The sequence below is a fragment of the Paraburkholderia caffeinilytica genome (assembly GCF_046030355.1).
Lineage (GTDB): Bacteria > Pseudomonadota > Gammaproteobacteria > Burkholderiales > Burkholderiaceae > Paraburkholderia > Paraburkholderia caffeinilytica_B.
Map to the genome: position 1 here is coordinate 1 of NZ_JAQQCQ010000006.1, position 57671 is coordinate 57671.

Here is a 57671-nt window from a genome sequence, read left to right on the forward strand (position 1 = left end):
CGATCGCAAACGCCCGCAAAAAAGCAGCCCTCTGGAAACAGCGCCGCCGTGAGCATCCTGCCCGGTGCGGTTCACGTTCTGCCGGCGTCACGCCCATCAACATTGCCGGAAAACCCCCGGCGGCAGTTCCCCCGCCGCCCCATATCATCCGATATCAAAACGCCCGGCATTTACGAAACTGCGACGCAGAAATCACCGCTTCGCTTACACCCAACACCTCTTATTTTTCCTGTGCCAGAAATCGTTGCGCCAGCCGAACCCAATACGTCGAGCCGATTGGCAATAGCTCGTCGTTGAAGTCATAGCTCGCGTTATGCAACATGCACGGCCCTGCACCATGTCCTGAGTCTCGGTGCCCACCGTCGCCATTGCCGAGAAATGCGTAACAGCCCGGTTTCGCCAGCAGCATGAACGAAAAATCCTCGGCGCCCATTGTCGGTTCGACCGCATCGTCGACATTTTCCGCGCCGACCACTTCCTTCATGACTTCCGCCGCAAAGCGAGCCTCTTTGCTACTGTTGATGGTCGGTGGATAGTTGCGATGAAAGTGGATATCGACTGAGCAATCGTAGGCATCGGCGGTACTTTCTGCGATCTTACGCATGCGTGCTTCAATCAGATCAAGCGTTTCGGTGGTAAAAGTCCGCACAGTGCCAGCGATCCACGCATCGTCCGGGACAACATTGAGGGCGTCGCCGGCGTGAATCTGGGTGATCGACAGTACTGCGGTGTCGAGCGGCTTCTTGTTCCGCGTGATGATGCCCTGCAGGCCGTTCGCGATCTGAACCGCCGTGAATACGGGGTCGCGGCCGTTGTGCGGCAGTGCCGCGTGCGAACCCACGCCTTTGATTTCAATGCGGAATTCGTTGCTGGACGCCATGATTGGGCCTTCGGTCACGCCGAAATGGCCTGACGGCATGCCCGGCCAATTGTGGATTCCGAAAACCGCATCGACCGGAAATTTCGTGAACAGGCCGTCATCGATCATTGCCTGTGCGCCGGCGCCGCCTTCTTCTGCTGGTTGAAAGATGAATACGATCGTGCCGTCAAATTCGCCATACTTGACCAAATGTCGCGCCGCGCCGAGCAGCATCGCGGTATGTCCGTCATGGCCGCATGCGTGCATTTTTCCGTCGTTCTGCGAGCGATGCTCGAAGCTGTTTAGCTCCTGAATCGGTAGCGCATCCATATCGGCGCGCAGTCCGATCGAACGCGATCCGTTACCGCGCTTCAGTACGCCGACTACGCCTGTTTTGCCCAATCCGCGATGAGTTTCGATACCCCAGGACTCAAGTGTCGTCGCAACCAGATCCGCTGTTGCTGTTTCTTCGTAACGCAGTTCAGGGTGGGCATGAATCGTTCGTCGGAGGCTTTGAATTTCGCCGTGGGCGGCCTGGATTTCTGGGATCAGTTTCATGATGGTGCGCTTGTGCTTTGCTTTGCGTGGAATCGCTCGGGGCCGTATCGCCCGGGCACGTGGATAACCGATTCTACGCCGAAGGTGTTTTCGGCGGCACCATGCAGGTCAACGGGCTACGGACGTAATAAAATTCGGGATTGCCCCACCGCTTACCGCTCTCCTGGACAAACCGCCGATGAATGCTCCAACTGAATTCGCCCGCGCGGTGTGCCCGCACGATTGCCCGGATACTTGCGCGATGCGCGTGACCGTCGAAGGCGGACGGGCGATCAAGGTCGTCGGCGATCCCGATCATCCGCCGACTCAAGGCGCGCTATGTACCAAAGTTAGCCGCTATGCCGAGCGGGTGCACCACCCACATCGGTTGACGACACCGATGAAACGCGTCGGTCGCAAAGGCGAAGGGCGTTTTGAGCCGATCAGCTGGAATGAGGCGTTCGAGTTAGCTGCAGCGCGCCTGTCGGAGATCGCGAACCGAGCGCCAGAAGCCATCATGCCGTACAGCTACGCCGGCACGATGGGCCTGGTTCAGGGCGACAGCATTGCGCAACGGTTCTTTCACAAACTCGGCGCATCGCAGTTAGACCGCACGATCTGTGCAGCCGCCGGCGCCGCAGGCCTGAAATACACTTACGGCGCCAGCCTCGGCATGCTCACCGAATTTTTCGCCGAGAGCGAGGTCATCCTGATCTGGGGCTCGAATCCCATCGCGTCGAACCTGCATTTCTGGACACGCGCCCAGGAAGCCAAGCGGCGCGGCGCGAAGCTAATCGCGATCGATCCGTACCGGTCGCTGACGGCGGAAAAATGCCACCAGCACATCGCACTGAAGCCCGGAACCGACGCTGCGTTAGCACTCGGCATGATCAACGTGTTGATCACGGAAAATTTGCTCGATCACGCCTACATAGCGGCCCATACGCTGGGCTTCGACGAACTCAGGACGCGCGCGCTCAGCTATCCGCCGTCACGCGCTGCTCAAATTTGCGGTGTCGATGAGCGGGTCATTGTCGATCTTGCGCGTCTTTACGGCAGCACGAAGAAGGCCGCGATCCGGATGAACTATGGCCTGCAGCGGGTGCGTGGCGGCGGTAACGCTGTGCGCGCCATCGCCTGCTTACCTTCGCTGACTGGGGCATGGCGCGAGCGGGCGGGTGGGGTGTTGCTGTCTTCGGGCGGATGGGCGCCGGTGGATTCACACGCGTTGCAGCGCCCGGACCTGATGCCGGGTTGGCCCGCCAGGACTTCGCGCGTCATCAATATGAACGCCATCGGCGATGCGCTGCTGCACCCGGGCGATGCCGCGTTTGGCCCGAAAGTCGAAGCGATCATCGTCTATAACTCGAATCCAGTGGCGGTCGCGCCGGACTCGGAACGGGTTGCCGCAGGTTTTGCACGCGAAGACCTGTTCACGATCGTCCTCGAGCACTTTCGGACCGATACCGCGGACTATGCCGACTTGCTGTTGCCTGCCACGACGCAGTTGGAACACCTGGACGTGCACAAGTCATACGGACACACGCACGTGATGGTCAACTTGCCGGCAATTGCGCCGGTCGGCGATGCACGCCCGAATACGGAAATCTTTCGCGGCCTGGCGCGTCACATGGGTCTGCAGGAGCCGGCGCTTTACGAGAGCGACGAGGCGATCGCGCAGTCGGCTTTTCGCTGGAACGACAAAGCCCTTGAGGGCGTCAGTTGGGACTCGCTAAAGAAAACCGGCTGGGCAGCGCTGAACCTGCCGGACGCGCCATTCGCTGAGGGGGGCTTTCGCACGCCGTCCGGCAAATGCGAGTTTTTCAGCGAGCGCCTCGCGCAGCAAGGGCTCGATCCGTTGCCGGACTATCTACCGCCCTACGAGTCCGCGGATGGCGCGCCGGAACTGGCCGCCCGTTACCCGCTTGCAATGATCTCACCGCCTGCCCGCAACTTCCTGAACAGCACCTTCGTGAACATCGAAAGCCTGCGTTCGACGGAAGGTGAGCCGCATCTGGATATCCATCCGGCCGACGCGCAGCAGCGAAGCATTGCCGACGGTGACCAGGTGCGCATATTCAATGATCGCGGCTCGATGCAGGCGCGCGCCCGTGTTACCGACAAGGCCCGTCAAGGGCTCGTGGTCGGCCTGTCGATCTGGTGGAAGAAGCTCGCGCCCGACGGCCGCAACGCCAATCAGGTCACCAGCCAGGCGCTCACCGATCTGGGCGGATCGGCTACATTCTACGACTGCCTCGTCGAGGTCGCGCGCGCCTGAAAACACGCTCAAAAATCATGCAGCTACGGCCCTGAATGGGTTCGAGGCTGCAGTCTAACCCAGCCGCTTTTCGCAAATAGCAAAGGGTTGCCCATGCTACGATGCGTTTTTAGCACGACCATTCGAAAATAAAGGAGGAGACGCTGCATGGACAAAATCTGGCTGAAATCTTATCCACCCGGCGTTCCCGCAGAGATTGACCCGACTCGCTATTCGTCCCTTGCCGAACTGCTCGAAGAAGCCTTCCGCGACCACCGCGCTAAACCCGCGTTTGTCTGCATGGGCAAGGAGATCAGCTACGGCGAGCTCGACGAGCTCTCGCGCAAACTGGCCGCATGGTTTCAGTCGAAGGGGCTTGCCCGCGGCGCGCGCATCGCGATCATGATGCCGAATGTGCTGCAATATCCCGTCGCGATTGCTGCGATCTTGCGCGCGGGCTACGTGGTGGTGAATGTGAATCCGCTCTATACCCCGCGGGAGCTCGAGCATCAGCTCAAGGACAGCGGCGCGGAAGCGATCATCCTGCTTGAAAACTTCGCTGTCACGTTGCAGGCCATCGTGCGTAATACGTCGGTCAAGCACGTCGTCGTCGCCGCCATGGGCGATTTGATGGGCGTGAAGGGCACGCTGGTGAATTTCGTCGTACGGCGCGTGAAGAAGATGGTGCCGGCGTGGAGCTTGCCGGGCCATGTCAAGTTCAACACGGCGATCGCCGAGGGCGGCAGACAGAATTTCAAGCCGGTCCAGCAAGGTCCGGACGACGTCGCTTTTCTACAGTACACGGGCGGCACGACAGGCGTGGCCAAGGGCGCGACGCTCCTGCATCGGAACCTCATCGCCAACGTGCTGCAGTCCGAAATCTGGCTCGATCCGGTTCGCGCCAACCGCACGGACATCGATCAGTTCATCACCGTTGTCGCATTGCCGCTGTACCACGTCTTTGCGCTGACGGTCTGCGGACTGCTGACGATCCGTACCGGCGGCCTCGGCGTGCTGATTCCGAATCCGCGCGATATCCCCGGCATGATCAAGGCGCTGGAAGGCTATCCGATCACAACGATTCCCGCCGTCAACACGCTGTACAACGCGATGCTGAACAGCCCGGACTTCCATAAACTCGATTTTTCGAAGCTGATCGCAGCAAATGGCGGCGGTATGGCAGTGCAGGAGGCTGTTGCCAAGCGCTGGTTCGAGCATACGCATACGCCGATCATCGAGGGTTACGGTTTGTCGGAGACGTCGCCGTGCGTCACTTGCAATCCTGCAACGGTCACGGAATATAGCGGCACGATCGGTTTGCCGCTGCCATCGACGGAAATCTCGATTCGCGACGACGAAGGCAACGAGGTACCGCTGGGTCAAGCAGGAGAAATCTGCATTCGCGGCCCGCAGGTGATGGCGGGTTACTGGAACCGTCCGGACGAAACGGCCAAGGTCATGACGCCGGATGGCTTCTTCAAATCTGGCGATGTCGGCTTGATGAACGAAAACGGCTTCGTCAAGATCGTCGACCGGAAGAAGGACATGATTCTGGTCTCCGGCTTCAACGTCTATCCGAACGAGATTGAGGACGTGGTTGCCAAGCTGCCGGGCGTGTTCGAAGTCGCAGCGGTCGGCGTGCCGGATCAGCATTCGGGCGAAGCGGTGAAGCTGTTTGTCGTGAAGAAGGACCCGGCGCTTACCGATGCGGACATCTTCGCGTACTGCAAACAGCAACTGACGGGCTACAAGCGGCCGAAGATCGTCGAATTCCGGACTGAACTGCCGAAGAGCAATGTCGGCAAGATTCTGCGTCGCGAGTTGCGCGACGGCCGGGCGTAAGCGCGTCGTCATGCGTATCAACAAGTCTATCAGCCTGAATAGCGCCGACATGAAGTAACGCATTGCGAGAAGAAAGAGAAAGGCCTGGCAGATGAAAGTCTGCCGGGCCTTTTTCTTTGAGCCGTCGTTTCCACACAAACCAGTCTGGATGCGCCGTGCGTGTGGCCATAAAAAAAGGCGCCCGAAGGCGCCTTTGAGGCAAACTGCTTTATTACGACTTATTAGAACTTGTGGCGGATGCCGACGCGAGCCGTGAACTGGTTCTGGTTCGACGAACCCGTCAGGCCGTTGATGCCTGCCGTTGCGTCGATCACGCCAGTGCCCGCTGCATTCAGCGTTTCGCCCAGAGCGTGTTGGTACACACCCGTCACGTACACGTCGGTACGCTTGGACAGGAAGTAGTCCACGCCAACCGCGCCTTGGTGGTACTGAGCGCGCGATGCGCCTTCGATTTCCGCGCCGCGCGTGTAGTCGTACGCTGCGCCGATCAGCAATGCCGGGGTCAACTGATACTTGAAGTTGACTTCAGCGTTGTTGAACGTAACCGACTGACCCTTGAACGGCGATGCGTACGACGCACCCAGGTTGCCGAAGCGGATGTTCGAGTACGTTGCACCGATGGTTGCTGCGCCGAACGTGTATGCACCGCCTGCGCCGATAACCTGGTACGTGTTAGCCGACGCGAAGCCAGCGTAGACCGGTACCGATGCCACAGCTGCGGCCGGTGCTGCAGCCGTGCCGCCGTTGTTGAACAGGCCGCCAGCAGCTGCCGGCGTACGTGCGTTCAAGTAACCGACGCCGAGAGCGAGGGGGCCGTTATTGTAGCCAGCGCCCAACGACCAGATCTGGTTCGACGTGACGTTGCCAGCAACGCCGCCGAAGCTGTACGTGCCGCCGAACGTCAGGCCGCCGTAGTTTGCGCTCGTGTACTTGACCGTGTTGTTGGTGCGGTACGCGTTGTTGAAGTTGTCGATGTCGCCCGGGTGAGCAGCGATGTAGCCGCCCCATTGGTCACCGGCTTCCAGCGGACCGACGTAGTCGACCACGGAGTCGTACTGACGACCCAGCGTGACCGTACCGAACTGGCTCGACAGACCAACGTAAGCTTGACGACCGAACATCAGGCCGCCTTGACCCAGCTTGCCGGAGTTCACGTCAAAGCCGTTTTCCAACACGAAGACTGCCTTCAGACCGCCGCCCAGATCTTCCGTGCCGCGCAGGCCGAAACGCGAACCTTGCAGAACGCCGCTGGACAGGTTGTACAGGTGCTTGCCACCCGAGTTGGTGTTGATGTTGAAGCCTTCGTCAATGATACCGTACAGGGTCACGCTGCTCTGAGCATGTGCGACGCCTGCGAATGCGCCCAGTGCTGCGAGAGCGAGAAGCGACTTTTTCATCGAATGATCTCCAAGGATTACGAATCTTTTGTACAAGGCGAATATTTGTCTAGCGTTGAGGCCTTGCTTGTCCAACTTCGCGAGAAGTTGCACGTAATGTAACAAAAGGCATACATGGCACAAAGAAAAAGGAGACGGCCGGGACGGGTCCTGTTTCGTTTACGCAACATGGTCTAAAATCTGAAATTGGCCGTCGGAATCGTTTGAATTCAAGGTCTTCGCGAAGCCGGGTTTACCCCGCAAAGCCTTGTCGCGTGGACCTGTCAGCGCGACGGGGCGAGTGTCGAATGAGGGAGTGCCGAATGTTTCTGGACGAGTTGATTAGCGAGTTTGATCGGGGTTTACGCTCAATGACCGGGGTGTCGCGGATGAGCCGTCCATTACCCATTCCGCAAGAATCGGCTGCGGAACCGGCCGAGCTCTCCCCGGCGGAACGCGCGCATGCGGCCGGCTTGATGCGTGTGAATCACGTCGGTGAGGTGTGTGCCCAGGCGCTTTACCAGGCTCAGAAACTCGCAACCCGATCACCGTCTCTGCGGACTGTGTTTAATCGCGCTGCCGTCGAAGAAGAAGATCATCTGGCGTGGACGGCCAAACGCCTCGAGGCGCTCGATTCGCGTCCAAGCCTGTTGAACCCGCTCTGGTATACAGGAGCCTTGGCAATCGGCCTCGCGGCAGGCCGCCTGGGTGATCGGGTGAGTCTTGGCTTCATGGCCGAAACTGAGCGGCAGGTCGAACAGCATCTGGATAGCCATCTGGATCAGTTGCCGGCGGCCGACCGCGAGTCGCGCGCGATCGTCGAGCAGATGCGCATAGATGAAGCGGAGCACGGCAAATCGGCCATGGACGCGGGCGGCGTCGAGTTGCCGTTCCCTGCGCGCGCGCTGATGCGCGCAGTATCGAAAGTCATGACCCGCACCGCCTATTACATATAAGTTCGAGACCTCTGCTTAGCATCGTCTGAGAGTGGGATGGCGCCTCGCGCGCCGTTCGCCCGCCATACCCGGAACGCCAGCAAACACCTCCCGATCCCGCTTCACGATCTCTTACATTCCGCGCCTTTCCCTCGCACTTTTCACGTATCACCTTCACAAGTTTCACTAGCTCATTCATTTATAACGGTTTTCCGTTTTATGTCTGACGTGAAGGAGTCGCGCTAAGTCCTTGTTCTAACAAACAAAATTCGCTCGAAAAGCGCGCATCTCCCTTGACCCCTGTTTAGCGTTACTCTAAAGTGGGAGACAGTGTGAGAAAGTGTATTTTTGTGTGATCTCACAGGCAGTTTCGGGTAGATTTTCACGAATCGGGCAGCTGGCGCAAAAACGCCGCGAGTAACCAGGTTGCATGGGGTCACCGTCAGCGCTAAAGCGCTAACGGCGATCGACCGCAGAGAACTGCATGGGACCAGCGTAAGCGCTAAAGCGCTAACGCTGGTCGACAGGGGAGAGCGAAGTGTTCCAAGGGGCGTCGGCGCTGACGCTCGATGCGAAAGGGCGGATGTCGATTCCCTCTCGCTATCGGGATGCGCTGCAAACACAGGCAGAGGGCCGGGTGACGATCACCAAGCACCCGGACGGCTGCCTGTTGCTCTTTCCTCGCCCGGAGTGGGAGATCTTCCGCGACAAGGTCGACAAGCTGCCGATGAACGCGGCCTGGTGGAAGCGCATTTTTCTTGGCAATGCCATGGACGTCGATATGGACGGCGCGGGGCGAGTGCTCGTGTCGCCGGAATTGCGCGCGGCCGGCTCGCTGGAAAAGGAAGTGAACCTGCTCGGCATGGGTCGTCACTTCGAGTTGTGGGACGCACAAATTTACGCAGCAAAGGAACAGGCAGCGATCGCCGAGGGCATGCCCGAAGCGTTAAAGAATTTCACGTTCTGATCGCGGACTACATATATGGCACCTGCGATGGGAAACGAATTGCAGCATCGCACGGTGCTGCTGGAAGAGGCGGTCGAGGCGCTGGTGACGCGCGCGGACGGCGTGTATGTGGACGGTACGTTTGGGCGCGGCGGTCATAGCCGGCTGGTGCTGGAGAAGCTGGGTGAGTCAGGGCGTCTGATCGCGTTCGACAAAGACCCGCTCGCCATTGCCACGGCTCAGCAGATTGCGGATCCGCGCTTTGGCATCGTGCACGAGAGTTTTGCTTCGCTGCGTGACGCGATTGCGGAGCGCGGGGTAGGACGGGTGTCGGGTGTTTTGCTGGATCTGGGTGTGTCGTCGCCGCAAGTCGACGATCCGGAGCGGGGTTTCAGTTTCCGCGCCGACGGCCCGCTCGACATGCGGATGGACCCGACGCGCGGCGAGTCCGCGGCTGACTGGCTGGCGCGGGCCACGGTGCAGGAACTGACGGAGGTGATACGAGATTATGGGGAAGAACGGTTTGCTTTTCAGATTGCAAAGGCGCTTGTTGCTCGCCGGGCAGAGTCCGGCCGTCTTGGGCCTCTCGTCAGCACGGGCGAGCTTGCCCAAATCGTGGCTAACGTCGTCAAGACCCGTGAGAAGGGCAAGGATCCGGCAACCCGCACCTTTCAAGCTATACGGATTCACATCAATCAAGAGCTTGCGGAGCTGCAAGTCGTTTTAGAAGCAGCGTTGTCGCTGTTGGAGCAAGGGGGGCGGCTGGTGGTCATCAGCTTTCATTCGCTTGAGGACCGGATCGTCAAACGATTCATGCAGGCGCACGCCAGTACGCCTACGGTGGACCGCCGTCTGCCGATTCGTGCGGTCGATCTGCCGAGCCCTCCGCTCAAAATCATCGGCCGTGTGTTCGCCAGCGACGCTGAAGTCGCCGCGAACCCGCGCGCCCGTTCTGCCGTGATGCGTGTGGCGGAGCGGATTGCGCCATGAATCGCCTCAATATCTTCCTGCTGATCATCGTGATGGGCTGTGCTTTGTCTGTCGTCAACGCAACCAATCAGCAGCGTCAGATCTTTATCCAGTTGCAGCGCGCGCAATCGCAGGAGCGCCAATTGCAGCAGGATTATTCACAGCTTCAATATCAGCAGAGCGCGTTGTCGAAGACGTCGCGTATCGAGCAGATCGCCACTGATTCTCTCAAGATGCAATCGGTCACGACCGGGCGCACCCAGTACTTGACGCTCGACCCCGGCGCAGCCAAGGCTGAGGACGCGCCGATCCCGACTTCCGGCCCGGCTTCGGCGCCGGATGCGACCCGTCGCGGAGGCGTGCGATGAAAAAATCGTCGGCTCGCAAAAGTGTCGCCTTTTCGGCGAACCCGATCCTGTCGGTGCGTCTGCCTATGTGGCGCTCGAAACTCGTCGTGTTCATGCTGTTCATGGCATTTGTCGCGCTGACCGCGCGCGCCTTCTGGATTCAGGGGCCGGGCAACGCCTTTTATCAGAAGCAGGGTGAAATCCGTTATCAGCGCCGCCTCGAACTGCCGGCCACGCGTGGCAAGATTCTCGACCGCAACGGCCTCGTGCTTGCCACGAGTCTGCCGGTGCGCGCCATCTGGGCGATTCCCGATTCGGTGCCGGACGACCTCGGCGCCGACAAGCTGAACCAGCTCGGCAAGCTGCTCGATATGACGAACAAGGAGTTGCGCGCCAAGCTGTCGGAAGATAAGAACTTCGTCTACGTGAAGCGCCAGGTGCCGGTCGACGTCGCCGAGAAAGTCACCGCGCTGGACATCCCCGGCATTTATGCGCGCGACGAGTACAAGCGCTTCTATCCGGAAGGCGAGATCACGGCTCACCTGATCGGCTTCACCAATGTGGAAGACGAAGGCCAGGAAGGTGTCGAGCTGGGCGACCAGAAGTTGCTGGCCGGCATGTCGGGCAGCCGCCGCGTCATTAAAGACCGCATGGGCCATATCATCGAAGACGTGGACGAGCAGGTCGTACCGCACAACGGCCAGGACGTTGACCTCTCGATCGACAGCAAGATCCAGTACATCGCGTATACGAACCTGAAAGCGGCCGTCGAGAAATTCAAGGCGAAGGCCGGCGCGGCGATGGTGATCGACGTGCGGACCGGCGAAGTGCTCGCGCTCGTTAACTACCCGACGTACAACCCGAACGACCGTTCGCACCTCACGGGCGATCAGCTGCGCAACCGCATTCTCACGGACACCTTCGAGCCGGGCTCGATCATGAAGCCGTTCACGGTGTCGCTCGCACTCGACCTGCACCGCGTGACGCCGACTACACTGGTAGATACGGGGCCGGGCCGCTTTGTGCTCGACGGTGCGCCGATTACCGACGACAGCGCGTTCGGCGTGCTGACGGTGGGCGGCGTGATCCAGAAGTCGAGCAACATCGGCGCGACGAAGATCGCCATGCAGCTCAAGCCCGAAGAGATGTGGAACATGTACACCAGCATCGGTCTCGGCCAGGCGCCGAAGGTCGGCTTTCCGGGCGCGGCGGCGGGTCGCCTGCGTCCGTGGAAGAGCTGGCGCCGCATTGAACAGGCGACCATGTCCTACGGCTACGGCTTGTCGGTGTCGCTGTTCCAGTTGGGGCGTGCATATACCGCGATTGCGCATGACGGCGAGATCATGCCGGTGTCGATTTTCCGCACGCCTGGCGATCAGCCGGCAACGGGGCCGCAAATTTTCGCGCCCACCACCGCTCGCGAAGTGCGCGCGATGCTCGAAACCGTCACGGCACCGGGCGGCACCTCGCCGGATGCGGCCGTGCCGGGCTATCGCGTCGGCGGCAAGAGCGGCACCGCGTACAAGCATGGCGCTCATGGCTACGACCACTCCAAATACCGTGCTTCGTTCGTCGGCATGGCGCCGATGCCGAATCCGCGCATCGTCGTCGCCGTATCGGTCGACGAACCGACTGCCGGCAGCCACTTCGGCGGTCAGGTGTCGGGTCCGGTGTTCTCGGCGATCGTCGGCGATACGCTGCGTTCGCTGAACGTGCCGCCGGATATGCCGGTCAAGCAGATGGTTGTGTCGGACGATTCGGCGCCGGCCGCGCCGAGTGCGCCGCCTTCGCCCACGACGGTCAAAAAACTCTCCACCAGCAGCGGCGCGAAGAAGATGACGATTTCCGCCAACGCGAAAAGCCATCCCGGAGTTGTGCGATGAGTGCGCTGCGTAAGAAGCATCCGGCGCACCGGCAAATCGCCGACGCACTCAACTGGCTGCACGCACATGTGCAGCCAGGCGCGCATCTGCACGCCGACACGCGTACGGTCGCCGCGGGCGACGCGTTTTTCGCCTATGCGGTCGACGGCGCGGACAACCGCCCGTTCATCGACGGCGCGCTCGAGCGTGGCGCGGCAGCCGTGCTGGTTCAGCCCGAAGGCTTTAGCGGCGCGATCGATCCGTCCACGACGCTGGCCGTGCCGGCGTTGAACGAACTCGCCGGTTCGATTGCGAGCGCCTGGTATAACGATCCGAGCGACGGCATGTTGGCGATCGGCATCACCGGCACGAATGGCAAGACGTCCTGCAGCCAATGGATCTCGGCGGCCTTGACCGCACTCGGCAAGCGTTGCGCGATCATCGGCACGCTCGGCACCGGTTTGCCGGGTCAACTGGTGCACACGGGTTTTACGACGCCCGACGCGCCGCAACTGCAACGCAGTCTCGCGCAATTGCGCGACGCCGGCGCTCAGGCGGTGGCGATGGAAGTGTCGTCGCATGCGCTGCATCAAGGCCGCGTGAACGGCACGGCGTTCGATATCGCCGTGTTCACGAATCTCACGCAAGACCACCTCGACTACCACGGCACGTTCGAAGCGTATGAAGGCGCCAAGGCGCGTCTATTCGCGTGGCCGGAGCTGCGCGCCGCGGTGATCAACCGCGACGATGCCGCCGGTCGCCGCCTGCTCGCGAGCACGAAAGGGCATGCGCGCACGATCGCCTACGGCCTTGGCGAAGCGCTCAACGACGCGCCGGACGCCGACGCGTTGCTGTTCGCCTCGAATGTGCGCGCCACCGCGACCGGCACCGCGTTTCATCTGACCACGTCAGACTGGGGCAACGCCGAAGTCGACGTGCAAACGCTCGGCGCATTCAACGTCAGCAATCTGCTCGGCGTACTCGGCGCCCTGCTCGCCGCCGACGTGCCCTTTGACGCCGCGCTTGCCGAACTGGCGAAGCTCGAGCCGGTGAACGGCCGCATGCAACGTCTTGGCGGCCGCTTGCAGAACGACGAGCCGCTCGTTGTGATCGATTACGCGCACACGCCGGATGCGCTGGAAAAAACTCTGGAAGCACTGCGCCCGATGGCGGCCGCACGCGGTGGCGAACTGATCTGCATGTTCGGCTGCGGCGGCGACCGCGACGCGACCAAGCGTCCGCTGATGGGCGCGATCGCCGAGAAGCTCGCCGACAGCGTGGTCGTGACCAGCGACAATCCGCGCAGCGAAGATCCGCAGTCGATCATCGAGCAGATTGCCGCGGGCATGAAAGACGCGTCGAAGGCACGCCGCATCGAAGACCGCGCGAGCGCGATCCTGCAGGCGATCCGCAGTGCCGCACGCGAAGACGTCATCGTGCTAGCCGGCAAGGGACACGAAGCAACACAGGAAATCATGGGTAAGAAGCGCGCTTTCTCCGATCAGGACCACGCTCGCCTTGCGCTCGCCGCACGGGCGACGCACGCACGCGGAGGGGGCGAATGATGATGTTCTCGCTGCGTGAAGCCGCCGCGCTGATCCCGGGCGCAACGGTGCTGGGTGACGACGGCGTCACGTTCGAACGCGTGTCGACCGATAGCCGCAGCGCGGGGCCGGGCGATCTGTTCGTCGCGATCAAGGGTGACCGTTTCGACGCGCACGACTTCCTGCCGGAAGTGGCGTCGCGCAATGTCACGGCCGCGCTGGTGACGCGCACGCCGCAAGACTGGCACGTGCCCGCGTTGCGCGTGGCCGATACGCGTGTCGCGCTCGGCGCACTGGCACGTGGCTGGCGGCGCAAATTCAGCATGCCGCTCGTCGCCGTGACGGGCAGTAATGGCAAGACGACGGTCAAGGAAATGATCGCGTCGATTTTCGCCGCTGCGGTCGGCGCGGAAGCACGCCTCGCAACCGCGGGCAACTTCAACAACGATATCGGCTTGCCGCTCACGCTGTTCCGTCTGCACGCCGCGCATCAACTGGCCGTGGTCGAACTCGGCATGAATCACCCGGGCGAGACCTTGCTGCTCGCGAAAATCGCCGAGCCGACGGTCGCGGTGGTCAACAACGCACAGCGCGAGCATCAGGAATTCATGGCGACGGTCGAAGCCGTTGCGCTCGAACACGCCAGCGTGATTCACGCACTCACGCCGGCAGGCGTCGCCGTGTTTCCGGCCGACGATGCCTACGCGAGCATCTGGCGCGTCGCGGCAACCGGCAACCGCATCATCGACTTCGCTTTGAACACCGCCGAGCGCGTGACCGAAGCTGCCGTAACCGGAACGTTCACCGGCAATGTGCTGAGCATCGTCACACCGGAAGGCCACGTCGACGTCACGCTGCAGGTACTCGGCGACCATAACGCGCACAACGCGTTGGCCGCGACTTCTGCCGCGCTTGCCGCAGGCGTGTCGCTCGAAGCGATCAAGCGCGGCCTCGAATCGTTCGGCGCCGTGAAAGGCCGCTTGCAGGTGAAGCGTGCCGCGCTCGGCACACTCGCCGGCGCAACCGTGATCGACGACACCTACAACGCGAACCCCGATTCGATGCGCGCGGCGATCGATGTGCTCGCGTCGCGCGCATCGCCGCGCGTGCTGGTGATGGGCGACATGGGCGAAGTCGGCGACAACGGCCCGGCGTTTCACCGCGAAATCGGTGCCTACGCCAAAGAACGCGGTATCGACGTGCTGTACGCCATGGGCGACGCCTCGCGCGACGCCTGCACCGCGTATGGCCCGGGCGCGCATCACGTTGCCGATGTCGGCACGCTGGTCGCGCAATTGCAGCAGGGCGGTTTCGGCTCTGCCGCAACGTTTCTCGTGAAAGGCTCGCGCTTCATGCAAATGGAGCGCGTGGTGGACGCCGTAACGAGTCCACAACCCAACGCAGCGGGCAATACGTCCGCCGCACATTGAAATAGAAGGACCGAAGCATGCTACTGGCGCTGGCGCAATGGCTGCAGAATGACGCAAGCTTCTTGCGCGTGTTCAGTTATCTGACTTTTCGTGCGGTGATGGCCACCATCACCGCGCTGCTGATCGGGCTCGTCTGTGGCCCGGCAGTGATCCGCAAGCTGACCGCGATGAAGGTCGGCCAGGCTGTTCGTAAAGACGGTCCGCAATCGCATCTCGTCAAATCCGGTACGCCGACCATGGGCGGCGTGTTGATTCTGCTCGGCATCGCCGTGGCAACGTTGCTGTGGGCCGATCTGACCAACCGTTTCATCTGGATCGTGATTCTCGTCACGTTCGGGTTCGGCGTGATCGGCTGGGTCGACGATTACCGCAAGGTGGTCTACAAGGACCCGCGCGGGATGTCGTCGCGCGAAAAATATTTCTGGCAGTCGGTGATCGGCCTGTTCGCGGCGGTGTATCTCGCGTTCAGCGTGTCCGAAGCGAGCAACGTGCGCGTGTTCGACCTGTTCATGGCGTGGGTGCGCAGCGGCTTGTCGATGGGCTTGCCGGCGCGCGCCGACCTGATGCTGCCGTTCGTCAAATCGATCAGCTATCCGCTCGGCGTGTGGGGCTTCATCGTGCTGACGTATCTGGTGATCGTCGGCGCGAGTAACGCGGTCAATCTCACCGATGGTCTCGACGGCCTCGTGATCATGCCGGTCGTGCTGGTCGGCGCATCGCTCGGTGTGTTCGCTTACGTGATGGGCAGCTCCGTCTATTCGAAGTACCTGCTGTTTCCGCATATCGCCGGCGCCGGCGAACTGCTGATCTTCTGTTCGGCGATGGGTGGGGCAGGGCTCGCGTTTCTCTGGTTCAACACACACCCGGCGCAGATGTTCATGGGCGACGTCGGCGCGCTCGCACTGGGCGGCGCACTCGGCACGATCGCCGTGATCGTGCGCCAGGAAATCGTGCTCTTCATCATGGGCGGCATTTTCGTCGCGGAGACGCTTTCCGTGATGTTGCAGGTCACGTGGTTCAAGTTCACCAAGCGCCGCTTCGGCGAAGGGCGGCGTCTCTTCAAGATGGCGCCGTTGCATCACCATTTTGAATTGTCGGGTTGGAAGGAAACGCAGGTGGTTGTGCGCTTCTGGATCATCACCCTGATGTTGTGTCTGTTCGGTTTGTCCACGCTCAAGTTGCGTTAAGTCGTATTTAGGGGAAGCAGGCGATGTTTGGCGAGAAGTTTCGGGATCGGCAAAAGCCGATGGTGCTCGTGCTGGGACTCGGTGAATCCGGTCTCGCGATGGCGCGCTGGTGCGCGCGGCACGGCTGTCGGCTGCGTGTGGCCGATACGCGCGAGGTACCGCCGAACCTGTCCGCGCTGGAAGCGCACAGCGTCGATGCCGAGTTCGTCGGCGGGCCGTTCTCGCTCTCGTTGCTCGAAGGCGTCGAACTCGTGGCGATCAGCCCGGGGTTGTCGCCGCTCGCCGCTGATTTGCTGCCGTTGATCACGGCGGCGCGTGAGCGGGACATCCCTGTCTGGGGCGAACTCGAATTTTTCGCGCAAGCATTGAAGACGCTCGGCGAAAGCGGCTATGCGCCGAAAGTGATCGCGATCACCGGCACCAACGGCAAGACCACGACGACGAGCCTGACCGGTCTCCTGTGCGAACGCGCCGGGAAGAAGGTCGCGGTGGCGGGCAACATCAGCCCGGCCGCGCTGGACAAGCTCAGCGAAGCGATCGACAACACCGCGTTGCCCGACGTGTGGGTGCTGGAACTGTCGAGCTTCCAGCTGGAAACCGCGCATACGTTTACTCCGGATGCCGCGGTCGTGCTGAACATCACGCAGGATCACCTGGATTGGCATGGCGGCCTCGATGCGTATGCCGCCGCGAAGGGCCGCATTTTCGGTACACAAACCGTGCGTGTGTTGAATCGCGACGACGCGCGAGTGATGGCGCTGGCGCCTTCGGCCGATAGCGATGCCGCGATGATCACGTTCGGCGTCACCGAGCCGAAGAACGATGGCGACTATGGCCTGCTGCGTGACAACGGCATGATCTGGCTGGTCGAAGCGCACGATCGCGACGCCAGCGACGAGCCCGCGCCGACGCGCCGTCGCAAGAACGAAGTAGCGGCGCCGAAGAACATCGCGCTCAAGCGCCTGATGCCGGCGGACGCACTGCGTATTCGCGGCCTGCACAACGCCGCCAACGCATTGGCCGCGTATGCCTTGGCGCGCGCGATCGGTCTGCCTGGCGCGCCGCTTCTCCACGGCCTGCGCGAATACCGTGGCGAGCCGCATCGCGTGGAATTGATCGCGTCGATCGAGGGTATCGATTACGTGGACGACAGCAAGGGCACCAACGTCGGCGCGACCGTTGCCGCGCTGGATGGTCTTGCGCAGCGCGCGGTGCTGATTGCCGGCGGTGACGGCAAGGGCCAGGATTTCGAACCGCTCGCCGCACCGGTGATGCGCTGGTGCCGCGCCGTGATGCTGATCGGCCGCGATGCACCGCAGATTCGCACCGCGCTGGAAGACACCGGTATCGCAATGACCGACCACGCGACGCTCGAAGAAGCGACGCGGGCCGCCACCGCGTTGGCGCAACCGGGAGACGCGGTGCTGCTGTCGCCGGCTTGCGCGAGCTTCGATATGTTCAAGGGTTACGCCCATCGTGCAGCAGTGTTCCGCAGCACGGTGGAAGACATTGCGGCTGAACGGGGGACGATGATATGAGCTGGTCGGAACGCTTCGGTTCACGCCTGGCCGGCTCCCGTGCCGGCGCTGACGATACGGGTCGCGGGGCTGGCGCGGGGCGCACCTCGGGTCGCTCCGGCGGCAGTGGTCTCGCGAGCGCCGTCAACGGCGTGCGTCCGCTGCGCTCGCGGATGCTCGACTACGATCACTCGTTGCTGTGGGTGGTCGTCGCGTTGCTCGGTCTCGGTGTCGTGATGGTGTATTCGGCGTCGATCGCAATGCCCGATTCGCCGAAATACGCGTCGTACCACGACTACGCATTCCTCGTGCGCCAGATCATTTTCGTGGTGATGGGCTCGGTGGTCGGCGTCGTGTCGTTCCGCATCCCGATTTCGACGTGGGACAAATACGCGCCGAAGCTCTTCCTGATTTCGCTGGCCGCGCTCGTAATCGTGCTGATTCCGCACGTCGGTAAGGGCGTGAACGGCGCGCGCCGCTGGATTCCGCTCGGCATCACCAACATGCAGCCGTCGGAAATCATGAAGCTGGCCGTGACGATTTACGCGGCGAACTATACGGTGCGCAAGCAGGAGTACATGCAGAGCTTCGCCAAGGGCTTTCTGCCGATGGCGGTAGCAGTGGGGCTCGTCGGCGCATTGCTGCTGCTCGAGCCGGACATGGGCGCATTCATGGTGATCGCCGCGATCGCGATGGGCGTGCTGTTCCTCGGTGGCGTGAATGGCAAGCTGTTTGGCGGGCTGGTGGCGACCGCGGTCGGTACCTTCAGCTTGCTGGTGTGGGCGTCGCCGTGGCGGCGCGAGCGGATTTTTGCGTATCTCGATCCGTGGGACGACCGCTACGCGCAGGGCAAGGCTTATCAATTGACGCACTCGCTGATCGCTTTCGGGCGCGGCGAATGGTTTGGCGTGGGCCTGGGCGGCAGTGTCGAGAAGCTCAATTATCTGCCGGAAGCGCATACCGACTTCATCCTTGCGGTGATTGGCGAGGAGCTTGGTTTTGTCGGCGTGCTGGTCGTGATCCTGATGTTCTACTGGATCGTGCGCCGCTCGTTCGAGATCGGCCGTCAGGCGCTCGCACTTGACCGCACCTTTGCCGGGCTGGTCGCGAAGGGCGTCGGCATCTGGTTCGGCGCGCAGACCTTTATCAATATGGGCGTGAATCTCGGCTTGCTGCCGACTAAGGGGCTGACGTTGCCGCTCGTCAGCTACGGCGGTTCGGGCATCTTGCTGAATTGTGTGGCGGTGGCGGTATTGATGCGTGTGGATTATGAGAACCGGGTGTTGATGCGTGGGGGGAAGGTATGACGGTTCTCCCGCAACGCACGCTGATGGTGATGGCCGGTGGCACCGGGGGACACGTGTTCCCTGGGCTCGCGGTCGCGCATCTGATGCAGGCGTGGGGCTGGAAGGTCGTATGGCTCGGCAATCCCGCGGGCATGGAAGCGACGCTGGTGCCGAAGCACGGCATCCCGATGGAATACGTGCGCTTCGGCGGATTGCGCGGCAAGGGCCTGAAAACCAAGCTGATGTTGCCGCTGAATCTGCTGCGCGCCTGCTCGCAAAGTCTGAGCGTGCTGCGTCGCGTGAAACCGGATGTCGTGCTCGGAATGGGCGGCTACATCACGTTTCCGGCGGGTTTGATGACTGCATTGAGCGGTCGTCCGCTGGTGCTGCATGAACAGAATTCGATTGCGGGTCTCGCCAACAAGGTGCTCGCGAAAGTCGCCAAACGGGTGCTGGTTGCATTTCCGAATGCGCTGCCGCACGGCGAATGGACCGGAAACCCGATTCGTGCGGAACTTGCGCGCGCAATTGCACCCAAAGCACGCTACGCGCAGCGCACGGGTCCGTTGAATGTGCTGGTGGTGGGCGGCAGTCTGGGCGCTGCGGCGTTGAACGAAGTGGTGCCGCGCGCGGTTGCGCTGCTGGCGCCGAATGAACGGCCGCGCATCGTGCACCAGGCGGGCGCGAAGCATATTGAAGCACTGCGTGAGAACTACGCGGCAGCGGGTTTGCAAGCCGGCGCCGATGTCGAACTCGTGCCTTTCATCGACGACATGACGAGCGCGTACGCGAACGCGGATCTGGTGATCTGCCGTTCGGGCGCGATGACGGTGTCGGAGATTTCAGCAGTGGGCGTGGCGGCGTTCTTCGTGCCGTTCCCGTTTGCAGTAGATGATCACCAAACCACTAATGCAGCGTTCCTCGCCGATAACGGCGCGGCGCTGGTCGTGCAGCAACGCGATCTGTCGGCGGAAATGCTCGCCGACTGGTTGCGCAGCCAGACGCGAGAGACTCTCGCAGAGATGGCAGAGCGTTCGCGCTCGCTCGCGAAACCCGACGCCACGGAACAGGTCGCGCAGATTTGCGCGACTGTGGCGGGTTCGATTTCGGGCGCGAGCCCAGAAGGAAAGCAATGAAACATATCGTCAAACATATTCACTTTGTCGGCATCGGTGGTGTCGGCATGAGCGGCATCGCGGAGGTGCTGGTCAATCTCGGCTATCAGGTGAGCGGCTCGGATCTGTCGAGCAACGCGATTACTGATCGCCTCGCCGCACTCGGCGCGCGTATCGCGATCGGTCACGCGGCGGAGAACATCGAAGGCGCGAACGCCGTGGTCGTTTCCACGGCGGTGCGCAGCGACAACCCGGAAGTATTGGCCGCGCGTCATCGCCGTATTCCGATCGTGCCGCGTGCGGTGATGCTGGCGGAACTGATGCGCCTGAAGCAGGGCATCGCGATTGCCGGCACGCATGGCAAGACGACGACCACCTCGCTGGTGGCGAGTGTGCTGGCGGCGGGCGGACTCGATCCGACGTTCGTGATCGGCGGCCGCCTCATCAGCGCGGGCGCGAATGCGCGCCTGGGTACGGGCGATTTCATCGTCGCCGAAGCGGACGAGTCGGATGCGTCGTTCCTGAATCTGTTCCCGGTGATCGAAGTCATCACGAACATCGACGCCGACCACATGGACACCTACGGGCACGACTTCGCGCGCCTGAAGCAGGCGTTCATCGAATTCACGCACCGTCTGCCGTTCTATGGCATCGCAGTGCTGTGTGTCGACGATCCGAACGTGAAGGAGATCCTGCCGTTCGTGTCGAAACCGATCATCCGTTACGGCTTTGCGCCGGATGCGCAAGTGCGCGCGGTCAATGTGGAAGCACGCGGCGGCAAGATGCATTTCACGGCCATGCGCGAAGACGCGGCGCCGATCGACATCGTTTTGAACCTGCCGGGCGAGCACAACGTGCAGAACGCTTTGGCCGCAATTGCCATTGCGACTGAACTTGAAGTGAAAGATGCCGATATCCAGCGAGCGCTGGCGGATTTCAACGGCGTGGGCCGACGCTTCCAGCGCTACGGCGAAGTACCGGTCGTATCGGAAGGCAAACCGGCCGGCGCGTACACGCTGGTCGACGATTACGGCCATCACCCGGTTGAAATGGCGGCAACGGTGGCGGCAGCGCGCGGCGCATTTCCGGGGCGCCGTCTGGTGCTGGCCTTCCAGCCGCACCGCTTCACGCGCACGCGCGATTGCTTCGAAGATTTTGTGAAGGTGCTGTCGACCGTCGATGCGCTCGTGCTGACCGAAGTCTATTCGGCTGGCGAAGCGCCGATCGTCGCGGCGGACGGCCGCGCTCTGGCGCGCGCACTGCGCGTCGCGGGCAAGGTGGAGCCGGTGTTTGTCGATACGGTGGATGAAGTGCCGGACGCGCTTTCAGCAGTGGTGCGCGACGGCGATGTGGTGATCACGATGGGCGCGGGTTCGATCGGCGGTGTGCCGGGTCGCCTCGCGCAAGAGACGAAGGTGTGAGTGAAATGAGCGGTATCGATCCCAAACAATTCGGCAAAGTGGCAGTGCTGCTCGGTGGAGATTCCGCTGAGCGCGAGGTGTCGCTCAATTCGGGCCGCCTCGTGCTGCAAGGTCTGCGCGACGCCGGTATCGACGCGCATCCGTTCGATCCGGCCGAGCGTCCGCTCGCCGCGTTGAAGGACGAAGGCTTCGTGCGCGCGTTCAACGCGCTGCATGGCGGTTATGGTGAGAACGGCCAGATTCAGGGCGCGCTGGATTTTTACGGCATCCGTTACACCGGTAGCGGTGTGCTCGGCTCGGCGCTCGGTCTGGACAAGTTCCGCACCAAGCTCGTGTGGCAGCAACTCGGTATTCCGACACCGCCGTTCGAAGCCGTGCTGCGTGGCGACGACTACGAAGCGCGCGCGAAAGACATCATCGCGAAGCTCGGCTTGCCGCTGTTCGTGAAGCCGGCCAGCGAAGGCTCGAGCGTCGCCGTGATCAAGGTGAAAAGCGCTGACGCGTTGCCGGCAGCCCTGCTCGAAGCGGTCAAGTACGACAAGATCGTCGTGGTGGAGAAGAGCATCGAAGGTGGCGGCGAGTACACGGCGTGCATTGCCGGCGATCTGGATCTGCCGGTGATCCGCATCGTGCCGGCCGGCGAGTTCTATGACTACCACGCGAAGTACATCGCGAACGACACGCAGTATCTGATTCCGTGCGGTTTGTCGGCTGACGAAGAGTCACGCCTGAAAGTGCTGGCGCGTCGCGCGTTCGACGTACTGGGCTGCACCGATTGGGGCCGCGCCGATTTCATGCTGGACGCGGATGGCAACCCGTACTTCCTGGAAGTGAATACGGCGCCTGGGATGACCGATCACTCGTTGCCGCCGAAAGCGGCGCGTGCGGTAGGCATCAGCTATCAGGAACTGGTTGTCGGCGTCTTGGCGCTGACGCTCAAGGACTAACGAAGGACTAACCGGGACAACCCGAAAGCAACACCATGTGGAACAACGTTCGCCAGCTCAATCTCGCCGCCAACGCATTGCATGCGTTGCTGGTGCTCGTGCTGCTGGCGGCAGGCGGTTACTGGTTGATCCAGCGTCCGAATTTCGCGTTGCGCGAAATCCAGATCGACGGCGACACCGAGCACATCAATTCGCCGACGGTGCGCGCCGGTGTAGTAGGGCGCTTGAAAGGCAACTTTTTCACGGTGGATCTCGACGTCGCGCGGCAGGCGTTCGAACAGATGCCGTGGGTGCGTCACGCGAGCGTGCGGCGGGTTTGGCCGAATGCGCTGGCTGTCACGCTTGAAGAGTACAAACCGCTTGGGACGTGGGGCAGCGATCAGCTGGTGAGCGTGGACGGCGAACTGTTCACCGCGAACCAGGGCGAGCTCGAAGAAGAGCTGCCCGCGTTCGACGGCCCGGACGGAACGGCCAAAGAAGTCGTGGCGCGTTATAGCGATTTCAAGAAGTGGTTTGCGCCGTTGGGCGCAACGCCCGAAGAAGTCACGCTGTCGCCGCGTTACGCGTGGACGGTGAAGCTGTCGAACGGCATGCAGGTGGAACTTGGGCGCGAACGCAATCAGGACACCTTGCTCGATCGGAGCAGGCGCCTGACCGCGGCGTGGAACGCGGTGACGCAACGTTGGGGAAAGGATATCGAGTATGCAGACTTGCGCTATCCGAACGGTTTCGCGATTCGTGCCGCTGGCATGCGCTTTATCAGCGAATCCGACAAGGGCAAGAAGTAAACGGACATCACACGCAATGAGCACGCTATGAGTAAAGACTATAAAGATCTGCTGGTCGCCCTCGACATTGGGACGTCGAAGGTAGTGGCTATCGTCGCCGAGTTGAAGGGCGAGGGCCACTACGAGGTGATCGGCCTCGGCCAGAGCGAATCGAAGGGGCTCAAGAAGGGCGTGGTGGTGAACATCGAAGCCACCGTGCAATCCATTCAGCGCGCGCTCGAGGAAGCCGAGCTGATGGCCGACTGCAAGATCACGAACGTATTTACCGGGATCGCCGGCAGCCATATCCGCAGCTTCAATTCGAGCGGCATGGTGGCGATCAAGGAAAAGGAAGTCACACAGACGGACGTGGCGCGCGTGATCGAGACGGCCAAGGCGATCAACATTCCGACCGATCAGCAGGTGCTGCATATCCTGACGCAGGAATTCATCATCGACGGCCAGGAAGATGTGCGCGAGCCGATCGGCATGAGCGGCATCCGCCTGGAAGTGAAGGTGCATATCGTCACCGGCGCGGTGAGCGCGGCGCAGAACATCGTGAAATGCGTGCGCCGTTGCGGGCTCGAAGTGAACGATCTGATTCTGCAGCCGCTGGCCTCGTCGCTGGCGGTGCTCACGGAAGACGAAAAGGAACTCGGCGTGGTGCTGGTCGACATCGGCGGCGGCACGACGGATATCGCGATTTTCAGCGAAGGCGCGATTCGTCACACGGCGGTGATTCCCATCGCCGGTGACCAGATCACCAGCGACATCGCGATGGCGCTGCGTACGCCGACGCCGGACGCGGAAGACATCAAGGTCGACTACGGCATTGCAAAGCAAGCCTTGGCCGATCCGGACGAAATGATCGAAGTGCCGGGTCTCGGCGAGCGCGGTCCGCGCACGCTGTCGCGTCAGGCTTTGGCGGCGGTGGTCGAGCCGCGTGTCGAAGAACTGTTTTCGCTCGTGCAGCAGGTGGTGCGCGAGTCGGGTTACGAGGAACTGCTGAGCTCCGGCGTGGTGCTGACCGGCGGCGCGTCGATGATGCTCGGCATGGTCGAACTCGGTGAGGACATTTTCCTGAAGCCGGTGCGCATCGGTGTGCCGGAATACGCGGGTGGTCTTGCGGACGTCGTGCGTAACCCGCGTTATTCGACGGCGATGGGCCTGCTCGTCGAAGGACGCTCGCAACGGATGCGCGGCCGCAAGGTCGCGGTGCAGTCGGGGTCGATGGGTCAGGTCTTCACGCGAATGAAAGACTGGTTCCTCGGCAACTTCTAACGAATTCGAGTTTTGAACGGTTTTACGTAAATACGCGCTGGTGCCGGCGGCCGGCGCGCGACAGGAGGTTGCCCGATCTCCTGCCGAATAACGGCCGAAGTGGCTGCAATTTTTTATCTTGACGGAGGCAACATGGAATTCCAGATGCTGGAAACCGAAACGAACGGCACCATCATCAAGGTGATCGGAGTAGGTGGCGCTGGCGGCAATGCCGTTCAGCACATGATCAACAAAGGCGTGCAAGGCGTCGACTTCATCGTGATGAACACGGACGCGCAGGCTCTGTCGCGTTCGCGCGCTTCCGCGGTGATCCAGCTCGGCAACACGGGTCTGGGCGCCGGCGCCAAGCCGGAAATGGGCCGCGCGGCAGCAGAAGAAGCCCGTGAGCGCATCGCCGACGCACTGCGCGGCGCGCACATGGTGTTCATCACCGCAGGCATGGGTGGCGGCACGGGTACGGGCGCAGCACCGGTGGTCGCGCAGATCGCCAAGGAAATGGGTATCTTGACCGTTGGCGTGGTCAGCAAGCCGTTCGAATTCGAAGGCGGCAAGCGCATGCGTGTGGCAGAAGCCGGTTCGCAGCAACTGGAGGATCACGTCGACTCGCTGATCGTCGTTCTGAACGACAAGCTGTTCGAGGTGATGGGCGATGACGCCGAGATGGACAAGTGCTTCCAGTGCGCAGACGACGTTCTGAACAACGCAGTTGCCGGTATCGCGGAAATCATCAACGTCGACGGTCTGGTGAACGTCGACTTCGAAGACGTGAAGACGGTGATGGGCGAGCAGGGCAAGGCGATGATGGGCACGGCGACGGTTGCCGGCGTCGATCGCGCGCGTCTGGCTGCCGAGCAGGCTGTGGCCAGCCCGCTGCTGGAAGGGGTGGATCTGTCGGGCGCGCGTGGCGTGCTGGTCAACATCACGTCGAGCCGTTCGCTGCGTCTGTCGGAAACGCGCGAAGTGATGAACACCATCAAGAGCTATGCTGCTGAAGACGCAACCGTGATTTTCGGCGCGGTGTACGACGATGCAATGGGCGACGCGTTGCGCGTGACGGTCGTGGCAACGGGTCTGGGCCGTGCGGCGAAGAAGCAGCAATCGGCACCGATGACGCTGCTGCGCACCGGCACGGACAATCAGCCGATCAGCGCACACGCGGCTTACGCACCGTCGCAATCGCACGCAAGCACGGCGGATTACGGCGCGCTGGATACGCCGGCTGTGTGGCGCACGTCGCGCGATACGGCGGCTTCGCACGTGCAGGCGCTGCAGGAAAAGGGCGTCGACACGTACGACATTCCGGCATTCCTGCGCAAGCAGGCGGACTGAGCGCGCGAGCAGGCTTTCGTTGCCGTGCTGCGGGTTGTATAGCAGCGCAGCGCTGGCGGACGAATGCATGAGCGTGGCGGGTGAACGGCGAACAAGCCGCGTATCGTCTGATTCGCGGCAAGGACAAGTGCCCTCTTCGGATTCGCGAAGCGGATGGGGCAACTGTCGCCGGATGGCGGAGCCTGCAGTTAGGCAGACGCTAACATTCACTGCGACACGATGGCGTGCGAGTGTGCTTCGCATCGATGCAAAGGACTGAGCATGATTCAAGCAGGTGAAAAGCTGCCCGACGCGACGCTCTTCGAGTTCGTCGAAGACGCGCGGGCGGGCTGCACGCTGGGGCCGAACAGCTTCGACGTGCGCGAGCAGACGGCGGGTAAGCGCGTGGTGATCTTCGGATTGCCCGGCGCGTTCACACCGACCTGTTCAGCCAAACATGTACCGGGTTACGTCGAGCACGCCGAGCAGTTGCGCGCGCTTGGCATTGACGAGATCTGGTGCGTGTCCGTCAACGACGCGTTCGTAATGGGCGCGTGGGGACGCGATCAGCACGCCTCGGGCAAGGTGCGCATGATGGCGGATGGCAGTGCGGCTTTCACGCGGGCGCTCGGTCTTGAGCAGGATTTGTCGGCGCGCGGCATGGGAATCCGTTCCCAGCGCTACGCAATGGTTGTCGACGACGGCGTGGTCAAGACGTTGAACGTCGAGGCTGCCGGCAAATTCGAAGTCAGCGATGCAGAGAGTATCCTCGCTACGTTGAGCTAGTCACGGTGGCGTTGGATGCCCAGGTCCCAGGTCTGCGCGGTTCACGCGTTGTATCAGGGCAACGGCGCATAAGACGCTTTTGTGACAGGCCGTTACGCGGGTCGATGACCGGAAACGCCTCCGTTCCGGACATCGGCCCGTCACGCTTTCCTGACGGGCGCCCTTTGGGTAACGCAGCGAAACAGATTGATACGTTCCGTGCAACGACGCTCCTTAGGGTATTGGAGTATACTTCGCGCTATGGAATAAAAAGTCCCGATTGGGATTTTCAATCGAATAGAAGATCACCATGTTGAAGCAGCGCTCTATCAAATCAATCGTCAAGACAGTCGGCATTGGCCTGCATTCCGGGCGCAAAGTCGAACTGACACTCCGCCCGGCGGCGCCGAACACCGGCATTGTGTTCTCGCGCGTGGATTTACCCACGCCGGTGGATATTCCCGCGTCGGCGATGGCGATTGGCGATACGCGTCTGGCGTCCGTGCTGCAGAAAGACGGCGCGCGCGTGTCGACCGTCGAGCATTTGATGTCCGCATGCGCGGGCCTCGGCATCGATAACCTGTATGTCGACGTCACCGCCGAAGAAATTCCGATCATGGACGGCAGTGCAGGCTCGTTCGTGTTTCTGATTCAGTCGGCTGGTATTGAAGAACAGAACGCACCGAAGAAATTCATCAAGGTCACCAAGCCGGTCGAAATTCGCGACGGCGATAAATTCGCGCGCCTCGATCCGTATTTCGGCTTCAAGCTCAAATTCACCATCGATTTCCGTCACCCGGCCGTGGATAAAACCGGCCAGGCGCTGGAAGTGGATTTTGCCAATACGTCGTACGTGCGGGAAATCGCCCGTGCGCGTACGTTCGGCTTTGCGCATGAAGTGGAAATGATGCGCGAACTCGGTTTGGCGCGCGGCGGCAGCATGGATAACGCCATCGTGCTGGACGAATACCGCATTCTGAACAACGACGGTCTGCGTTACGACGACGAATTCGTGAAGCACAAGATGCTCGACGCGATCGGCGATCTGTATGTGATCGGTCATCCGTTGCTGGCTTCGTACACGGCGTACAAATCGGGCCACGGCCTGAACAACGCACTGCTGCGCGAGTTGCTGGCACATGAAGACGCGTACGAAATCGTCACGTTCGACGACACGCAGAAGGCGCCGCGCGGCTTCGCGTACGAAACGCAAACGGCGTTTGCCTGATCGGCTTAACGCCTTCGGATGAAATCTCCGAAGCGAATGGATGAAAAATAAGCGGCCCATCTGGGCCGCTTATTTTTTTGGTCAGCGATTTCTCCGATGCCGCGCTGCCATTTTCGCCAACGCTTCCTGCAGCGGCGAGGGCGCGAGCGATTGGGAGAGCGCGTGCAAGGCGTCCGCGCCGACTGGCGTCATGCGTGCCTGTTTGACGGGCGGCGGTTCCTTCAAAGGCTGCGGCCGCACGCGAATTCTCAGCGCATTCACTGGCCAGCCACGCTGCTGCAGATCCGACAGCAATCGCGGTTCGATCTGGCGCAGCCGCGCGGCCAGCGCATTGTGCGCGGCAAATAGGGCCAGCACGCCGTCCTTGATGAAGCTGGGCTCCACGCTCGTGGCCAGATAGTCCGGCAGCAGCTCGCGCAAATCCTTTTCCAGCGCCGCAATCTGCTCGACGCCCGCGCGCAGGGCCACGAATGCGTCGGTGCGATTCAGCACTTCGGCGACGGGCTGCGGACGGCGCGCCTTGAACTGCTTGGGCGGCGGCCTTGAAAAGGACGGAATACGGCTCATGTTCGATAGTGATGGCGCGTTCGCACCCCATGTGCGTTCACGCCGCGATTGTACCGCGCGGGATGCATGCGGACCCGCCTTGATGCGTACCGTCGGACGTCGCTGCGGCGGGCTTTTTGCGCCTTGTCAGCGTCGCACGGCTGACACAGGCGCGGGCGGGGGCGCGTGCTAAAATGCCCGATTCGAATTCACTCTTGGACTAAGCCGCCGAGGCCCTTCCGACCCCGGAGCGCACGTGCCTAACCGCACGCCGCGAACCAGCCGAAGCCGCGACGCAGACACCGATCCGATGACCACCGGTTTTCTACAGAAGATTTTTGGCAGCCGCAACCAGCGGCTAGTCAAGCAATATCAAAAGACCGTCACGGCGATCAATGCGCTCGAGCCGCAGATCGAGCAATTGACGGACGACCAACTGCGCGCCAAAACGGGTGAATTCCGCCAGCGCGTCGCGAGTGGCGAGTCGCTCGACAAGCTCCTGCCGGAAGCCTTCGCGGTGTGCCGCGAGGCCAGCGAGCGGGTGCTGAAAATGCGCCACTTCGACGTGCAGCTGATCGGCGGCATGGTCCTGCATTACGGCAAGATCGGCGAAATGCGCACTGGCGAAGGCAAGACGCTCGTCGCCACGCTGCCGGTGTACCTGAATGCGCTGTCCGGCCGCGGCGTGCACGTCGTCACGGTCAACGACTACCTGGCCCAGCGCGACGCCGAATGGATGGCGCGTCTGTACAACTTCCTCGGTCTGTCGGTCGGCATCAACCTGTCGCAGATGGATCATGGCGCGAAGCAGGAAGCGTACGCCGCTGACATCACTTACGGCACCAACAACGAATTCGGCTTCGACTACCTGCGCGACAACATGGTCTACGAGACCGACGCGCGCGTGCAGCGAGCGCTGAATTTCGCGGTGGTCGACGAGGTCGACTCGATCCTGATCGACGAAGCCCGTACGCCGCTGATCATCTCCGGCCAGGCCGAAGATCACACCGAACTCTACGTGCGCATGAACGCGCTGCCGCCGCTGCTCGAACGTCAGATCGGCGAAGAGAAGGCGGACGGCACCGGCGTCGAAAAGCCGGGCGACTACACGCTGGACGAGAAAGGCCGCCAGGTTTTCCTGACGGAATCGGGCCATGAAAAGGCCGAGCGCCTGCTCTCCGAATGGGGCCTGATCGGCGAGGGCGAAAGCCTGTACGCGCCGCAGAACATCACGCTGATGCACCACGTGTACGCCGCCCTGCGTGCGCACACGCTGTTCTTCAAGGATCAGCACTACGTCGTGCAGAACGCCGAAGTCGTGATCGTCGACGAATTCACCGGCCGTCTGATGTCGGGGCGCCGCTGGTCGGATGGCTTGCACCAGGCTGTCGAGGCGAAGGAACACGTCAAGATCCAGAGCGAGAACCAGACGCTCGCCTCGATCACGTTCCAGAACTACTTCCGTATGTACGCGAAGCTGTCCGGCATGACCGGCACGGCCGATACCGAAGCGTACGAATTCAACGAGATCTACGGTCTCGAAACGGTCGTGATCCCGACCAACCGTCCGCCGAAGCGGATCGACAAGCAGGATCAGATCTACAAGACCGCCAAAGAGCGCTATGACGCGGTGATCCGCGACATCCGCGATTGCCATGAGCGTGGTCAGCCGGTGCTGGTCGGCACGACGTCGATCGAAAACTCGGAATTGCTGTCGCATCTGCTGAAGCAGGCTGGCTTGCCGCACGAAGTGCTGAACGCCAAGCAGCACGCGCGTGAAGCCGAGATCGTCGCGGAAGCAGGCCGTCCGAAGCGCGTCACGATCGCCACCAACATGGCCGGTCGCGGTACCGACATCGTGCTCGGCGGCAACGCCGAAAAGCAGGCGTCGTTCATCGAACAGGACGAAACGCTTTCTGACGCCGAGAAGCAAACCCGCATCCAGAAACTGCACGACGAATGGCAGGCGCTGCACGACCAGGTGAAGGCCGCGGGCGGTCTGCATATCATCGGCACCGAACGTCACGAATCGCGCCGGATCGACAACCAGTTGCGCGGCCGTGCCGGCCGTCAGGGCGATCCGGGTTCGTCGCGCTTCTATCTGTCGCTGGAAGATCCGCTGCTGCGCATTTTCGCGGGCGATCGCGTGCGCGCGATCATGGACCGCCTGAAGATGCCGGAAGGCGAAGCGATCGAGGCGGGCATCGTGTCGCGTTCGATCGAATCGGCGCAGCGCAAGGTTGAAGCGCGCAACTTCGACGTTCGCAAGCAATTGCTCGAATACGACGATGTGTCGAACGATCAGCGCAAGGTGATCTACCAGCAGCGCAATGAATTGCTCGAAGCGAACGACATCACCGAAACCATCGGCGCGATGCGCGGCGGTGTGATCGCCGATATCGTTCATCAGTTCGTTCCGGCCGGCAGCATCGAAGAGCAGTGGGACGTGCCCGAGCTGGAGGAAGTGCTGCGCAACGAATGGCAGCTCGACCTCGCGATCCAGGAAATGATCAACGAGTCGAACTCGATCAGCGCGGACGAGATTCTCGAAGCGGTCGAAGCTGCGGCGAACGAAGCGTACGAATCGAAAGTCGAACAGGTTGGCCGCGAATCGTTCAGCGCGTTCGAACGCTCGATCATGCTGCAAACGCTGGATCGCAGCTGGCGCGAACACCTCGCGGCGCTCGACCACCTGCGCCAGGGTATCCATCTGCGCGGTTACGCGCAGAAGAATCCGAAGCAGGAATACAAGCGCGAGGCATTCGAACTGTTCGCCGCCATGCTCGACGCCGTGAAGCTCGAAGTCACGCGTGTCGTGATGAACGTGCAGATCCAGTCGCCGGAACAGCTGGAACAGGCTGCCGAGCAATACGAAGAGCAGGGCAGCCACCTCGAAAACGTCGAGTTCCGTCATGCCGAATTCGCCGAAGCGGCAGCACCCGCCGCTGCGGAAGCGGCGACCGCGGCAATGATCGGCGACGCGATGAGCCACGGTTCCTCGCACGCCATTGGGTCGGACGTGAGCGTGGACAATGTGCCGAAGGTCGGCCGCAACGACCCTTGCCCGTGCGGTAGCGGCAAGAAGTACAAACAGTGTCACGGTAGGATCGCATAATGGGTGAAAGCGGCGCGCTTTAAGCGCGCCGCTTCGTTTTTACCCAGCACGTTGCTGGTGATTTCGCGGTGGTTCGGCAACGCGCTCGAGCCATCAGTTTCCGTTTCCATCGATGCCGGCGCCTGCCGGCATTTTCTTCGACAGGTCGCGACCATGGCTGTCAATTTCCCCTCGATCGATCCCGCTCAACTTCACCCTGTCGCCGGCGTTACGCTGGGCTGGGCGGAGGCGAATATCCGCAAGCCGAACCGCAAGGACGTGCTGGTCATTTCCGTTGGTGACGGCGCGACGGTAGGCGGCGTGTTCACGCAGAACCGCTTTTGCGCAGCGCCCGTCACGGTGTGCCGTGAGAATCTGGAGCGCGTGCGCCACGGCGGCAAGCCGATTCGCGCGCTGGTGATCAACACCGGCAACGCGAACGCGGGCACGGGTGAACCGGGCCTCGTGGCTGCACGCGAAACCTGCGCTGAACTCGCGCGTCTCGCCGACATCACACCGGAACAGGTTCTGCCGTTTTCGACGGGCGTGATTCTGGAACCGTTGCCGGTCGATCGTCTGAAGGCCGGTCTGCCTGCCGCGCTGGCGAACCGCAAGGAAGCCAACTGGTACGACGCCGCTCAGGCGATCATGACCACGGACACCTTGCCGAAAGCCACCTCGCGCCAGGTCACGATCGACGGCCACACGGTCACGCTCACCGGCATCAGCAAGGGCGCCGGCATGATCAAGCCGAACATGGCGACCATGCTCGGCTTTCTCGCGTTCGACGCTAACGTCGCGCAACCGGTGCTCGACGCACTGGTCAAGCACGTGGCGGACCGCTCGTTCAACTGCATCACGATCGACGGCGACACGTCGACCAACGATTCTTTCATCCTGATCGCCTCGGGCCAATCGAGCCTGCCGGCGATCACGTCCACCGATTCGCCCGCTTATGCAGCGCTGCGCGACGCGGTGACCGAAGTCGCCCAGACCCTCGCACAACTGATCGTGCGCGACGGCGAAGGCGCGACCAAATTCATGACCGTGCATGTCGAAGGCGGTTCGAGCGTCGGCGAATGCCGCCAGATCGCGTATGCGATCGGCCACTCGCCGCTCGTGAAAACGGCCTTCTATGCATCGGATCCGAATCTCGGCCGCATTCTCGCGGCCATCGGCTATGCCGGCGTGGACGATCTCGACGTCGGCAAGATCGATCTGTATCTGGACGACGTGCTGGTCGCCACTGCCGGCGGCCGCAATCCGGCCTACCGCGAGGAAGACGGCCAGCGCGTCATGAAAAAGAGCGAGATCGGCATTCGTGTCGTACTCGGCCGCGGCGATGCGCAAGCCACGATCTGGACTTGCGATCTGTCGCACGACTACGTGAGCATCAACGCCGACTATCGTTCGTAACCAGGTTTCTCACCAGGGTTTTGACGCGGCTTTCGGGCCGCTTACCTCACAGTCATGGATAAACTCGAACAGTTTCTGACCCGGGCCGAAGCCGTGCTCGTCCGCCTCGAAGCCATGCTTCCGCCCGCTGCACCGGAGATCGACTGGTCGGCGGCGGTCGCTTTTCGCTGGCGCAAGCGCCAGGGGCGCGGCTATTTGCAACCGGTTCCGGCCATTTCGTCGATCACGCTCGACGACCTGCAAAACATCGATCGTCAGAAAGGATTGATCGAGCAGAACACGCGTCAGTTCGTACACAAGCAGCCGGCCAACAATGTGCTGTTGACGGGCGCGCGGGGTACCGGCAAGTCCTCACTGATCAAGGCTTGCCTGAACGCCTATGCGAAAGACGGCCTGCGCCTGATCGAAGTGGATAAAGACGATTTGCATGATCTTGGCGACATCGTCGATCTGATTGCGCAGCGGCCGGAGCGCTTCGTGGTGTTCTGCGACGACCTGTCGTTCGAAGACGGCGAGTCGGGCTACAAGGCGCTGAAGGTCGCGCTGGACGGCTCGATCGCCGCGCAGTCGGACAACGTGCTGATCTACGCGACGTCCAATCGCCGCCACCTGTTGCCCGAGTACATGAGCGACAACGAGACGTACAAGCACACGTCCGACGGCGAGATTCATCCGGGCGAACTGGTCGAAGAAAAGATCTCGCTGTCCGAGCGCTTCGGGCTGTGGGTCAGCTTCTATCCGTTCAAGCAGGACGACTACCTGTCGATCATCGGCCACTGGCTGCGCCATTTCGGCTGCGACGACGCGGAAGTCGAAGCGGCGCGCGGCGATGCGCTGGTGTGGGCGCTGGAGCGCGGTTCGCGCTCGGGGCGCGTCGCGTGGCAATTCGCGCGCGACTGGTCTGGACGGAAGACCTCGGCATGAGCGACGCGCAGAAGAACGGCGCCGGACGCCCGGTGACTGAAGTCGCCGTCGGCGTGCTGATTCAGCCGGACGGACGTTATCTGCTGGCGCAGCGTCCGGCAGGCAAGCCATACGAAGGGTATTGGGAGTTTCCGGGCGGCAAGCTGGAAGCGGGCGAGTCGGTCGAGGCCGCGCTAGCGCGTGAGCTGCACGAGGAACTGGGTATCGACGTCAAGGCAAGCCATCTTTGGCACACACTCGAGCACGATTACCCGCATGCCTACGTACGGCTGTTCTTCTGCAAGGTGACGCAGTGGACCGGCGAACCGCATGGCCGCGAAGGTCAGGCATTTGTCTGGCAAGCGCTGCCGGCGGATGTCTCACCACTGTTGCCGGCGACGATTCCCGTGCTGGAATGGCTCGCGGCTGAGAAAAACTAGAAAAACAGCCGGCGGTTTTAAACGGCGCTGCGTGAGCAGCGTCGTCCCGCATAACTGCAGCACGCCGCGGCCACGCGGCGCGGTATATGTCTGCGGCCTGCTGCGTTCAATGCGGGGTGTAGTCCCCGCCAGGCGATTCATCCGGCGGCGTTTCTTCCTCTGTGCCGCCTATCTTGTACTTCTCAGTGGCCCAGGCGCCGAGGTCGATCTGCTTGCAGCGATCGGAGCAGAAGGGGCGGAAGCGGTTTTCGGGAGTCCAGCGGACATCCTTCCCACAAGTGGGGCATTTGACGACGGTAGGCATACGGTCAGGCAGTCGATCGGAAACGGGACAAGTAACGAATATAGGGGCATTTTTCGCCGCTTTAAAGCCGCGGCCCCGCGATTCGGTTCTACAGGGCAGGCATTACAGGCTGCAAAGCGTGAGCTGGAACGGCACGTCGACATCCACCGCGCGTGGACGCAAATCGCCGTCTTGCACCGTGAACCGCACCCAGAGCATGTACTTGTTGGCGCTGGCCTCTGGAATCACCCGCAATTCAGGCGCCACCCGTACCTGCATCAACTGGTATGAACGACCCGACAGCATCTGCTGATAGCTGCCCTGCATCGCCATGACCTTGGACGCCTGGCCCGATTCGCGCGCGAGGCGCAGCACGATGGTTGCCGCATCGCGCAACGGCAGCAGCGGCGTGACCCATTTGGCGATGTCCTGCCGGCGCTGGTCAGGATGGATCTGCTGCCATGCGTAGTACGAAGGCAAATCGAACTTGCAGGTGCCGCCCGGGATGATCGCGCGGCTACGGATGCTGGCGAGCCATTCGTTGTCGGCCAGATGCTGGCCGGTTTTGCCTTGCATCTGCGAAAGCCCGGACAAGGTCTGCTCGATTTCTCCCAGCACCGCCTCCAGCGCGTTCTGCTCGATACCCGGATTGCCCCGGAACGGCGCGAGGGTCTGCCGTTGGCGCTCGAGCTCCTTCATCAGATCGGACTTCAGATCCGCGCGACCCGCAACCTCTGAGATTTCGAACAACGTTGTCAGTGCGACGTGATGTTCCCGGGCGTCTTCCTGAGTCAGAAAGAACGTGAAGCGCTCGAACAGATCTTCGAGGCGCAATAGCGTCCGGATTCGCTCGTTGAAGGGATACTCGTAAAGGATCAAGCGGGCTCGCCTCGGGCGTGGTCGGTGACGGGAATGCAGAACATTCTAATGCCGTGAGACTACCCTAGCAATCACGCACTTTTTCAGCGCACTCTCACAATTTTTTTTGCGTGTTTTAGCGGGTTTTCAGCGCGCTTTGGCTCTTGCCTTGCCGCAAAGTTCACCAGATCTGAAGGGGTGCGGCCACACGTGACAGCATGTCTGCGCTCTCGCGCGGCCCTCGCGTACGCGTCCCCTCAAGCGTCGGCGAGTGACAGGTACACGCGATGCTGTGCCGCGACCTCAGCCCTCAGTGCCTCCAGCGGCGTGTTGTCGTTGTCGATCACGTCGTCGGCTGCGGCTAGGCGTGCTTCGCGCGTTGCCTGGCGGGCGATGATTGCGAGCACCTGTTCACGGCTAAACCCATTGCGGCTCATCACGCGCGCGATTTGCGTCTCGACGCTGCAGTCGACCGTCAGCACCCGATTCACGCGCGTTTTCCAGCTACCCGACTCCACCAGCAGCGGCACCACCACGATCACATACGGTCCTTGCGCCTCACGCTGCTCGCGCTCGGTCTCCGCACGAATCAGCGGATGCGTGATGCCTTCGAGCCGCTTGCGCGCGCCATCGTCGCTGAATACCAAGGTGCGCATGCGGGCGCGGTCGAGCGAGCCGTCTGCAGCGACGAACGAATCGCCGAACTCCGCAGCGATCTGCGGCATGGCAATGCCGTGCGGCGCCGTGATGCGGTGCGCAATCAGATCCGTGTCGACAAGCGGCACGCCGTGCGCGGCGAACAGGTCGGCCACGGTCGATTTGCCGCTGCCGATGCCACCGGTCAATCCCACAGTAAACATGCTTCAGCCTCCCAACGCCAGATAAAGCGGCGTCCCGAGAAATAGCGTAACGGCGCCGCCCGCTGCGAGAAACGGCCCGAACGGCAGCGGTTCTTCGAAACGCATGCGGCCGCGCCATGTCGCCGCGAGACCGACTACCGCGCCGGCAACCGCCGCGATCACCACGATCTGCGGTAGCGCCGCCCAGCCGAGCCATGCGCCGAGCGCAGCCAGCAGTTTGAAATCGCCATAACCCATACCTTCGACACCGCGCACCAGACGGAACAGCCAATGCACGGCCCACAGCACCAGATAGCCGAAGATCGCACCCAGCACGGCGTCGTGGAGGCTCGCAAACATGCCGTTGAAGTTCACGATCAAGCCGGCCCACAGCAGCGGCAGCGTCATGGCGTCAGGAAGCAGATGTGTGTCGATGTCGATCGCGCTCATTGCGAGCAAGGCCGCGCAGAGTCCGAAGGCGGCGAGTGCCATGCCGGTCGGCCCATATAGCGCAAGCGCGCCGGCTGCAAAGGCGGCGCTCGCTATTTCGAGCAGCGGGTAGCGCACGCTTATGCGTGTCTTGCATGCGGAGCAGCGCCCGCGCAGCAACAGGTAGCTCAGCACCGGCAGGTTTTCCCATGACTTGAGCACGTGGCCGCAGTGAGGACACGCGCTGCGCGGCAGCCACAGGTTGTAGCGGGCGGGCAAGCCGTCGTCCGCGAGCGGTTGTTCGGTGGCCTCGCTGATTTCTTCGCGCCACGCACGCTCCAGCATGATGGGCACCCGATGCACGACCACGTTCAGGAAACTGCCGATCACGAGGCCGAACACGATCGCGAATGCGATCTGCAGGCCGGTGGGCAAGCTGCCGAACGCCACGCCGAGACCGGTTGCGAAGTGGCCAGGCAACAGGTCCGAAAACAGGCCCGGAAACAGGCTGGAAGAAGTATCTGACACGAGCGGAAGGGTCGCCTGCATATAAAGGGTGGGATTCGGCTGCGATGCTACACCACGTTGCCGAGTTGAATAATGGGAAGATACATTGCGATCACCAGGCCACCGACCAGCGTACCCAGCACGATGATGACAAGCGGCTCGCACAGGCTCGAGAGTGTGCCGATCTTTTCGTCTACCTGACGATCGGCGAGCGACGCCACATCGATCAGCATTGTGTCGAGCGCTCCGGATTCCTCGGCGACCGCTACCGGCTGCACGACCTCCGGTGGAAAGCAATGCGCCGCGCGCATGGCGGCGGCGAGCCGTTCGCCGCGCCGCAAACGGCCGGCAATCTCCACCGTTGCGCGATCGAAGAAAGCGTTGCCGGTGGCGTGAGTCAGTGAATCGAACGCGTCCGCGAGCGGTGTGCCGGCCGACAGCAAAGTGCCGAGCGCGCGGCTCCAGCGCGCGGCGCACAAGGTACGCAGCAACGGACCGGCGACCGGCATTGTCAGCGATATGCGCGCGAACCGGATGCGCGCTGCTTCGGAACGTCGTAGCAGAAACGTCACAGCCGAACCCGCTGCGAAGATCATGACGGCCAGAGGAATGCTCCATCGCGCCGCGCCCGCCGACAAGGCCAGCACGAACTGCGTGGGCGCGGGCAACGTCGCGCCGAAGCCGTCGAAGATCTGCTTGAAGGTCGGCACGACCCACACCAGCAACGCTGCGGTAATGGCGATCGCAAGCAACAGGATCGCGACCGGATAGGTGAGCGCGGCGCGTACCTTGGCACGCTGCGCGGCGGCGCGTTCGCGGTCGTCGGCGATCCGGGCGAGGACGGCCGGCAGCGCGCCGGCTGCTTCGCCGACTTCGACGAGCTGACAGTACAACGCGTTGAACTGCGCAGGATGCCGCTGCAACGCTGCGGAGAAGCGCAGGCCTCCGGTGATGTCGCGTGCCAGCGCGCCGACGATCCGCGGCATGCCTTGCCGGCGTGAACTCTGCGCTTGCGCGAGCAGGTCCAGCGAAGGCGCCAGCGGCAAACCGGCGCGAAGCAGACTGGCGAGCTGGCGTGTGAACACGGTGACGTCAGGGGTGCGGGTCCGGGGACGGGGTGCCTCACCGCGCGTCTCGAGTTCGACGAGGAACAGCTTTTCGCGTTTGAGTATGGCCCGTGCGGTGCTGACATCCGGTGCAATGAGCGCACCGGTTTTGTGTACGCCGTCGGCATCGATACCACGCCATCTGAAACGCATCTCGGCGGCGGGCGGTGGGAGAGTCGTCGCGGTGCTCATGCGATTTCGGTGGCCGCTAGCGCTTCGGTAAGGCTCGTCGTGCCGTCGCGCACACGCGCCAGGGCTGCGGCGCGCAAGGTGGCAATCTGTTCGGTTTGCGCGAGCCGGGCCAGCTCATGTGTGCTTGCGCGTGCCACGATCAACTCACGCATTGCGTCGGAGACGGGCATCACCTGGTGAACGCCGACGCGGCCCCGGTAGCCGATACCGTGGCAGGCCGCGCATCCGCTGGCGGCGTACGGTTGCCAGCCGTCGAGGTGGTCGTCGGCGAAACCCGCTGCTCGCAGCGCCGCCGCGGATTGTGGCGCGAGTGTGCGACACGCCACGCAGAGCCGCCGCACCAGCCGTTGTGCGGTCACCATCTTTAGGGCGGCCGCCAGGTTGTATGGTTCGACGCCAATGTCGATCAGGCGCGCGACGGCGGCCGGCGCGTCGTTCGTGTGCAAGGTCGACAGGACCAGGTGGCCGGTCTGCGCGGCCTTCACGGCGACATCGGCGGTTTCTTCGTCGCGGATTTCACCGACCATGATGACGTCAGGGTCCTGACGGAGAAACGCGCGCAACGCTACCGCGAAAGTCAGACCGGTTTTTTCGCGCACACTGACCTGATTAATGCCGGCCAACTGGATCTCCGCCGGGTCTTCCACCGAACACAGATTGCGCGCCTCGTCGTTGAGCATGTGCAAAAAGCAGTACAGCGACAGGGTTTTGCCGCTTCCCGTTGGACCGGTGACAAGCACGAGGCCATGCGGCGCGCGAATAGCGGCATCGACGACTTCACGTTGCTGTGGATCGAGGCCGAGCGAGTCGAGCGAAAGATGGGTGGGCAGCGCGTCGAGCCTGCGCAGCACCAGCTTTTCGCCGAACAGGGTGGGCAGCGAGTTGACGCGATAGTCTTCGACGCGGCCAGGCGACGTGGCAATACGCAGCCGGCCGTCCTGCGGCACGCGCCGCTCGGCGATATCCATGCGCGCCAGCACCTTCACGCGCGTGATGAACGCGTCGCGCAGATGCGCAGGGGGCGGAGGAATCTCATGAAGTACGCCGTCGATACGCAAACGCACGCGCCAGCCATGCTCCGCCGGCTCGATGTGCAGGTCCGATGCATTGCGGCGGGTTGCCTCCTGCAATGTCTCGGTCAAGAGGCGTACGGCAGGCGCGTTGTCGGAGTCGGCGAGACTCGCGTTGAGATTGGCGCCGACACTGGGGTCGGTCGCAAAGGCGTTATGCCTGGGTTTGGCTGGGCTTTCGCTGTCCAGAACGACGGGCCGCAACGACGCCGTATGTTGAATAGAAGCTTGCATGAGAGACCGGTAATGAGCCGCCTGTAGAACACGACGACTTCATCATCCGGTAAGACCGCCGGCATCGCCATTCAGCCGTTCGGCTAATGGCACGCACTGCGCCGATATGCGATGCTGTGACGTGCCGGGTTTAGCCGCGCGCGGTTTTGGCGGCTTTGGCGCCTGAGCGAACGGGTGGTTTGAACAGTTTGACGGTGCGAATAGCCTGGTCGTCGCTACGCATCACTTCGAGTTTCACCTCACCGATCTGCACGCATACGTCTCCGTCCGGAATCTCTTCGAGAATCTCGAGAATCAGGCCGTTGAGCGTTTTCGGCCCGGCGGTCGGCAGTGTGAGATGCAGCCAGCGGTTCAATTCGCGCAGCGGCATGCTGCCCGCGACGATACATTCGCCGCTCTCGTTCCAGCCGCCGCGCGAATTGGCGCTACGCGGAATCGACGTGGTGAATTCGCCGATCAGCTCTTCGATAATGTCTTCCGGCGTAACCAGCCCTTGCAGCTCGCCGTATTCGTTCACGACCAACGCCGTGCGGTGGCGGCTTTCCTGGAAATACTGCAGTTGCTGGAATACCGGTGTGCCGCTCGGCACGAAATACGGCTCGGCCAGCAACTCGCGCAGCGTCTCGCGCTCCAGTTCCTGATTGTGCAGCGCCGCCAGTGTCTTGCGGACGTGCAGCACGCCGAGCACCCGGTCGATATCGCCTTGATAGACGATCAGCTTGTTGTGATAGCAGGTTTCCAGCTGATGCAGGATCTGTTCGAACGGCGCGTCGAAGTCGAGCGCTTCGATGCGGCGGCGCGGGATCATCACGTCGTCGACGGAAATGTTCTCGAGGTCGAACAGGTTCAACAGAATGCTTCGGTGCTTGGTCGGCATGAAGCTGCCTGATTCGAGCACGATGGTGCGCAGCTCTTCCGTAGAAAGCCGCTGATCGTGGGCGCCTTTGGTATTGATATGCAGCACGCGCAAGATCGTGTTCGCGAACAGATTGACGAACCAGACGAGCGGCCTGCCGACGCGCATCATCGGTGCGATCAGGAGGCTGGCCGGCAGGGCGATCTTCTCCGGGAACGTCGCGCCGACGATCTTCGGCGTGATTTCCGCGAACACGATGATCAGGAACGCGACGATACCGGTCGCGATGGACAGCACGACGTTATTGCGGCCGAACGTATGCAGCGCGATCGAGGTGGTGAGCACCGGAATGATCGTGTTGAACAGATTGTTGCCGATCAGGACCACGCTTAGCAGCTGATCGGTGTGCGCGAGCAGGCCTTGAGTGGTCCGGGCGCCGAGCGCATTCTGGTTGGCAAGGTGTTTCAGGCGATGGCGGTTGATCGCCATCATCGCCGTTTCGGAAATCGAAAAGAAGCTGGAGCAGATAAGCAGCAGAAAGACGGCGCCGATCTGCGCCCATAAGGGAAGTTGTTCCACGCGTAGTGAAAGATAGGGACGGGATGGAGACAATATAGCAGAGGGGACCGGGCGACCCGCTACGGCGGGTGGTCCGGGACAAAAACGCGCGCTCCGGTCGGTTTCGGGCGGTAGTGCGCACGGCGCTCAATTTCCGTGCGCGGCAGATCCACACTCCGCCTCGATCTACGTGACTTGCCGCTTTAGTGTGCGGACCAACGCGCCGAGCGCGTGCATGATTTCCGGCGTCAAACTGGCGTTGTCGTCCGCATCAGGCAATGCGCCGGCGCCTTCGAGAAAGGCCCGGACGAGGAGGCTCTGCGACGCCGGTGGTTCCTCTGCCGGCGCAACCGGCGGCGCAGGATGGGTCACTGGCCTGAGGGGTACGCGTAACCTGATCGGCCTTTTGTTGCCCAGCGCGGTCTGCGTATGAAGTTTTCCGCTGTAGTCCGGTGCGGGCGGCTGCATGACGCGAGCGAGTTCATGGTGTGTTTCGCCAACGGCAATCCGATAGTCAGCTTGCCCCGTTGGGGCGCCATGCAACGAGGGCGATTCGGCTGAAGGCGAAGCCTCGGCCACCGTCATTGCCGCGAGCTCTGGAACAACGGGAGCCAGCGGTTCCAGAGGTCGCCGCGACGCCGGCGGCTCTAACGAACCGCGGTTATCTGGCGGCAATGCGATCTTCAACCGCAGGTGGCCGTTCAATTCCGGCATGTCGTCACGGATTGCATTGCCGGGCAACGTATCCCGGTGCGACGCCTTGAAATCACCGTGAGCAGGCGCAGCCGCCAGATCGGCGAATAAATCCGTCGCGGCCGATTCATTCCAGCCCGGGTCATTCCAGATCGAACCGAACCCGGTTCGATCTGGCGCGTCGAACAGTGCAAGCGGATCGAGCGGCGTATCGAGAAGGCCGTGCAAGCCGAGGGATGGACCTGTGCCGTTCAGCGGACTAGCCGGATGGCTGGCAGGCCCTGCCATCATTTGCAGCGGATCGGAACTCGCGGCAGCCAGTGATGGCACAAAAGTACCCGCCTCTCCGGCGTGCCCGTCATTCAGCAGCGAGTTCCACGATGGCGCTGAAGCACTAGCCGTGGTCTGCAAGACGTAAGCGCCTATATTGACGATATCGCCTGTATCCAGGCTGGCCTGTGCACCTGGCGCCAGGATCTTGCCGTTGAGAGCAATCGCTGCGTGTTCGCTGGTGTTCAGCAGCAGCCAGCCGTCTGTAAGCGCGCGTATGGCCGCGTGGTGTCGCGCGACCGTGCCGTCGTCGTCGGGCAGGACTAATGTGTTGCCGGCATCGCGGCCGACCGTCCCGCCGGCCGCGTCAAATACGGCGCTCGCGCCACGTGCAAATGTTTTGCCGTGACAGGCGATGATGGTCAATCTGAGGCTCGAGGAGGGCACGAAGAGAGGCTCCTGTTGGCAAGTGACGGTCATGATGGACATGAAAATGCGTTCATTTGCGTCAGCTGGAACGGGTTATAGCTGCTGCTGGCGGTGACGCGCAGCGCCAGCTTGTGTCCATTGACGTCGAAGGTCGCGACAAAGCTCTCGGGCGCAGCGCCCGGCGTGATGCGCGCCTTGTCGAGCAGACGGTGCAACGCCCATGGCCCGTGGGTTTGCAAGCTGTCGCTGCCGTTCGGCGTATTGACCTGCAAGCTGACCAGATTGGCGCCGCCCGGGTTGGGCCATTTCACCGTTGCCGGGATCTGCGGGCCGTGTGCATAGCGGATCGTCTGGCCGTCGATATCCAGCACGTATTGCGTGATGCCGGGGTCGAGCTCGAGCGGTGTCAACTCGATTTGCAGCGACGGCGCCGTCGCGTTGCCAGGGAAGAACACCGTGCGGATCGTATCGGCGTTTTGAAACGAGCCCGCGAGGCGTGCGTCGACCGGTGCGCCGTTTGCCGCATCGCCCCTGAAGGTCCAGCGGCTATGGCTGACATCGATCTGCGAGGCGAGGTTCTTCTGAAAGAAGCTGTCCATCAAACCGCCTGAGGCGAATAGCTTCGAAAAATCGTCGAGCGCGACGTCCCGGGGCGCGCTGCGCTCGAACGGGTAGCGCCCGGCGATCATGTGCCGGCACACGCGGCCGATGCCACCTTGTGCGTCCTGCGCGATGTTGGCCCGCGCGGCGCCGCTGATCTGCCCTGAGCCGGCCTGCGACAGATCGCTGAACATGTTGCGCAACGGCATGGGCAGGCGGCCAGCATCCGCTTGCAGTGCGTTGAAGACATCTGTTTGCGGCGGCGCATTGCCACTGTTCAACGCAGCGCTCGCGGAGGTCAGGTAGCTGTACAACGCGTCGACGACACGCAGGTTGCTGTCGAGCGGCGAGCCTGCTGCGCCCGCTGGGGTGGCCACCAGGCGCCGCAGCGGTTCGAAATGATCGTCGACCATGGTTTCGGGCTTGCTGTCGGCCGCCGACACCGGCGCGTCCGGCGCAACGTTGCTGAACAATGCAGCAAGCGATTGCCTCGCCTCGCCGATGCGCTTTTGAAACTTGCCTTCCGCGGGCTGCTCGGCCGTCCGCGTGCGCAGCAGATTGGTCTCGTTCGCGGCGGCCAGCAGAAGCTGCCTGAGCGGTGAATCCGATGCCGATAACGTGCGCGCGATCTGCGTGCTCTGCGTAATCGATCTGCTGTCCATCAGCGTTAGATCGCCAAGATACCTGTCCCACACGTCGATATAGTCATTGAAATACGCGCGTCTGATTTCCAGCGCGAGGCGCGCGCGGTCGGTCGTGCTGGCCGGGCGGATGCCGAGCACCCACGGATCTTCGTCGATCAGTCTTGCTGCGGCGCCGTCCACGCGTTTGTCAAAGGTGTCCCAGTAGCCGCGATAGGTGTAGAGGGTACTGATGCCGTCGGTCAGCGGCAGACCGCTTCTCCGCCTGAAAACGAGTGCGGCCTGGGGGCCGCCGGCGCTCGCCGCGGTGACCGGCGCGCCTTGCATCGTACGCAATAGTTCGCGGCGCAACAGGTGATAGGCGCGCAGCGCCGGCGAATCGCGTTCAAGCCGTTCGCGCACGCTGTTCACAAGCGGCACATTGAGCGCAAATGGCGAAGTGACCTTGTGCGACTCGAACAGATTGGCGATGTGCGCTTCGAGTCTTGCGCGGTCATGCTGCTGCGTGTTCGACGGCAGCGCGTTGTCGGTATCGAGGGTCAGCCATGCTGCGAGGAAGCCGGCATCGTAATGCGTTGTATCGTGGAGCATCAGATAGGCTTTCAGCGCATCGTACGAATACTCGAGGTCGTTCGCCGGTGAATTGGCGAGTATCGATTCGATGCGGGTGGACGCTTGCGGCAGCAATTTTTCGTCGAGCGCGCGGCGATAAACCGCGTCGCCCGCGTCGTTGATTCGCTTGCCTTGATACAAACCCATGCCGTAGCGCCACGTCGGCGGCGCGTCCACATCGAAGCGCTCGCTGCGCGGCAGGCGTTGCAGTGCATCGAGCATCGGCGAAAGCGACGCGACGGTGTCCAGGTTCGAGACGATGGGCCGGTTGGCCTGCTGGTTGAAGGCGGCCACATGCGCGTTCACTTCGTTGAGATAGGCGCTGTTGTTCAAATAGCTGGTCGTCCAGCCAGCGAGCAGCGCCAGGAGAACGCCGCTGGTCAATGCCGCTATTGAGGCGTGTGCAATCAGGCTGCGTCGTTGCAAGGTGCGGCTCACGCCGGCAAATCCGGCGTCGGCGAACACGGCGTCCTGCAAAAGGTGTTTGAGAAAGTAGCCCTGACTGTGTGCCGGCGCGATGCGTGGCGGTGGCGCAGTCTCGATGTGCAGCCGCTGTCGGATCGGCGTCAATATACGGTCGACTTCCGGGCCGTCCTGCAGCGCGCTGCTGAGGTAGACGCCGCGCGCCACCAGGTTGGTTTCCAGGCGCGACGTGCGAAAAAGCGCCACGAGAAAGTCGTCGAGGATCTCCTTGAGGCTGGCGAACTGCTGAGGAAATAGATAGGCGAGCGCGCGGGTGTCGACATCGGGTTCGGCGATGAGGACGTCGCACAAGCCTTCGTTCAGCCGCTGCACCAACCGGTCGAATGCGCCGCCGGACGCAAAGCCGGCGGCATCGCCCCGTGACGCGTCACCGGCAGTGAAGGTCGTGCCCCACACCTGCGCGCGCTCATCCCGGTTCAGGCCGGAAAAGTATTCGCGGAAGCCCGTGATGCGATCCATCCTGGTGAAGCAAAGATAGACCGGGACACGAACGTCGAACTTGGCCTGCATCAGTTGCAACGGCTTGCGCAACCGTGTGGCGTAGGCCGCGCGATCGGACTCGCTCATGGCGAGCAGTTCGTCGATGCCGACCATCAACAACGCGCCGTTGATGGGCTGACGCGGCCGGTATTTACGCAATAACGCGAGCAGTTCGCCCCATTCCGCGCCGCGCCGCGTGTCGGCGTCGGCGGCTTCCAGATAGTGGCCGGGTGTATCGACGAGCACGGCGTGGTTGCTGAACCACCAGTCGCAGTGTTGCGTAGGATCGATGCGGCCACTGGCGGCGCGCGCGGCTTGCTCCGCTATCGACAGTTCGAGTCCGCTGTTGGCAAGTGCCGTGGTCTTGCCGGAACCGGCGCTGCCAACGACGAGATACCACGGCAACCGGTACACGTGCTGGGCGCTAAGTCTGTCCAGCCACGCCGCAAGCCTGCCCGTGCGCCTGTCCTCGTGACGCAACAGATGCAGCGCATCGCGAAAGCGGGCGCGCAGTTCGGCAACGGGCTCGCTGCCGTCTTCAGAGCCTGCGTTGTCGCGTTGGCTTGCCTGGCGTCGGCGAAAAAACATCGGCATGCTCGCGTTGTCCGGGTGCTTTCGCGCACGCCAGACAAGCCGTACACACCAGACGAGCAACACGAATGCGATCAGTACGTATCGTGATGTTTCGCTTTCCAGCGGGCGCGCTTCGCCGATCGACAGCAGCGGCCCGATTGTCCAGATCAGCGCGCCGATGACGATCATGCCGACAAGTTGCAATAACGCCCAGGACCATAACCATCCAGACAAACGCTTTATGAGATTCATCGGTTGGCCGCTTGCGAAATGTTCTGTCGGTTTGCTGAGACTGGAAACAGCACGATTTCCACTCGCCGATTGTGGGCGCGGCCTTCGGCTGTCTCGTTGGTGTCGACCGGTTGTTCGTCGCCGCGCCCCGCCACGTTGAGCGTGCGGGTTCTGTCGAAGCCGGCTGCGAGCAGCCATTGCCTGACCGCGGCGGCGCGCGCCTGCGAGAGCGCGAGGTTCGATGCGAACCGCCGGTCGCGGATCGGCTGGTTATCCGTATAGCCGGTGATCACCACGTCTGCCCGAAACCGGTTCAGAACGCCGGCGACCCGAGCGAGCACCGGCAAATAGGTGTTATTGGCGGCGGCCGAGCCGGAGTCGAACAGGCCGTCGCCGCGGATCGCGATCACGCTGCGATCCGCTTCGTCGCGCACGATCAGCGTGCCGCGACGCACGTCTGTTTCGAGCAGCGCGGCGAGATCGAGCGGCGATACGGCGGGCGCGCGAAACTCGATTTCCGGAAGATGAATCGCGTTGATTGCCTCATAGGTTCGATCAGCTTGTGCGCTTGACGCGAGCAGAAAGCCAATGAAGCTCGCGCAGCCGATCAGGCTTGCGAACAGCAACCACGCCCATGGCGGCAACCAGCGGCGTGCGCGGACGGCCTGTGTGCGGTCAGCCGCGCGCCAATCGGGCGAGAGCGATTGTGCATAGCCACCGCCCGTTTCATGGAGCAGCTTGTGCAGCCTGCGCGTGAGCGTTTCAAGTTGCGCGGGGCCATTCTGAGCGACGCGATAGCGTCCCTGGAATCCCAGCATGAGGCAGAAGTACTGGAGCTCGATGATGTCGCGATGTTCGCGAGGATTGCCCGACAGGCGCGCCAACAACTGGAAGAACTTTTCACCACCCCAGGTTTCGTTATGGAAGGCGACCAGCAGGCTGTGCGTCGACCACGCGCTGCCGCCCCACGGCGCCAGCGCGGCGGCTTCGTCGAGGGCCGTGCACAGGCAATAGCGCGCGCCGACGATGGTTTCGACGGCGATGGCCGCCTGCTGCGCCCGCGCCTGAAACCGCCTGATTTCATCGACGAGATATTCGCGCAGCCGCTCTGGCGTCAAGGTCGTGCTGGTGCGAATTGCTGAGAGCGTGTCGAGTAGTGGGTTCGCGGCGGTAAGGAGCGCATTGTGGGCGCTCGAATGCATCGACAATGTTGGTTGCCCCGGTTGCCCCGGTTGCCCCGGTTGCCCCGGCTGCGTCGCGCCGATTCGCCACGATTCAGCCGGCTGCCTGTTGTCTGCCGCAACGGTCGCATCGTCCGCATCGCCCGGCGACCTGCCCACAGATTGTTGTTTTGTCCACATAGCGTTAGCCGCGAATCGCCCAGAACTCCATCGTCAGGCCCGGCAGATCGCCCGCGACATGCAGGGCGAGGCCGCTCGACTTTTCCAGTTGTTTCCAGAGGTCGCCGCCCGTATCCAGTTCGAAGTAGTGGCTACCGGCGTGATACGGAATCTGTCTTGGCGCGACCGGCAGCATGCGCAACGCAATGCCGGGAAGATGCAGGTTCACCAGATCGGCCAACTGCTCGGCAGGTCCGATCTTGACCTGCGCGGGATAACGCGTGCGCATCGTTTCGGCGGGAAGATCGGCATGCACCGCCAGCACGAAGCCGGCGCTGCGAATCAGTTCCGGACTCGGAATCCGCGCGACCCACACGCGATGCGCGCGCTCTTCCAACTCGATCGCGACGGCGTTCTGTTCGAGCACCGTCGACAACGCTCGCCGCAGCTCGTCCATCAGCGGTGAGAAGCTGCCTTGCAAATCGTCGTGCCGGTAACTGGGGCGGATTGCTGGACGGCGCTCGCTGCTCGTATAAGTGCATAGATCGAAGGCGAGCCGTAGCCACTGACGGAAGAAATGCTCGGGATGCACATGGCTGAACGCCTGCGCATGGGACGTATCGGCCTGCGCACGGTTGATCAGCGCAAGCAGCAGAAAGTCCCCAACCTCGGCGACGCCGCCGCGTCCCGGGCGCGACATACGCTGCGCCAGCGCATCGCCACGCTGCTCGAGCAAGCCATGGAGTTCGCTGATGTAATTGCGGAGCACCGGTTGCTGTCCGGCTATCAACGTTGGCGGGATGTAGTGCCTGTCGAGCACCAGAGGGTTATCGCTGCGCCGCTCGATTACGCGCAGCAGGCCGAGCGCCTGCCATTCGCTGCCGATCTCGGACGCGAGTGCCAGCTTCATTCGAGCGCGGGCAATCTGCACGGGGGCGGGTCCCAGCGCGACGGCATTGCTGTCGGCAATTTCGCGTGTGCATACCCTGTACCGGGCAAGCGATTCGACCTGCTCCTCGAAAATCGTGTCTTCGCCGCCCACGCGGCGGATGGGCAGCGCAAGCACGACGAGTTCGTTTTTCGCGTGAGCGGGGATGTCGAGTGGCGCTGGCAGTTCGTCGGGATCCGTCACCAGGAAGGGCGTGCCGTCGGGGAACACACCTTGCGCCATCGACAACGCCACCTTGCCCAAAGCGAGCGCGCCGGGATCGACCTCGAGGCTCAGAAAGCCCCAGAACGCCCCCTGCAATCCGAGACTGCGCTGCTGGACGTAGTCTTCGATATAACGCTCGAACTGCTGGAAATGCTGGGGTCGCAAGTACATCCCTTCCGACCAGACCACTTTGCTGCGGGACGCGCCCGAATCTTTCAGCGGCAAATGTGAATGCTTCATCAATGGGTCCGATTCATGGTTCTGATAACCAGGCCGGCTTCGCCCAGTTCCACTCGTATGGCGGTCCGCTCCGGCGCGAACGGCCAGAACGAAAAGAAGCCTTCGGCGGCTGGTGGCGCGAAGGTGGTTTTCCAGACGGATGTGTCCAACTCGCGATAGCCCGCAACCACACCAAACTGCCTGACTGCCGGGTCGCAGGGTTTCTGGACGAGCTTGCGTTCGCCAGGCAGCAGGATCATCTGCTCGACTGAGACGAGGTCGTCGCCCAGCGTGGTTCTGGCGTGATCCTGCAAAGCGGTGAAGCCGCTCGCCTCGAAGCCGCCCGTCGACTTCAGGGCGTAGACACCGACGAGAATCGGCGAAGGCTGTCCGCGGCTGTCCGGATTGACGCTCGAACTGACGTAGAGATAAATATCGCAGGACAGGTCCGCTGTTTTTTGCGTCGACGCACAACTGGCCAGCACGATTGTCGGCATCAACGCAAGCAACGCGCGCCATCGTGTGCGGATCGTGCGTGGCGCCGGTGTGGCGCATCGGTGGATCATGTATGGCTCGCGTGTGTTTCAACCGGCCAGATTCAGAATATGCGTCTGGCTCGGCGAAGTGCCCGTGCCCAGCGCGTTCGTCGCGTTCTGTTGGGTTGGATCCGTCATGCGAGTGGTCGGCATGCCATGCAGCAGCACGGTATTGGCGCCATTGATGTTGCGCGAGGTCGAGCACACAGTGCCTGACAGGACGCCGCCCATCGAGCCGGGTGCGTCGCCATGGGTGATAGGGATGATGGTCGCCAGATTGTGGGCGGGAGCGGCCGCGATCAGGATGTTGCTGACGTTCGGAATGGCTTGCGGACGTTGCGCGTTGTTGTCGTAAGCGACCGGCACGCCGAGCGGCGGCGTCTTGTTGACGCTGATGGCGTCGTTGGCGCCCGCGGCGCTCGAATTGACCATGACCATGGGGTTCTCCTAGCCGAAATGAATTTGCTGGGCGTCGATCTTCGACAGCCGTTCTGCGGTCAGCAGCGCATGCTTGCCATGCAGCCGAACGCTCTCTTCGGCGGCGTAGTCGATATGTGCCGCACGCAGATGGTCGATGGCTTCGATCGTGCGAAAGCTCGCTTTGCTGATCTGCACCACGCGCTCGAACACGCTCTCCACCGTCTTGCCGATCAGCCGCAATGCGCTGACTCGTCCTTGCAGTTCGCCACACTGAAATGATGATTTTTCGGCCGCGAGTTCGGCTTCGTCGACTGATACTTCGAGCCGTCCGCTGTGTAATAGCAGCTCGTTATCACCGTGCAGATGAATATGCTGCGCGGCGCGAATCTTGACGCAGCGGGTCGATTCAAGCAGCAAATCGCCGTCGATGCGGATGCGTGCGCTGCCTGTGGCAGACCGCTCAAGGATCGCCAGCACGTAGGCGCGCTCCGGATCGGCGTGGCTCACCAGCACGCGATCGCCCGGCTCTGGCGCGATCAGGCAGCTAAAGGCGCGCTGGCATGACAACCGGGCGCCGTCGCACGCCACCAGCAACCGGTCTTCGGGCAGGATCGCAAGCACGCTGCCGAGCGTTTCGCCGGCGACGGTGGGCATGGGCATTCTCAATTCGGCGACAGTCGATTTCATGGGGCTCCGTGGGTCATGTGTGCAGTCGGTGGGTATCTCGCTGCGCGGACCAGGCTTGTGCTGCGTCCAGTGCCGCGTCGTTGCCGATCACGCCGGTGTGCTTTTGCCAGGGCGGCTCACTGGCGACGCTGGCGTTGGTTGTGACGTTGCAGATGCGGGTTCGCTCGAACCTCGCCTCGCGGAAGTCCGCGTCGCTTAGCTCGGCATACGAGAAATCAGCCCCATCGAGGCGCGCCTGAATAAAACGGGACTGCCGCGCGTCGGCGCGCTGAAACACGGCGCCAGATAGATCCGCACCCTTGAAATCCGTCTGCCGGACTCGTGCGTCGACCCAGACACTGTTGGGCAAACGGCCGCCACGGCACTGCGCGCCATTGACGTTCGCGCCGAAAAAATTGGCGAACGGCGCGTCGACATCATTCAGCACGACAGCTTCGAGCGTGGCGCCCTGGAAGTTGCTATGCGACAGGCTCGCCGACGTGAAATCGACGTGGCGTAAATCGGTATCGATGAATTGGCACCGGTTCAGGGCCTGTCCGCGAAACGTTTGTTCAGCCAGGTTGGATTCGGTGAAAACGGTGCTGTCGAATTGCGTTTGCACGAAGCGCACGTCGCGCAAATCCAGTCGATAGAACAGGCTTTTGCGGATGACGGCCATCGAGAAATCGGCGCCTGACATGCAGGTTTCGTCGAAGACACTGAGTTCGAGATGCGCGGCATTGAACCGGCATTCGCTCAGATCGCATTTCAGAAACGCCAGCCGGTGGGCGCGTATGCCTGAAAAGCAACTGCCATGGGTGCGCGTTTCATTCAACCGGCAATCGTCGAGTGTGCTGTCGAGCAAGCTTGTGTGAAGCAGTTCACTTTTCAGAAAGGTGCTTTGCGACAGATCGGCACCCGCGAGATCGACGTTATCGAACACACACTCGTTGAACACACATTCGCTGAGCTGTGCCTGCGCGAGTCGTGTGCCGGTGAAGGTGACCTTGGCAAAGATGCCGCCGGACAGGTCACATTGCTCCAGCGAGAGCGGCCCGAATGATTGCTTTTCGATAACTTCGCCGTTGCGGATCATCTGGTAAAGCTGTTCACGCTGTAGACTCATGTCGACCCCGCCAACGGATAAAGGACCGCTTGTTCCAGATACGCGCCGTCGAATTGCGTGGCGCGATCCGTCGACGTTTCGGCGAGAGTGGCGCGGAACAGATTCGCTTCAATGAAACGTGCGCCTCGAAGATTGGCGCGCCTCAGATAGGCTCCGATCAGGTCGGCGCGTGCCAGATTGGCGCCACTCAAATCGGTACGCACCATGTAGCCGTTGTCGAGCTTGACACCCTGCAGATTGGCGTCTTGCAAGCATGCATCGGAAAAATCGCAGTGATCGATCTGGGCGCCGCTGAAATTGGCGCCGTGCGCGTTCACTTCGCGCAGATTGACTTCGTTGAGCCGCGCTTGTGTCAGGTCCGCATTTGCCAGCACGCTGCCTTTCACGAAGCAGGCTTTACGCAACGTCGCGTGATCGAAAGAGATGCCGTTCGCGGTGGTTTCGACAAATCCGAAACCGTCGATATCGGCCTCCGAAAAGCTGACACGTTCGAGGCCGCACTGTATGAAAGCCAGCTTGCGGATGGCCGCCTTGTTGAAGCTGACATCGTGAAAATCCTGCTCGATGAAGACCAGGTCGCTCAGCGTGGCTTCGCTGAAATCAACCGTGTCGAAACGGCAATGCCTGAACTGGGCACGTTGTATCGACGAACGCGGCAACCGGCAGCGCAGAAATTGCGTGTGCTCGAACAGACTGCCGTCGAGTATGGCGCCGCTGAAATCGGCGTCATCGCAATGCGCAAGCGACAGATTCGCCGTCGTCATCTGCGCGCCCGTGAAGCGGGTACGCACCAGCGTCGCGCGCGCCAGCACCGCACCTGTCAGCGTGGCGTTGCTGAAGTCGGTGCCGGTCAGATCAGCGCTTTCCATCAGCGCACCGGACAGCTGCGCGCCGCGCAGCGTCATTTCGCTCAGATCCGCGCCGGTCAGATCAAGGCCCGCCAGCGATTCACCATTTGCGTACATCGCCGCGATGCGTCGGCGTGTCGCGACCACTGCGGCCGGATCGAGTCGCGGCGCGGCATCCTGATACTGAACGGCGTGCAGGTACGCTTCGCGCAGCTTCTGGTCGGCGGCGCACGCCAACTCGCGAAGCTCGGGCCGCTCGATACGTGCGAGGGATGCACTGGCGAGCGAGGACGCTGGCGGTCCGCGTCTCGCTGAAGTTTGCGAGATTCGTGCCGCATGTTCCGACTCGATGCGCCGGCGCATTTTTTCGAGTGCGGCGCGTTGTTCTTCGGCTAGCGTTTCGTGGTGCCGTACGAACTCAGCCAGTTCGTCGAGCCTGGGCGGCTTCGGAGCGGACGCTGTTGCAAACGAGTCGATTGCGAGTCTTGCGGCGGCGCCTTGTGCGGACGCCGCGACCTGTTCGGCATGCAGATGCGCGCGCCGTAGAAGATTACGGTGCAGTGCGCCCTGCGACGAGGCCACAGCGGCCTCGTCTTGCCCGTCAGCCCGGAGCAGCACCGACGCAGGCACGAGGTCCCGATCACGCAACGCATGCAGCGCGCCGTATTGGCTATCCATGCGCAGATCGAAGACGCGTCGGTAATGCACCGCGGGTCGCGACTCGGCGCTCAGTTCCGCACCGATCATCAAACAGGCGATATCTTGCGTGTCGAATTCCTCAACCTCGGTTGCGCCATGGAAAATCATCACGACCCGCTCGCGATGTGGGATAAACCACGCCGTCGTCAGACGCATCGGGACCTCGGCGAGCATGTCTTCCCGTTGACGTTTCACGAAACAGCGGGCGCGCAGCGCCGGCAACGTACCGGTCATCACCGCATGCCGGGGATGCATGTGCGTGATTTCATACGCGGCGCCATCGGGTAGGGCTGTATGCGCCGAAAACTGTTGATCCAGCGGCGCAACGTTGAAATACCGGTGGTCCATGGTGCGGGGAAAGCCGGGGCAATCCGCTTCGCGCCATGGCGGGTCGAGTTCGCCGTAAAGCGCGCTGCGTTGCGGCCAGCCAGGCGCGATCGGTGTGAAGCTGGCCGGCTCCGCGTGCTGCCCGCGCCGGGTGAGCGGGCCTGCCGCGTACTCGATGTTAGGAAGTGGCAGTGGTGTTTCGCTGTCGCTGGAGACACCGGTGAATCCTCGTCCGCGTGGATTGTCGGCGTAACCTGGACCACCGTAGGCGAGCGGCCAGTCGATCGGCAGAGAGTCGAATGGCTTGGCGGGCGTTGCCTCATCGCTATCGCGGCCACTCGCATCACACCAATAGCGGTTGCCCGACACCCGCAATTGCTTGTCCGCACCCGCGAAACGGATGCCGACGTCGCACGCGTGAGTGCGTCCACAGTATTTGCCGTACGCGTGTGCGGAAACAAGAAACTCCGCGTGTACTTTCGGCAGGGCTGCGTCGAGCGCGTAGCCGGACAGCTCCTCACCCACCGTGTTCCAGAGTTCGGTTTCGCCCACCAGTTGCACTGTGTCGCCGAGTGTCGCCATCATCGGAATGGCGACACCGAGGTGTTCGCGGCCGCCCGACCGGTAAGCGCGCGTCAAGATGCCAAGTTGCGTGGGCTTGATGATTTTCATGGTGGCTTGTGTGTGCTGGCGGCGTTAGAACGTGACCGACAGGCCGGTGGTGGTGAACGACACGCCAGTCGACGTGACGCTCGAGCCCGTGCGTGTGACGGAGGAACCGGTCGTGCTCACGGTGCTGCCCTTGGTGCTGACGTCCGAGCCCGTCGCACCGATATTCGAACCGACGGCAATCACCACGGATCCGAATGCGTCCATCGTCGAGCCGGTGACGCCAAACCCGGTGCCAAGGACGCTGACGCGGTTCAAGGTAAATGTCTCGTTGGTTCCCAGTACAACGGCGGTGGCGTTCCCGTTGACCACGGTTACCGAACTGCCGCCGACCGTGGTTGTCGTGTCGTTGGCGATCGCGACCGTTTCATTGCGTCCGACTTCATGGGTTGCGTCGTTTTCAACCGATACGGCGTAATCGCGCTCCGCATGCAGGCTCACTTGCTCGGCGCCCTGCTTGTCCTCGAAGCGCAGCATGTTCGCGTTGGCGCGGGTGCCGCCCGGCGTGCGCGTCACCAGGCCGCTTTGGGTCGCGGCTTCGGGCAGACCGAAGGGCGGCATCTGATCGGCGTTGTAGATGCGTCCCGTAACAAGCGGGCGATCGAGTTCGCCGTTCAGGAAGTCGACCACCACTTCCTGGCCGATCCGCGGAACGTGAATGCTGCCGAACTGAGTGCCGGCCCATGCCTCGGATACGCGCACCCAGCAGGAACTGTTTTCGTCGCGTTTTCCGTAGCGGTCCCAACGGAACTGCAGTTTCACCCGACCGTACCGGTCGGTCCAGATCTCCTGGCCAGGTGGTCCCACTACGACGGCGGTTTGTGGGCCGGTTGCTTTCGGCACGGGCGTAACACTTGGTGCACGGTAAGGCAGTGTCGTGGGTTGCGCGATGAAGTCGAAGTCGTAACGAGCTTCACTGCTGCCGGTGACATAGCCGCCTTCCTGCAAACGATAGTCGACGCCGACTACCAGGTAAGCACGGTTTTCCAACTCTCGCGGGCAGTTTTTCAACGTGAACAGATAGCCTGGCGCCATGGCGCGCAGACGGGTGTGTGCACGCGATCGCGCGTGCGAGGCCTGCTCTTCTTCCAGTCGCACTCGGGCATAGTGCTCGCCCTGATCGGCTTCGATGTAGCGGCCTTGCCATTGGTATTGGCCATAGCCGCCATGCTCCGCGCTCAGGGGATTGACGCGGACCTGAGACAGATCGGCTTGCGGCTTCCTGAAGTCGTAATCGTCGACTGTATAGGCGCCTGAGCTGAGTTCCGTTTCCGGATGCCATTGGTCGACACCTTCTTCTGCCGGCAATGCCAGCCGGTCAGGCGGCAGATAGGGCAGCGTCGCGTAACCGGACAGCGGATCGTGGGCGCTCATGTCGTCGGCGAGCACCAGCACTTGCTGGTCCGATTCGTGGCGAAAATAGTAGTAGATGCCTTCCAGCTCCATCAGCCTGCTGACGAACGCGAAGTCACTCTCCTGGTATTGCACGCAGTAGTCCCAGCTGCGGTAGCTTGCCAGCAAACGCTCGTCGACCGGGAAACCGTATCGGGCTAGCACTTGCCGGATAATCTCCACGACCGACAGGTTCTGGAAGATGCGGCAGTCGGTCGTTCTTGTCAGGTACCAGAGCCACGGGCGCACTTTCACCGTGTAGACATAAGTGCGCGGCGTGTCCGTTTCCCGGCCGCGGAATGCGCACCGTGCGATATGTCCGCCGAGATAGCGCACGCCGCCGTCAAGCGTGGCGATTTCCAGCGTAAGCGGTTTGCCGAGCAGGCTGTTCATGTCGAGCGAAGCCGACTGGCTGACCAGCTCCACGTTGAATTCGTACAGCGACGACAGCATTTCCTGGCCGTCTAGCGAGCGAAACCTGAGTGTCTCAGGATCGAGCGGCGTGTGAGCGGTAATGATGTGGTTCATGGCGGGTTTGATTGCGATGACGGCGCGCTGTGAAGGATCGGAACGGGGACGGTTAGCGGGAGACGGCTTGCCGTGGCGGGTACGCTTCGGGGGGATAGACGAACTCGTCAGCGTCGTGTGCACTCGCGCGCATGCCGAGCCAACTGCCCCAGCCCAGTTGCTGGTCACGGCCCAGCGTATTGCCGGTGACGTGATCGGCGGCCATCACTAGCCGCAAGTCCCACGCCCATTCGAAGCCGACGTAGTGGCGGACCCATTGCATCACCTGCCGCGAGCGACGGGTGCCCGGCAGCAGACCCAGGTACTGTTCGCGCGATAGCGGTCCCAGTCTCAACTGGAACTTCGACTGTGCACCGCGCACGGCTATGCCGAGCGTCGCGCCGGCGCCGAGCAACCGTGTGGCATGCCTTGCGCGCAGTCTTGTCCGTTGCTCGGGCCCAATCGGCATCCAGTGCGGAACCAGTTCGACGATTTCGACCGGTACGCCGAGATGCATGCGCAGAATCTGCTGCAGACCTTCCGGATTGCGCGTTTGCCGGACCAGATGACCGGCCATGAAATAGCGGGCATGCGCGGGAACCTCGTCGCGCCGAAGCTGCGACGGCAGGCCGCAATGAATCAGGCTTGCGACATAAGCGTCGAAGCGCGCCTCGTGCCCGCGGTCGAGGCTGACGGTAGGCTGCGCGTCGGCCCATGCGCGGTAGAACAACAGAATCAGCCGGTGATGGAATAGATCGGCGAACGCGGTCAACGCGGGGTCGTCATGATTGCGTGCGCGGTCGCGGGCATAGTCGGTCAGATGCAACGGCAACGGGCCGTTTGGGCCGAACAGTCCGAAGCTGAAAATGGTCACGCGCGGCGGAGCGCCTTCATGTGCCACGCTGGCCGTGGCCAGGGTGGCAGGCGCGAAGGCCAGTGACGGTTGTTGGCCAATCCGCAGCGGTTCGTCGCCCGGATGAGTAGCGCGGCCCATGCGCACCGGCATGCCGGCGCGGGCGTCGAGCCAACGCAGGAGCGTATAAAGGTCGTAGGCGTGCGGTGCATCGGCGACCTGCTGCCAGAAATGTTGCAGTGGTGGGATGGTGAGGGTGTTCATGCTGTCGGGCGGCATCCGATCCGCGGCTCCCATCGTTTGATGGGTCCGCGCTGCAGCGTAGCCACGGCGAGTTCGCTGAAGCTGTTCAACGACACGTGGCGGGCAAAGAACTGCTCCAGCACCGCGCCGAGCAAATAGGTGCTGGAACCCGCAAACGCCAGTTCGTCCAGCAGCAGTGAAACGCAAACACCGCGGCTGAACATGAGCGGCCCTGGCTGTGGCAACGGGTTGTAAACGGCTTCGATCTGCACGCTGCGAATGCCCTGGATCTGTGGCTGCACATCGGCCTGTGCCGCGCCGGCGTACAGTTCGAGCAGCTCACGCAGCGCTTGCGCACCCTGGCCGCCATCCAGATCGGTGAGCGTCAGATAGTTGAAATTCAGGTGGCTGATCAGCCGCCAGGTCAGTTCGCTATCGGCCAGCGCCGGCCGCGGCGCCGTCGGTCCGCGCAGCACCTTGATGGCCGTAACCGGCGCTGAAATGCGCAAGCTGAAATCGCTGCTGCCGTCGAGCGGCATCAGCGGCGCGAGATCGCGGTTGGTGCAGAGCGCCTCGACCGAGAGATGGCGTAGGTCGTCGGAAA

At 62.3% G+C, this 57671-nt stretch carries 47 protein-coding genes (1 of these 47 running past the window's edge); 24 read left to right on the forward strand and 23 right to left on the reverse strand.

The annotated features are described in order from the left end of the window. Window positions 1-220 precede the first annotated feature (220 nt). Window positions 221-1417 (reverse strand): M20 aminoacylase family protein, encoded by a 1197-nt coding sequence (locus PQQ95_RS11260; protein WP_408437476.1) that lies wholly within the window; start codon window positions 1415-1417, stop codon window positions 221-223. 178 nt (window positions 1418-1595) lie between these two features. Between PQQ95_RS11260 and PQQ95_RS11265 the strand changes: the two genes are divergently transcribed. Together PQQ95_RS11265 and PQQ95_RS11270 are read left to right on the forward strand one after the other, a co-directional pair. Further along, complete coding sequence (locus PQQ95_RS11265; RefSeq protein WP_408437477.1) at window positions 1596-3674, forward strand: molybdopterin-containing oxidoreductase family protein; 2079 nt, start codon at window positions 1596-1598, stop codon at window positions 3672-3674. 147 nt (window positions 3675-3821) lie between these two features. Continuing rightward, on the forward strand, window positions 3822-5495 hold the full coding sequence (locus PQQ95_RS11270; RefSeq protein WP_408437478.1) for a long-chain fatty acid--CoA ligase: 1674 nt from the start codon (window positions 3822-3824) through the stop codon (window positions 5493-5495). 221 nt (window positions 5496-5716) lie between these two features. Here PQQ95_RS11270 and PQQ95_RS11275 read toward each other — a convergent pair whose 3' ends face one another. After that, window positions 5717-6892 (reverse strand): porin, encoded by a 1176-nt coding sequence (locus tag PQQ95_RS11275; protein ID WP_408437479.1) that lies wholly within the window; start codon window positions 6890-6892, stop codon window positions 5717-5719. 302 nt (window positions 6893-7194) lie between these two features. Here PQQ95_RS11275 and coq7 point away from each other — a divergent pair, with 302 nt between their 5' ends. The 18 genes from coq7 to lpxC all read left to right on the forward strand — a co-directional run bounded on the left by coq7 (window position 7195) and on the right by lpxC (window position 27726). Beyond that, window positions 7195-7827: a 2-polyprenyl-3-methyl-6-methoxy-1,4-benzoquinone monooxygenase gene (coq7, locus tag PQQ95_RS11280; protein WP_408437480.1), complete on the forward strand. Its 633-nt coding sequence runs from the start codon at window positions 7195-7197 to the stop codon at window positions 7825-7827. Window positions 7828-8344: 517 nt separating this feature from the next. Then, window positions 8345-8773 (forward strand): division/cell wall cluster transcriptional repressor MraZ, encoded by a 429-nt coding sequence (gene mraZ / locus PQQ95_RS11285; protein WP_025647927.1) that lies wholly within the window; start codon window positions 8345-8347, stop codon window positions 8771-8773. Between the two features lie 15 nt (window positions 8774-8788). Beyond that, on the forward strand, window positions 8789-9742 hold the full coding sequence (rsmH, locus tag PQQ95_RS11290; RefSeq protein WP_408437481.1) for a 16S rRNA (cytosine(1402)-N(4))-methyltransferase RsmH: 954 nt from the start codon (window positions 8789-8791) through the stop codon (window positions 9740-9742). Next, complete coding sequence (gene ftsL, locus PQQ95_RS11295; protein ID WP_408437482.1) at window positions 9739-10089, forward strand: cell division protein FtsL; 351 nt, start codon at window positions 9739-9741, stop codon at window positions 10087-10089. Before rsmH ends, ftsL begins: the two co-directional genes overlap by 4 nt. Next, the gene (locus PQQ95_RS11300; RefSeq protein WP_408437483.1) at window positions 10086-11951 is read left to right on the forward strand and encodes a peptidoglycan D,D-transpeptidase FtsI family protein; all 1866 of its coding nucleotides are present in this window, start codon (window positions 10086-10088) and stop codon (window positions 11949-11951) included. The genes ftsL and PQQ95_RS11300 overlap by 4 nt, the downstream gene beginning before the upstream one ends. Further along, window positions 11948-13495 carry a UDP-N-acetylmuramoyl-L-alanyl-D-glutamate--2,6-diaminopimelate ligase gene (locus tag PQQ95_RS11305; protein ID WP_408437484.1) on the forward strand — a complete coding sequence of 516 codons (1548 nt, stop codon included), beginning with the start codon at window positions 11948-11950 and terminating at the stop codon, window positions 13493-13495. Before PQQ95_RS11300 ends, PQQ95_RS11305 begins: the two co-directional genes overlap by 4 nt. After that, entirely contained in the window at window positions 13492-14904 is a 1413-nt protein-coding gene (locus PQQ95_RS11310; RefSeq protein WP_408437485.1) for a UDP-N-acetylmuramoyl-tripeptide--D-alanyl-D-alanine ligase, read from the forward strand. Before PQQ95_RS11305 ends, PQQ95_RS11310 begins: the two co-directional genes overlap by 4 nt. Before the next feature lie 17 nt (window positions 14905-14921). Next, window positions 14922-16091, forward strand: coding sequence for a phospho-N-acetylmuramoyl-pentapeptide-transferase (mraY, locus tag PQQ95_RS11315; RefSeq protein ID WP_408437486.1), 1170 nt, complete (start codon window positions 14922-14924; stop codon window positions 16089-16091). Between the two features lie 23 nt (window positions 16092-16114). Continuing rightward, entirely contained in the window at window positions 16115-17629 is a 1515-nt protein-coding gene (murD, locus tag PQQ95_RS11320) for a UDP-N-acetylmuramoyl-L-alanine--D-glutamate ligase (protein ID WP_408437487.1), read from the forward strand. Continuing rightward, window positions 17626-18915, forward strand: a complete 1290-nt coding sequence (gene ftsW / locus PQQ95_RS11325) for a putative lipid II flippase FtsW (RefSeq protein WP_408437488.1) — start codon at window positions 17626-17628, stop codon at window positions 18913-18915. The genes murD and ftsW overlap by 4 nt, the downstream gene beginning before the upstream one ends. Then, window positions 18912-20030 carry an undecaprenyldiphospho-muramoylpentapeptide beta-N-acetylglucosaminyltransferase gene (gene murG, locus PQQ95_RS11330; RefSeq protein WP_408437489.1) on the forward strand — a complete coding sequence of 373 codons (1119 nt, stop codon included), beginning with the start codon at window positions 18912-18914 and terminating at the stop codon, window positions 20028-20030. Before ftsW ends, murG begins: the two co-directional genes overlap by 4 nt. Continuing rightward, window positions 20027-21430 carry a UDP-N-acetylmuramate--L-alanine ligase gene (murC, locus tag PQQ95_RS11335; protein WP_408437490.1) on the forward strand — a complete coding sequence of 468 codons (1404 nt, stop codon included), beginning with the start codon at window positions 20027-20029 and terminating at the stop codon, window positions 21428-21430. The genes murG and murC overlap by 4 nt, the downstream gene beginning before the upstream one ends. A gap of 5 nt (window positions 21431-21435) precedes the next feature. Beyond that, window positions 21436-22377: a D-alanine--D-alanine ligase gene (locus tag PQQ95_RS11340; protein ID WP_408437756.1), complete on the forward strand. Its 942-nt coding sequence runs from the start codon at window positions 21436-21438 to the stop codon at window positions 22375-22377. A gap of 35 nt (window positions 22378-22412) precedes the next feature. Then, on the forward strand, window positions 22413-23165 hold the full coding sequence (locus tag PQQ95_RS11345; protein WP_408437491.1) for a cell division protein FtsQ/DivIB: 753 nt from the start codon (window positions 22413-22415) through the stop codon (window positions 23163-23165). 27 nt (window positions 23166-23192) lie between these two features. Further along, a complete protein-coding gene (gene ftsA / locus PQQ95_RS11350; protein WP_007180311.1) occupies window positions 23193-24425 on the forward strand; it encodes a cell division protein FtsA in 1233 nt (410 codons plus the stop codon). Between the two features lie 132 nt (window positions 24426-24557). Then, a complete protein-coding gene (ftsZ, locus tag PQQ95_RS11355; protein ID WP_054040778.1) occupies window positions 24558-25754 on the forward strand; it encodes a cell division protein FtsZ in 1197 nt (398 codons plus the stop codon). Window positions 25755-26015: 261 nt separating this feature from the next. Further along, window positions 26016-26519 carry a peroxiredoxin gene (locus tag PQQ95_RS11360; protein ID WP_408437492.1) on the forward strand — a complete coding sequence of 168 codons (504 nt, stop codon included), beginning with the start codon at window positions 26016-26018 and terminating at the stop codon, window positions 26517-26519. Window positions 26520-26808: 289 nt separating this feature from the next. After that, window positions 26809-27726 (forward strand): UDP-3-O-acyl-N-acetylglucosamine deacetylase, encoded by a 918-nt coding sequence (lpxC, locus tag PQQ95_RS11365; protein WP_408437493.1) that lies wholly within the window; start codon window positions 26809-26811, stop codon window positions 27724-27726. Window positions 27727-27807: 81 nt separating this feature from the next. On the opposite strand, the gene PQQ95_RS11370 is transcribed toward lpxC, so the two are convergent. Next, complete coding sequence (locus tag PQQ95_RS11370; RefSeq protein WP_408437494.1) at window positions 27808-28293, reverse strand: DciA family protein; 486 nt, start codon at window positions 28291-28293, stop codon at window positions 27808-27810. 289 nt (window positions 28294-28582) lie between these two features. Here PQQ95_RS11370 and secA point away from each other — a divergent pair, with 289 nt between their 5' ends. Further along, window positions 28583-31387 carry a preprotein translocase subunit SecA gene (gene secA, locus PQQ95_RS11375; RefSeq protein WP_408437757.1) on the forward strand — a complete coding sequence of 935 codons (2805 nt, stop codon included), beginning with the start codon at window positions 28583-28585 and terminating at the stop codon, window positions 31385-31387. Here secA and PQQ95_RS11380 read toward each other — a convergent pair. Further along, window positions 31369-31497: a hypothetical protein gene (locus PQQ95_RS11380; RefSeq protein WP_408437495.1), complete on the reverse strand. Its 129-nt coding sequence runs from the start codon at window positions 31495-31497 to the stop codon at window positions 31369-31371. The two genes, secA and PQQ95_RS11380, sit on opposite strands and share 19 nt — an antisense overlap. A 43-nt stretch (window positions 31498-31540) precedes the next feature. Between PQQ95_RS11380 and argJ the strand changes: the two genes are divergently transcribed. Genes argJ through PQQ95_RS11395 form a run of 3 tightly spaced genes read left to right on the forward strand, consistent with a single transcriptional unit; the run spans window position 31541 to window position 34125 of the window. Next, window positions 31541-32782: a bifunctional glutamate N-acetyltransferase/amino-acid acetyltransferase ArgJ gene (argJ, locus tag PQQ95_RS11385; RefSeq protein WP_408437496.1), complete on the forward strand. Its 1242-nt coding sequence runs from the start codon at window positions 31541-31543 to the stop codon at window positions 32780-32782. A 54-nt stretch (window positions 32783-32836) separates the two neighbouring features. Beyond that, entirely contained in the window at window positions 32837-33706 is an 870-nt protein-coding gene (locus PQQ95_RS11390) for an ATP-binding protein (RefSeq protein WP_408437497.1), read from the forward strand. Further along, on the forward strand, window positions 33703-34125 hold the full coding sequence (locus PQQ95_RS11395; RefSeq protein ID WP_408437498.1) for an NUDIX domain-containing protein: 423 nt from the start codon (window positions 33703-33705) through the stop codon (window positions 34123-34125). Before PQQ95_RS11390 ends, PQQ95_RS11395 begins: the two co-directional genes overlap by 4 nt. A 106-nt stretch (window positions 34126-34231) precedes the next feature. Here PQQ95_RS11395 and PQQ95_RS11400 read toward each other — a convergent pair whose 3' ends face one another. From PQQ95_RS11400 to tssF, 19 genes are all read right to left on the reverse strand, one after another. Continuing rightward, window positions 34232-34429 (reverse strand): DNA gyrase inhibitor YacG, encoded by a 198-nt coding sequence (locus PQQ95_RS11400; RefSeq protein WP_408437499.1) that lies wholly within the window; start codon window positions 34427-34429, stop codon window positions 34232-34234. A 102-nt stretch (window positions 34430-34531) separates the two neighbouring features. Continuing rightward, entirely contained in the window at window positions 34532-35287 is a 756-nt protein-coding gene (zapD, locus tag PQQ95_RS11405) for a cell division protein ZapD (protein WP_030100922.1), read from the reverse strand. Window positions 35288-35523: 236 nt separating this feature from the next. Further along, on the reverse strand, window positions 35524-36126 hold the full coding sequence (gene coaE, locus PQQ95_RS11410; protein WP_408437500.1) for a dephospho-CoA kinase: 603 nt from the start codon (window positions 36124-36126) through the stop codon (window positions 35524-35526). Between the two features lie 3 nt (window positions 36127-36129). After that, window positions 36130-37083: a prepilin peptidase gene (locus tag PQQ95_RS11415; RefSeq protein WP_408437501.1), complete on the reverse strand. Its 954-nt coding sequence runs from the start codon at window positions 37081-37083 to the stop codon at window positions 36130-36132. A gap of 26 nt (window positions 37084-37109) precedes the next feature. Further along, window positions 37110-38339 carry a type II secretion system F family protein gene (locus PQQ95_RS11420; RefSeq protein ID WP_408437502.1) on the reverse strand — a complete coding sequence of 410 codons (1230 nt, stop codon included), beginning with the start codon at window positions 38337-38339 and terminating at the stop codon, window positions 37110-37112. Continuing rightward, window positions 38336-39643, reverse strand: a complete 1308-nt coding sequence (locus PQQ95_RS11425; RefSeq protein WP_408437503.1) for a GspE/PulE family protein — start codon at window positions 39641-39643, stop codon at window positions 38336-38338. The genes PQQ95_RS11420 and PQQ95_RS11425 overlap by 4 nt, the downstream gene beginning before the upstream one ends. A 130-nt stretch (window positions 39644-39773) precedes the next feature. Next, window positions 39774-41078: an HlyC/CorC family transporter gene (locus PQQ95_RS11430; RefSeq protein WP_408437504.1), complete on the reverse strand. Its 1305-nt coding sequence runs from the start codon at window positions 41076-41078 to the stop codon at window positions 39774-39776. 165 nt (window positions 41079-41243) lie between these two features. Then, window positions 41244-42467 carry an FHA domain-containing protein gene (locus PQQ95_RS11435; protein WP_408437505.1) on the reverse strand — a complete coding sequence of 408 codons (1224 nt, stop codon included), beginning with the start codon at window positions 42465-42467 and terminating at the stop codon, window positions 41244-41246. Between the two features lie 29 nt (window positions 42468-42496). Continuing rightward, window positions 42497-46090 carry a type VI secretion system membrane subunit TssM gene (gene tssM / locus PQQ95_RS11440; protein WP_408437506.1) on the reverse strand — a complete coding sequence of 1198 codons (3594 nt, stop codon included), beginning with the start codon at window positions 46088-46090 and terminating at the stop codon, window positions 42497-42499. Continuing rightward, window positions 46087-47271 (reverse strand): type VI secretion system protein TssL, long form, encoded by a 1185-nt coding sequence (gene tssL / locus PQQ95_RS11445; RefSeq protein ID WP_408437507.1) that lies wholly within the window; start codon window positions 47269-47271, stop codon window positions 46087-46089. The genes tssM and tssL overlap by 4 nt, the downstream gene beginning before the upstream one ends. Before the next feature lie 163 nt (window positions 47272-47434). After that, window positions 47435-48802: a type VI secretion system baseplate subunit TssK gene (gene tssK / locus PQQ95_RS11450; RefSeq protein WP_408437508.1), complete on the reverse strand. Its 1368-nt coding sequence runs from the start codon at window positions 48800-48802 to the stop codon at window positions 47435-47437. After that, window positions 48802-49347 (reverse strand): type VI secretion system lipoprotein TssJ, encoded by a 546-nt coding sequence (gene tssJ / locus PQQ95_RS11455; protein ID WP_408437509.1) that lies wholly within the window; start codon window positions 49345-49347, stop codon window positions 48802-48804. The genes tssK and tssJ overlap by 1 nt, the downstream gene beginning before the upstream one ends. A gap of 18 nt (window positions 49348-49365) precedes the next feature. Continuing rightward, on the reverse strand, window positions 49366-49755 hold the full coding sequence (locus PQQ95_RS11460) for a DUF4150 domain-containing protein (RefSeq protein ID WP_408437510.1): 390 nt from the start codon (window positions 49753-49755) through the stop codon (window positions 49366-49368). Window positions 49756-49764: 9 nt separating this feature from the next. Further along, window positions 49765-50424 (reverse strand): DUF3540 domain-containing protein, encoded by a 660-nt coding sequence (locus PQQ95_RS11465; protein WP_408437511.1) that lies wholly within the window; start codon window positions 50422-50424, stop codon window positions 49765-49767. Between the two features lie 13 nt (window positions 50425-50437). Further along, complete coding sequence (locus tag PQQ95_RS11470) at window positions 50438-51529, reverse strand: pentapeptide repeat-containing protein (RefSeq protein ID WP_408437512.1); 1092 nt, start codon at window positions 51527-51529, stop codon at window positions 50438-50440. Further along, a complete protein-coding gene (locus PQQ95_RS11475) occupies window positions 51526-54075 on the reverse strand; it encodes a DUF2169 family type VI secretion system accessory protein (RefSeq protein ID WP_408437513.1) in 2550 nt (849 codons plus the stop codon). Before PQQ95_RS11475 ends, PQQ95_RS11470 begins: the two co-directional genes overlap by 4 nt. Before the next feature lie 24 nt (window positions 54076-54099). Beyond that, complete coding sequence (locus PQQ95_RS11480; protein WP_408437514.1) at window positions 54100-55992, reverse strand: type VI secretion system Vgr family protein; 1893 nt, start codon at window positions 55990-55992, stop codon at window positions 54100-54102. 52 nt (window positions 55993-56044) lie between these two features. Then, entirely contained in the window at window positions 56045-57088 is a 1044-nt protein-coding gene (tssG, locus tag PQQ95_RS11485; protein ID WP_408437515.1) for a type VI secretion system baseplate subunit TssG, read from the reverse strand. Next, window positions 57085-57671, reverse strand: the 3' end of a protein-coding gene (gene tssF / locus PQQ95_RS11490; RefSeq protein WP_408437516.1) for a type VI secretion system baseplate subunit TssF. The gene runs 1285 nt beyond the window's last position; only the last 587 of its 1872 coding nucleotides appear in the window; the start codon falls outside the window, past its right edge; its stop codon occupies window positions 57085-57087. The genes tssG and tssF overlap by 4 nt, the downstream gene beginning before the upstream one ends.

Coding starts and splice junctions, on each gene's coding strand:
- PQQ95_RS11260 (WP_408437476.1), bottom strand. CDS start 1,417: ATGAAACTGATCCCAGAAATCCAGGCCGCCCACGGCGAAATTCAAAGC.
- PQQ95_RS11265 (WP_408437477.1), top strand. CDS start 1,596: ATGAATGCTCCAACTGAATTCGCCCGCGCGGTGTGCCCGCACGATTGC.
- PQQ95_RS11270 (WP_408437478.1), top strand. CDS start 3,822: ATGGACAAAATCTGGCTGAAATCTTATCCACCCGGCGTTCCCGCAGAG.
- PQQ95_RS11275 (WP_408437479.1), bottom strand. CDS start 6,892: ATGAAAAAGTCGCTTCTCGCTCTCGCAGCACTGGGCGCATTCGCAGGC.
- coq7 (WP_408437480.1), top strand. CDS start 7,195: ATGTTTCTGGACGAGTTGATTAGCGAGTTTGATCGGGGTTTACGCTCA.
- rsmH (WP_408437481.1), top strand. CDS start 8,789: ATGGCACCTGCGATGGGAAACGAATTGCAGCATCGCACGGTGCTGCTG.
- ftsL (WP_408437482.1), top strand. CDS start 9,739: ATGAATCGCCTCAATATCTTCCTGCTGATCATCGTGATGGGCTGTGCT.
- PQQ95_RS11300 (WP_408437483.1), top strand. CDS start 10,086: ATGAAAAAATCGTCGGCTCGCAAAAGTGTCGCCTTTTCGGCGAACCCG.
- PQQ95_RS11305 (WP_408437484.1), top strand. CDS start 11,948: ATGAGTGCGCTGCGTAAGAAGCATCCGGCGCACCGGCAAATCGCCGAC.
- PQQ95_RS11310 (WP_408437485.1), top strand. CDS start 13,492: ATGATGATGTTCTCGCTGCGTGAAGCCGCCGCGCTGATCCCGGGCGCA.
- mraY (WP_408437486.1), top strand. CDS start 14,922: ATGCTACTGGCGCTGGCGCAATGGCTGCAGAATGACGCAAGCTTCTTG.
- murD (WP_408437487.1), top strand. CDS start 16,115: ATGTTTGGCGAGAAGTTTCGGGATCGGCAAAAGCCGATGGTGCTCGTG.
- ftsW (WP_408437488.1), top strand. CDS start 17,626: ATGAGCTGGTCGGAACGCTTCGGTTCACGCCTGGCCGGCTCCCGTGCC.
- murG (WP_408437489.1), top strand. CDS start 18,912: ATGACGGTTCTCCCGCAACGCACGCTGATGGTGATGGCCGGTGGCACC.
- murC (WP_408437490.1), top strand. CDS start 20,027: ATGAAACATATCGTCAAACATATTCACTTTGTCGGCATCGGTGGTGTC.
- PQQ95_RS11340 (WP_408437756.1), top strand. CDS start 21,436: ATGAGCGGTATCGATCCCAAACAATTCGGCAAAGTGGCAGTGCTGCTC.
- PQQ95_RS11345 (WP_408437491.1), top strand. CDS start 22,413: ATGTGGAACAACGTTCGCCAGCTCAATCTCGCCGCCAACGCATTGCAT.
- ftsA (WP_007180311.1), top strand. CDS start 23,193: ATGAGTAAAGACTATAAAGATCTGCTGGTCGCCCTCGACATTGGGACG.
- ftsZ (WP_054040778.1), top strand. CDS start 24,558: ATGGAATTCCAGATGCTGGAAACCGAAACGAACGGCACCATCATCAAG.
- PQQ95_RS11360 (WP_408437492.1), top strand. CDS start 26,016: ATGATTCAAGCAGGTGAAAAGCTGCCCGACGCGACGCTCTTCGAGTTC.
- lpxC (WP_408437493.1), top strand. CDS start 26,809: ATGTTGAAGCAGCGCTCTATCAAATCAATCGTCAAGACAGTCGGCATT.
- PQQ95_RS11370 (WP_408437494.1), bottom strand. CDS start 28,293: ATGAGCCGTATTCCGTCCTTTTCAAGGCCGCCGCCCAAGCAGTTCAAG.
- secA (WP_408437757.1), top strand. CDS start 28,583: ATGACCACCGGTTTTCTACAGAAGATTTTTGGCAGCCGCAACCAGCGG.
- PQQ95_RS11380 (WP_408437495.1), bottom strand. CDS start 31,497: ATGGAAACGGAAACTGATGGCTCGAGCGCGTTGCCGAACCACCGCGAA.
- argJ (WP_408437496.1), top strand. CDS start 31,541: ATGGCTGTCAATTTCCCCTCGATCGATCCCGCTCAACTTCACCCTGTC.
- PQQ95_RS11390 (WP_408437497.1), top strand. CDS start 32,837: ATGGATAAACTCGAACAGTTTCTGACCCGGGCCGAAGCCGTGCTCGTC.
- PQQ95_RS11395 (WP_408437498.1), top strand. CDS start 33,703: ATGAGCGACGCGCAGAAGAACGGCGCCGGACGCCCGGTGACTGAAGTC.
- PQQ95_RS11400 (WP_408437499.1), bottom strand. CDS start 34,429: ATGCCTACCGTCGTCAAATGCCCCACTTGTGGGAAGGATGTCCGCTGG.
- coaE (WP_408437500.1), bottom strand. CDS start 36,126: ATGTTTACTGTGGGATTGACCGGTGGCATCGGCAGCGGCAAATCGACC.
- PQQ95_RS11415 (WP_408437501.1), bottom strand. CDS start 37,083: ATGCAGGCGACCCTTCCGCTCGTGTCAGATACTTCTTCCAGCCTGTTT.
- PQQ95_RS11420 (WP_408437502.1), bottom strand. CDS start 38,339: ATGAGCACCGCGACGACTCTCCCACCGCCCGCCGCCGAGATGCGTTTC.
- PQQ95_RS11425 (WP_408437503.1), bottom strand. CDS start 39,643: ATGCAAGCTTCTATTCAACATACGGCGTCGTTGCGGCCCGTCGTTCTG.
- tssM (WP_408437506.1), bottom strand. CDS start 46,090: ATGAATCTCATAAAGCGTTTGTCTGGATGGTTATGGTCCTGGGCGTTA.
- tssL (WP_408437507.1), bottom strand. CDS start 47,271: ATGCATTCGAGCGCCCACAATGCGCTCCTTACCGCCGCGAACCCACTA.
- tssK (WP_408437508.1), bottom strand. CDS start 48,802: ATGAAGCATTCACATTTGCCGCTGAAAGATTCGGGCGCGTCCCGCAGC.
- tssJ (WP_408437509.1), bottom strand. CDS start 49,347: ATGATCCACCGATGCGCCACACCGGCGCCACGCACGATCCGCACACGA.
- PQQ95_RS11460 (WP_408437510.1), bottom strand. CDS start 49,755: ATGGTCATGGTCAATTCGAGCGCCGCGGGCGCCAACGACGCCATCAGC.
- PQQ95_RS11465 (WP_408437511.1), bottom strand. CDS start 50,424: ATGAAATCGACTGTCGCCGAATTGAGAATGCCCATGCCCACCGTCGCC.
- PQQ95_RS11470 (WP_408437512.1), bottom strand. CDS start 51,529: ATGAGTCTACAGCGTGAACAGCTTTACCAGATGATCCGCAACGGCGAA.
- PQQ95_RS11475 (WP_408437513.1), bottom strand. CDS start 54,075: ATGAAAATCATCAAGCCCACGCAACTTGGCATCTTGACGCGCGCTTAC.
- PQQ95_RS11480 (WP_408437514.1), bottom strand. CDS start 55,992: ATGAACCACATCATTACCGCTCACACGCCGCTCGATCCTGAGACACTC.
- tssG (WP_408437515.1), bottom strand. CDS start 57,088: ATGAACACCCTCACCATCCCACCACTGCAACATTTCTGGCAGCAGGTC.